The following is a 57671-nucleotide window of genomic DNA, read 5'->3' on the forward strand; positions in this document are numbered from 1 at the left end:
CTTCACCGGTGCAAGCACCCCAAGGGGGGTATTCCTCTGGGGTCCGGTTCAGGAACGTCGGCAACATGAAACGTTATACGTAATGCCCTAATTGGGTGTAAATTTGGGGTGCCTTAAATATTAGAAGTTAATGCTTAATATTGAAATAATGCTAATTCTACATCGCGAACAAGATTAGTGATAATATAAGCTGCCAGAACTTTTGTAACTTATAGGAGCTTAATGTTCAGCTCCAACTATCATCCTGCCGGTATCTCCGAAAAAGCAATGTTATTAAAGTTAGGTTAAGTTTCAGTTGTAGTGCCTAAGCCGTGTTTCTGTATATCTACTTTAGCAATGGCAGATTTTTGAAGCCGCGAAGGAAGTTTTGTTTAGTGAGAAGATTATATATCTGTCATAAAATTATATCATTAAAACCCGCGAAAAAAGATTAACTGAATATTGGTTGCCAAGAACTTTTGAAACTTATTGAGACTTTATGTTCAGCTCCAAATATTTTCTTTAATATCTACTAAAGCTATGGCAGCTTTTTGAGACCGCGACGAAAGTGTTGTGGTTATTGGAAGTTTAGCTTAGGTGGAGCTTTATATTTTAGTAAGTGGTACGGGCACTACATATAACAAAATATTGCCGTCCGCCTTGGTGAAAGAATTTTTTATATAAATAGTAAAAGAATATTATAATCTATATGGGCTAAAAATGGTTGGCTTGCCAAGCCACATTCCTTCACCGGCGCAAGCGCAGCCAAGAGGTATTCCTCTGGGGTCCGGTTCAGGAACGTCGGCAACACGAGACGTTAGCTGAAATCAATAGTGAGTGTAGCTTATAGGTGAGAGAAAAATTTAATTCCTGAAAAATTTATTTTAATGAGAGGTGATAATCAATTGAAACGTAATTATAGTAATATGGGACTTTCATCATGTATGGGTTCGAGACTAAGGAAAGAAGTAGAACGACAGTTACTTATTGATTTGCAAGTCTATGGCATTGAAAACAAAGATTTTAAATTTGATTGGTCAGAAAGCTGTATTGAAGGACATGCAATAAAATATCTAGATGGACATGTTGAGAATTTTTCGGGAATTATGATATTTGAAGAAGATGAGATAGTCGCAGACGGTTGGATGGAATTCATATATGATAAAAAAGGTGAGTTGTTTATAGTATACTGGGAGTTTTTGGATGTATTTATCGACGGTCGGGAAGTGGTGAAGAAAAATAGGCCGGGAATACCTAATCACATAATAGATCTACTACCAGATGATTTAAAAGATAAATATAGTCATTCTTAAGTAGGTAAATAATAATTTAATTGATTAGATGCTATTTAAATAGGAGAATGGTTATGAATAAATATGACTTAGAAAAGTATCAGCTTGAAAAAGCTGCTATAGATATATTTATTGAAATATATAACAAAAATTTTAACAAGCAACTAGAGATTGTACAAAAACAGGAAAGTCCTGATTTTTTATTGATGGACTCACATGGAAATCCAATTGGCATTGAGATCGCACATGTATTCTATGACCCACTTGAGGCTAAAATGCTTCTGAATAGAAGCAGTAGTCTGGTTCATGGCATAGAAACTTTTCAAATTTTTATTGAAAAGTTTAATGAAGTTTTGGCTAAAAAGTGTAAAGTAGGAGAAAGTTTTGAAGTAAGTTATCCATATTCACTTCTTATCAGAAACGCATCCCCGATTTTCACTTATGAAGATATAAGGGAGAGTACTAAATATATTGAAATTCCTAGTAACAGGTATAAGGATATTTGGATACTTAGCCGCAATAATTTATCTACATGGGTGCTTATGAAATTAGATGTTTAATTTTATAGAAAGACTTCAGCTAACAAAATGTTTAAGTCCGCTTTGCATGAAAAGATTGCAAAGCACACCTGCGAGCCTAAGATAAGAGCTATCTAAGGCTCTCGGCGTCTTGAACAAGGAACGTTATCTGACATTTTAGATCTATGAAAGTATTGTTGACGCAGTAGCTTTTTTAATGCTTTAAAATAAGTCACAGTTGTAATAAATGGGGAATAAGAATATTAGGAAGGCATATATTATGAAAATTGATAAGTATGGTTGGCGGTTCAATGCTGATATACAGAAAACTCGATTAATGTATAGCGATAGGTTAAAATCAATAATTGATGCTCATGGTCAATTGCCTGAATTAGTCAATTTCTTAAATGAATTAGGAATAGATATTGAAAAACCAGATGAATATAATTCAGATTTTTCTGATGTTGTATATACATACGTAGGAAGTGCAAAATCAGAAACTAATTATGAGATTGACATGTATGGAAAAGAACAATATATATCTATTGTGGCATACAATAAAAATGGTTCAGTCATGCTTGAAGTATTTGGAATGAAATGACTTTAAGCAAAATAAATTCGCCTACTACTAACATTATTGAACGATGGTATTAAAGTGCGAATTGAAGATTATTAATATAAGGTGATGCAAAACATGAAAGTAAGAAAAACGGTTAAAGAGGATATTGACCTCCTCATAAAGATTCGTATGGAATACCTGTTTGCAGAAAAAGGTGTATCTTCTTCTGAAGAAATGCAAGATATTAGAACGAAGTTAGAAGAATATTTTACTCAACACCTAAACAAGGGATTTATTGCTATCATTGCCGAAAATGAAAATGAAGTATTAGCAACTGCATTTATGTCAATCGTGGAAAGACCTCCGTTAATAGCGTTTTCAACATATCTTGTCGGTACGGTATACAATGTTTTTACATACCCTCAACATAGAGGAAAAGGAATTGCGACGAAAGTTATGACTGAACTTTTATCAGAAGCAAAGCTATTAGGCGTTGCCGCAGTTGATTTAATGGCGACTGAAGAAGGAAAACCATTATATGAAAATCTTGGATTTCGGGCATCAAATTATACATCAATGAATAAGTTCCTCTAACTCCTGTAAATAAGCATAATCAGATGTTGTTTTACTTCATAATTTTCTTATATTGTAATTTAGGCATAAGAAATTTTTTGGTGTTATCCTTGCGTAATTAGAGAGCAAAATATCTAAAACGTCAGATAACAATGCATTCCCGTTCGCTACGCACATCCTCCAGCCTAACCTAGACGAAGTAGCTCAAATATTAAGATAAGAGTTATCTAAGAATTTTAGCTAATTCTGTAAGGCTGGAGGACGTCGGGAATCCGAAACGTTATCTGAAATTTTAGGTCTAATGAAGTTTTGATTACGCATTTAGTTTTTTTGGAAAGCTTAAAAGATAATTCACAACTGTAAAAAGTCGAACAAATAACAGTGTATTGTAAGAAGAGGTGAAATGGTGAGAAGTGCAATTTTAGAAAAAGGCGAACACTACTATACACATATGGCTAAGGTCTTTAATGCCATAGAAAATGAACAGCTAAAGTATAACTGGCTTATAACTGATTGTGAATGTTATCCTGGGGATAAAAGCATTGACCAAATGTTTTCAAAGGAATACATTTGGATTTCAGGAGAACAACTTACAGAAATAATTAGCAAGGATGATTTTCAATTTGTTTGGGGTGTATTTTCTGGATTTTCACTAGAGGTTACTCTAGAAGAGATATTAAAATACGATTTGCCGTTTGCAGATGGGTATAAAGGCTTCTGGGTGAATAATGTAGGTATTCAGCATCCTTTAGCAGAAGTTGAAATTGTTTCATGGGATAGTTCCCTTACTTTGCTAATTAGTAAGGATGGTGAATTAGTTCAAAAATTTCGTAGTAATTTTCCACTGTCTGAAGATTTATCGGCCTTAAACACAAGAAATAATAGAAAAAAGTAATTCGCAGCATTAATTTATAGTAAATTAAATGAAAAGAGATTATCGAGGTATAGCAATACGCCTATAGAGAGTAAAAGACCTAAAACTTCAGATAACAAGATGTTCAAGTCCCCTTTGCATGAAAAGACTGCAAAGCACATCAGCCAGCTAACCGAGTCGTAATTTAGAAAAACTAACATAAGAGCTATGTAAGCTTTTCTAAATTCCTGTAACGCTGGCAGACGTCTTGAACAAAGGCCGTTAGATGAAATGGTATATTTATGAGAGTTTAATTCCGTATTAAATTTTCCGGGATATCTGATTATATAGTAAGGCTACTTATCCATAAACTCTTAATATGATATAATAAATAAAATACTAGACATAATTTAAATAAATGATATTGCTATAAGCCTTTAAGAACTAGTAAAATTAATAAATGAACATTTATAATGTAAATAATTGGAGGTATCATTATGAATGAAATAATCAAAGAAAATGATTTATATAACCAGTTTTTAAAATATTCATATAAAGAATTAAAAGAATTATTTAAAAAGTCAAGGACTAAAGAGGAGCAAGACTTCTATATGACTTTATCCAACATAGTATTACAAAGAGAACAAGATAAAATAGTAGGTAAACAATAATGCCTACTTACACAATCTTTGCAGGAGTTAATGGAGCTGGCAAAACCTCAATATATAGAACTATATACTACGAAGAAAATAAGTTGGAAAAAAGAATTAATACTGATGAGATGGTGGAGAGAATAGGTTCATGGCAGGATAATAATCTTCAAATAAGGACTGCAAGAGAAGCTGTGAAACTACTAAACTACTACATCCATACCGGAATTTCATTTAATCAAGAGACAACACTTTCTGGAAAAACAATAGTTAAGAATATCATTACAGCAAAATCTAAAGGTTACCATGTAGTAATGAATTATATAGGGATAGAAAGTCCTGATATTGCAAAAGAGAGAGTTAAAATCAGAGTATCTAACGGTGGTCATGGTATTTCAGAAGATCTTATTGAAAGAAGATATCATGAATCCTTACAAAATCTCAGGACTGTCATAGGTATTTGTGACGAACTAAATATCTATGATAATACTAACAAGTTTGAACAAATCGCTTATATATTTAATGGTGAATTAAAATGGAAAAGTGTTGTTCTGCCAAATTGGGCTAAAGATATTTTTAAATAATAGGATGGTATAGCTTTCGAATAAAATATAGCGAAAATATACCACTTCCTCTAACAAAATATGACCGCAAGGGCTGCGCCACAAGGGAGAGGCTAAGATAGGAGTTATCTAAGCCTCTCCCTCGTCGGTCATACGGAACGTTGAACTAAACCGCACGGAGTGCGGTGGATAAACAGTAATAATAGTAAATTTATAATTGAAATCATAGTTTTTTATAGATACTCCATTTAGTATGAAAGGTGAAAATCTTAATATTAAAGGAGTTTTATTATGACAAAATTAAGGGAGCAGTACAAAAGAGATCTTGAAATCAAAGGATTTAGTCCTAAAACCCAAGATGCATATTTACGGCATGTAGCAGTCTTTTCCAAGCACTTTGGTAAGTCACCTGATTTACTAGGTATTGAAGAAATTAAGGACTATCTCCACTATGTTATTACAGATAGAGGTCTTAGTAAGTCTTATGTGAATCAGGTATACAGTGCACTAAAATTCCTATACGAGGCAACTTTAGGAAGAGAGTGGAAAATGACACAAATACCGAGAGTTAAAAAGGATAAGAAACTTCCTCAGGTACTTTCAAGGCTAGAGATTAAAAAAATTTTGGATAGCATTACAAACCTTAAACATAGGGCTATATTAACAACAATATATGCTTCGGGGTTAAGGGTTGGGGAAGTTGTTAATTTAAAAGTCATAGATATAGATAGTAAGTGTATGCAGATCAAGGTTTGCCTTGGAAAAGGGAAGAAGGATAGATTTACTATCCTGTCTGAGAAAAATCTTATAGTTTTACGTGATTATTTCAAATATTATAAACCTAAGGATTGGCTATTTCCAGGAGATGATGAGTCAAAACATCTTACTGAAAGGACTGTTGAACGTGTATTTGAGAAAGCAAAGGCGAAAGCCGGAGTTTTAAAACCAGGGAATGTACATTGTCTAAGGCATAGTTTTGCTACTCATTTACTGGAAGATGGTACAGATATACACTACATACAGGCATTACTAGGACATACTAACATTCAAACCACAAACATATACTTGCATGTAACTGCAGCTAGAATAAAGAAAATAAGAAGTCCTTTTGACATATTAGACGGTGGACAGGATGAATGAACTTCAAGATATAGTGCATAAATATGGTGAAGAATATCGTAAAGAGCATAGTTTGCCTCTTAATCAACTTAAGGCATTGAGCTCAATAGAAGCATGCAGAACTTCTTTACTTGGTGGACATATAGATGAGTGTGAGGAATGTGGGCATGTTAAAATCTCTTATAATTCCTGCAGAAACAGGCACTGTCCAAAATGCCAAAGTTTAGCTAAAGAACAATGGCTTGAAAATAGAAAGAGTGACCTGCTTCCCATAAGATACTTTCATGTAGTTTTTACACTGCCGGAAGAAATTAATGCGTTAGCATTAAGAAATCAGAAAGAAATATATAAGATTCTATTTAAAGCTGCATCTGAAACTCTCCTTGAATTAGCTCGCAAACCAAAGTATATAGGAGCACAACTTGGATTTACAGCCTTACTGCATACTTGGGGACAAAACCTTATGTTTCACCCACATCTCCATTGCATTGTTCCTTCTGGAGGTTTATCAATAGACGGAGTAAAATGGATAAGCTCTAGGAAGAAGTTCTTTATACCCGTTAGGGTACTTTCTGTAAAGTTCAAAGGAAGATTTCTATACCTTTTACTAAATGAATACTATAACAATAGACTAAAGTTTGTCGCAGAAATAGCTGAACTAGCCAGAGCTGACATATTTAGATGTCTGATTGAAAGACTGCAACAAAAGAATTGGATAGTATACTGTAAGCCGCCAATCAAAACTGCTGCATATATGCTCCAATATCTCGGAAGATATACCCACAGAGTAGCTATTTCAAACAATAGAATTGAACATATAGAAAATGGTTTTGTAACTTTCAAATGGCGGGACTATAAAGATAGGAATAAAGAAAAACATATGACTATAAGTGCAGAAGAATTGATACGGAGGTTTCTAATGCATATTTTGCCAGAAAGGTTTGTTAAAATCAGACATTTTGGTATTCTTGGCAACAGAAATAAGAAAACGAAACTAGAGGAATGCAAGAAATTAACTGGTGCAAAACTTACAAGCATTAAAAAATTAAGTATGGAAGAAGTATTACTAAAACTAACTGGATTAGACATCCGAATTTGTCCGTGCTGTAAAGCTGGCAAGATGATTAGGAGAAGCAAAATTCTGCCATCAATTTGTTCACCTCCATAATATATTGAAAACTTAATAATTTATGTATTTGATTAATGGGGAGGGGGAAAGTCTATTTAAAATACAGGGAAAATATTATAATAGATACAAATTAAGTAACTAATTTATAAGAATTATGATAAAATTATGATAAGTAAATAAAATCAGAAGGGGTATAAAAATTATTGAAACCCCATAATGGAGGTTAGCGGTATCGTTCAACTGGAGTGTATCTGAAATTGAGTAGTTAAAACTTATAATAGGATACTGTAATTAATGCCTGTTATTCTTTTGAGCAGGCATTAATTTAAAATATGCTCAACTTCAGATACACTTCTAAGAGTTAGGTGAAATCGTTGTTTAAGAGATGGTTATTGAAGGGGGATTAACATGAAACATGAAAAATTTTTAAATAGTTATTTGCCTGATGAAAGCTGTAAAAGTTTGAGTACAGAAACTATTAGTAAATATAAGGAGATAGCTCCAGATATTTTACTAAGCTTATGGACAAATAACGGTGTAGGTAAATACGGAAATGGAATTGTAGAAATAATCAATCCAGAAGAATATCAAATGGTTTTAGAGATGTGGTTTGGAAAAGAAGTGCCTAATTATATACCATTTATGATAAGTGGATTTGGTCATTTATTTTATTATAGAAAACTTACTGTAGAAGATGAGGATGTTATATGTTTAGATCCACATTACAAAAAAACATTCAATTGTACATGGAATATCAACACTTTTTTCAATAGCTTCTTGTTAAGTGATGATATAATTAAAACTTTACTAAAAAAAGATTTATTTATTGAAGGTACAGAAAAAGTAGGAAAATTACATGATGGGGAAATATTATTCTTTGAACCAGCGCTTTGTTTGGGTGGCAGTGAAGAATTAAAATATATTAATAAGGGAAATGTAATTATTCATCACCAATTACTAAGACAAATGTAATATAATAGATAGCTTCAAATAGAGTACTATATTTTTGAAAACATCTAATAAAAAGGTGTGTATACAGCGACATCACATAACAAAATGTTCAAGTCCGCTTTGCATGAGGAGACTGCAAAGCACACCTGCGAAGCCAAGTGCGGTCGCTCTAGGCTTCTCGGCGTCTTGAACAAGGCACGTTAGAGGAAATTATTTATTAGTGAAAGTTTTACTTGATTTTATGTTTTTATTAATTTACGTCTAACAAAATATTGCAATTGCTTACTAGATAGATTTAAAAAACTTTTATGAGTATTTGAAAATAGTCAATGATAATAGATGTAAAATTCTTCATCCATAGCATTGTAAAGATTTACATAATATAATTTATAGCATAATTAAGCTAAATATGGTTTCCAAATAAGTATAAGGTTACGGTGTTAAAACTAGAGAATAAATTATTAGGAGAAAAAACATGGATAAATTAAAAAAAATATTAATTGGAGAATCTAAGAATTTAAAGGTTTTAGACGTTGGGACAGGCGTTGGATTTTTTATTGAAGTGCTGCAAGAAAGCTTACCGGGTTATATTAGTATAATCGGAATAGATACAAAGAAAGAGGTATTGAATAAGGCTGCAGAAAAATATAAAGATAATAGGATTAAATTTATGTATATGGATGGGGAAAAAATTGAATTTGAAAATAATAGTATAGATGTAATTTCTATTTCTAATACTCTTCATCATTTACCAAATAAAGAAAAGGTATTAAGTGAAATTAAACGAGTATTGAAGCCAAAGGGTATTATGATAATTAATGAAATGATTTCTGATAATCAATCTGAGAAACAACTTTCCCATGTGAAACTTCACCATCTTCAAGGAGAAATAGATACTTTAATAGGGATGTGTCATAATAGGACTTTTACTGTACAGGAATTAGTTAAAATAGTAGATAGTTTAAATCTAGAAAAGGTAGACATGTTTCAGTATAATACCCATGAAGAACAAGAAAAAAATCAAAACTTAGAAGAAGAAAAAGAAATTTTAGACCAATGTTTTCAAGCACTGGAAGCAAAAATAGAAAAAGTAAGTAATGTAGAGCAACATGATAGGTATTTAGAAATCTTAGAAAAATTTAGAAATAAGCTATACAATATAGGATTTTTTACTGCAACTGAATTGGTAATTGTATGTAGAAAAATATAACTATTCACGGATATAGATAAGGCGAAACATAACACTTCCTCTAACAAAACACTCAAGCTCGCCTTGGCTTGAATAGATAGCTAAAGCACATCCTTTCACCAGGCCATGTCTGGCTAGGTTCAAGGACGTCTTGAGTGCGGAACGTAAAACGAAATCCTATTAAATATAGTGCTAGCTTTAAGTATTCATCGGTTTAAATAAAATATTTTAATATAATACTTTCGGAGGTATGTATGAGTAATTATCCCAAAGATATAGAATCATTTCATAAAACTTTGTTAAATTTGAAGGGGATTTTAAATATAGAGAGTGGTATAGATAATTTAGGTTCCGTAGATTTAGAAATGTTAAAACAACCTGAATTTTCACATCTACCACATGCATCTCTTTTGCGAACAAATGGTGGATTAGAGAATGAAGTACTGATTCAATTTGAATTTTTAATAGATAACTCAATAGAAAGCTTACACTCATTAGAGTTTATATCTTGGTTTGTGCGTGATAGTGGAAGAGGAGGAACTAAGATCCAATTAAGACCCTTTGCACTTCCGCCAGAAACACCTTATGGAAAACAGCTTGGAAAATCATTAAAATTTCATATTGATCTATTTATAGATGGTATTGAGGGATCTTTAGAACCAGCATTTAAAGTAATTCAAAATCTAAATGAATCTATCAATTTGTATATAAAGTTGTATAATATACCACTAAAAGAATAGATATATAGCAAATGTATATTTCAAGAATAAGACTTTTTAGGATAGTGGTAGTTTCAAGTGCAGTGTCGACGGACTTTGCTTAACAAGGCGCTCAAGTTTGCTTTGGCAGTAAAGGGTCAAGCCTTTGAAGAAGCCAAAGCACATTACTTCACATCGAAATCCTATTGAAGTAACTTTTTATTTAAAGTTTATTTGATTGAGAAGTAAAGATTCTTACATAACAGGAGGTAACTAAGTGTCAGAAAAATTTCTATGTTTAATTGCTACATTTGATGAAGAAACATCAAAACGAATGATGGAAATCCAATACATCATAAATGAAGCAGGTATCATTGGCAAACAGACTCCCAATCTACCTCACCACATCACTTTGGCATATTTCGATACAGGTTATGAAAAAGAAATTAAACAGCTACTTCAAGAAGTATGTGCTAAATTCAAAAGCTTTGAATTGTCTTTTAGTCATATTGGGTTGTTTGGATTGAAAGTCTTATTCTTGGCACCAAATATAAATAATGAACTTCTTGACTTGCATAAAAAATTTGATGGAAATTGTATAGATAACAGTCAAAGCTGGACAGCCCATGTCACAGTATTAATAGATGAAGCTGAAAACATTCAAAAAGCACTTCCATTAGTAGCACAGAATTTTCAGCAACTAAATGGAAGAGTAGAAAGTGTGAGCTTATATGAGTTCTTTCCTACACAGCTTATAGCAGAATACAAATTACAGTAGCTAATAATAAAACCTTTTATAGATTTACAACTTAACTTTTATATTTTGTATTTATAATTAGCTTTATTTATTAGCGATAATTTCAAGTTTAGTGATAGCGGACTTCGCTTAAGAAAATTTTGTCGTACGCCTTGACTGGAAAGTACTTTAACGCAGATAAGTAATATATTTGAATGTAGTTTTCTAATTAAGATAATCTTGATAACATAGTCAAAGCACATTTCTTCATCGGCGCAAGCGCAGCCAAGGAGTATTCCTCTGTGGTCCGGTTCAGGAATGTCGGGAATCCGAGACGTTAGCCGAAATCTTTCATCAGTAAGTGCTAACTTAAAATGTTGTTTTGATGAAAAAAATTAAAATATATTACAAAAATCAAAATGATAGGAGACTTTTATGATGATTAATAGACATAGAAAAACACTAGTAACTGATTCAGGAATGCACTGCATTTGGGACCCTTGCTATTTTTCAAATATTAATAATTATGATTCATGGGAGAGGGAACTTTTAGAAGATGAAGATATTCTACAACATATAGATAAAGGAAAGTTTGTACCTATTAATATTCATTCGGATGGTGCATTTGAATTTGAAGTAAGAGTAGGTACTTCAGAAGTTTTTCAACAACTGTCAGAGTGTGAAAGAAAGTACCTCATTGTTTCATCTGAAGAATATCGTTTTGTAAGTAATGGATATGTTTGTATTAGTGGAATAGAGTATATTTGTAATAACCCGGATGAGAATATTGGGTGCTTGTCAATTGACAGAGGGGATTATAGTGTAACAGTTCATTTAATTGGTTGGGATGATGAACCTGGGATGAGAGAACCTGATGGAACTCCAAAGGTTGAAGCACTACCAGACTTCATAATTATTATGAATCCATCTCTAAATGAAGAGGAATATAGAGTAGATTTAAATACATTTCCAGACCAAGCATAATAATGTTGAACTTCGGCTAACAAAAAATTGCCGTTCGTCTTAGCCTAAAAAGGAGGTCAAGACGCACCTGAGACACTAAGCCATGTCTGGCTAAGTGTCTGTCTCGTTGTCGGCAACACTAGACGTTAACTGAAATCCTTTTGAAATAAGTGCAAATTTGTAGTAAACATTAAATTAAAGAATTTGGGCCGTATAAGTAATCTATAGCACACTATTAATAAAGGAGGTGTTAAAGTGCAAATTAAATTATTTGAACCCAAATATAGAGATGATATGATATTTATGATTTTGGAAGCAAAAAATACATTAGGTAGGATACCTCACCTAAATGAAGATTTACTTGACATTGTTGATAATTATATTTTAACTGGTAATATGTTTTGGGTAGCAATTGATGATAATGACAGAGTTATTGGAAGTATTGGAACTAATATTGTTTCCACGAATGAGATGTGGTTAAAAAGGCTTTATGTTAAATCTACATTAAAAAGGCATGGAATAGGGAAGAAACTTTATAAACATGCAGAAGAATTTGCTATACAGAAGGGAATTGATACTATATATACAAGATTCTCAGCTGATTATGTTGAAGCACAAAAATTTTATCTATCGATGGGATTTGTAGAAACAGCACCTTTTGAGATGGTAAAATATTTAAAATAAATCCTTAGATTGTTTCAAAGCATTATCACAAACGAAGCTATTTAAATATATAAATATTTAAATATTTGCTGGTTCTATGCTGGTTCAGCGTGGATTCTATAAACTGACTTAGTATAGAAGCTTATTATATAGTGGCACAAGAGTACAATTAGACAATCTACACAAGATTTTCAGGTGCAAAACTATGAAAAAAATTTTTATATATGCTTAAAGTTTGCTTGGTATTTCTTAATTACTGCTATAGCAACAACATATAATCAAACCTTTGGCTTTTCATTTTTAGTAATTTGTTCAATTAAATTGTTAATGGGCGATTACTTATTATCAAAATTCTTTAAAATAGTTACATCGCAATATTCGGAACGGAGGAAATATAAATGAATATAACTTGGGCAGATATATTAAATGGCATATCTTTGCTATTGGGGTATTTAGTATTTTATATGTTAGGTAGTAATATGAAAATAATAAGATGGGCAAGTCAAAAGATTGGTATAGCAATAGTTACCACTTTTATTGCTATAATGTTCAGCCTTATTTCAATGAGTATTATACGAAGCATTGGTATTAAAGGAGTTTATTATAATTTATTAGATGGATTTCTTATGGGATTATCATTTGGTGCTACTTTTAGTATATTTTACAAAATGAAAATAAAAGAAGTATAACAAGATAAATACGGAGCCTGCTTATATTCTTCATGAAAAGAGCTTTTGGATAGTTGTAATTTCGAGTACTGCGCTGGAGGACTTCAGTTAACAATACATTCCCGTTCGCTACGCACACCCTCCAACCTAACCAAGGCGAAGTAGCTCAAATATTAAGATAAGAGCTATCTAAGAATTTGAGCTATTTCTGTAAGGCTGGAGGGCGTCGGGAATCCGAGACGTTAGCTGAAATTCAATTGAAATGAGTACTAGTTTAAAGTATTCATTTATTTTGGTGTATTATGGTATGAGGTCTAGACTAGAGGTGTATACTTTGATAAAAAGAATTAAAATTGGAAACATATATGGGATAACATTGCCAAATGGCAAGTTTGCCTTTGGGAGGCTTTTGCGAGATGCAGGAATCGCAGTTTACAGTCATATAGGGAATGATATTACTGATTTACCAATCAATGAGGAAATCAGTTTATTGTAGGAATTTATAAAACGGATATTAATAAGGATTTAATCTATATAAAAAACACTCCGTTTGAAAGCGAAGAAAATGAGTGGCCTCCACCTTGGTATATTCACGATATAATTAGTGATAAATACGAGATATATTATAAAGGAGAAATATCACCGTCTTCTAAAGAACGCTGTGTAGGTTTGGAGAGAGCGGCTGTTTGGCATACTAATCATATAATTGATAGAGTTATGGGTGATGACAAATGGGGTGGTATTTTAGAGGACTGACTTGATTAGATACAATTTACAGCTTTATGCTCATAGGGTAAAATTCTATGAAGAAGAGCTAGAAGACAGCTGTAATTTTTAATGTAGTGCTAACGAACTTCAGCTAACAAAAAATTCCCGTTCAGCTTGGCTTGAAAAATACAGCCAAGCTACACCTGGGAAGCTAAGAAAAGAGCTATCTAAGGCTCTCGGCGCCTTGAACGAGAAACGTTATGTGACATTCTTACTCCTAATAACGTGAATCCCAAAATAATTAAAGAGGTATAAAATGGAATTATTTGATAAAAACATTATTAATGAATTTACTCAATGAAAAAAAGCTATACTGATAGTTTCATATGGTGGAGTTATGTAAATGTGAAATTCGACTTGCAGACGGCACTTGGGTTTGCTAAGTTTTTTTATCCAGAGGTAATAGAAGTAGATGGATGTTTCATACTTAAGGATAAGTATGATGAAGTAACTTATAGAAAGTTGCTGCAAGAATGCAATAATAATAAGACTATTATCGAAAAAATGATGAATCTATATGAGATTAGAGATTTTTTTCATATAAACACTGTGTTTGATGAAAATAAAGATGAACAGATTACTGCGCTTCAGATATGATAAGATTATTTTGGGGAATGAGCTTTAAGAATAGGTATTCAGAGAAAGAAATCATAATAGATGTATTTGAAGAATATGGCGGAGAAATTTTTATAACAGTATTCCAATCAAGAAAATCATAGTAATCAGAGAGTGCCAGGGTATTATAAGTTTTAATACAATGCATCATTTTCATGGAGGTTTAAATGATTATTGGAGCAGAAATTATTAATCAACCAGTTTCGGGTCGATATTTTGAAAAAGTTTATGACGTTTTAAATCCATGGAATTCTGGAGAATGGACTTGGATTAAATTTTTGAATGAAGATTTTAGTGAGTGGTGCGGAGAATTTAGGGGTGGAGCAAGAGGAGTTGCGATATCTAAAGCACATAATGCGGTTTTAGTTCTTACTTCAGATTCATTATATAAGCTAAATCGTATAAGTGAAGAATTAATAGAATATGAATCTCAAACAGAGTATCAAAATTTAACTGCCACACCAAAAGGCGATTTCATTTTATCAGATTACTATCATATATTTACTCTTGATTCTACACTTAAGAAGGAAAAGATATTAGAATCACCAATAGAAATGGATTATATTAAATTTCATAATTGGTCAAATAATAAGCTATTAATAACTTGTGATTGGTGCTGTAATTGGGATAAGCGTGTTGAATTAGAACTTGATGGGGAAACATTAGAAATTGAAGTAAAAAAAATTATTTGAGTACTCAAAATGAAGAAGCATATCTGTAAGTGATATATGTGGTATTCCTATAGGGTCAGGAAGAACATCACATAATAAAACATTCAAGTCCTCTTTGGCTTGAGAAGACAGCCAAAGCACATTCCTTCACCTGCGCAAGCGCAGCCAAGGGGTATTCCTCCGGGGTCCGGTTCAGGAACGTCGGCAACACGAAACGTTATCTGACATACTTGGCACAAACAAGATGTCTCATGTATTATTATGAATAAAGATATTAAATATAGGGGGGACTGTATGTTTTTTTCTAACAAAAAGAAAGATTACTTTTATTTACTTGAAAAACATTTAGAAAGTGGAGCGTACAACATTTGTGCTTGTGGAGAGAATGCTCCTTCTTTAAATGAAATAAAAAATTTTGATAAAGAAACAGGTTATAAACTACCTAATGATTTTAAAGAATTTTCAATATCATCTTTAGGTGGTATATATGTTGAGGTTAAAGAAGAAATTTGGCCAAGGGCTAAAGCATATGATGTTGGACCTTTTTGGTCTTTCTTATACGGTATAGTAGTATATGGCTTTTCAAGTGATATACCCGAATGGATGGATATAAAAAAAAAAGCTAACGATTTTAGAAATGAGACCGAGAGTGATTTCACTCCTTTTATGAAAATAATTGGCGATGCAGATGTATATTGTTTCGGAAAGGATTCTAAAATTTATCGATGGAGCCATGATACTAATGAATTTGAACAAATAAATAAAACATTTATTGAGCTGCTTGATTACGAACTAGGAGCCCTTGAAGATAGAAAAGAGAAGAAGAAAGAACAGATAAAGAGATAAAGTTTATTTTAGAGTTTTGTAGGCTGTGTACATCAGATAACAATGCATTCTAGTTCGCTTTGGCTTAAAAAGATAGCCTAAGCACATTCCTTTACCAAGCCAAGTCTGGCTAGGGTTCAGGAATGTCTTGAACACGAGACGTTAGCTGAAATTTGCCCCTAGTTTTATATGGGTATTCATAAAGGGCATTTATAGGGAGGTTAAAATGGGCTTTATATCAATAAAGAAAAAAACAAGAGGACTTAGGAGAAAAGTAAAAAGAATAGAAAAATGGAAGGCAAAGAACATTGAATTAGATATTGAGGCACTTATGAAATATAAAAAGGCGTATGTAAAGCTTTGGATACCTCCATTTTATAATCTTTTTCACATAAACAAGAATAAAGTTGGACACAAAAATCCTCCTCATTGGTTTAATAGGATTATCCTAAACGCAATGATAGATGTCTATGAAAGCTGGGAAGAAAAACTTATAATTGGGGGACCCCTTATTACTTAAAAATATGGCTCTATGACCCCAATTTTATAAATTCACAAATTGTTGTTGTTTTAGATTACAATATCGAATATTACGAAACTTTATTTGAGAAAGAAGAAAGGAAAATAAAGTTTCCTTCAAATAAATACAATTTAGTTGATAAAGAAATACTTGATTTTAATTGGGAATGCTACAAAGATCAATATGTAGTATTTCAAAGTGAATATCTTGATGATCAAGATTACCTTAAATATTTGGAAAAGATATCATACAGAATTCAAAAAGAACAAGTTTTAGGACTGGATGAAGTATGCTATTACGTTAAAGAAGGCAATATTTGGGCTGTAACATTAAAGAAGTAAAATGGCTAGGGTATTCCACTTGGGATGGGGGCAAACATCAGATAACAAAAAATTTCCGTCCAGCTAGGCTTGAAAAGACAGCCAAGCTATACCTGCGAAGTTAAGAAAAGAACTTTCTAAACTTCTCGGTATAGGAAATTAGAAACGTTAACTGAAATCCTTTGGAATGGATTGCAAAAAGATAAGAGAAGCTTAAACCGTAAGCAAGCAGCGTTGATTAATAATACAATGTGAATAAAAAGGTGAGTTAAAATGTTAAAAAGATGTATTATGATATTTCCTAAATTCGATAATGGACAGATAATTGATAAAATTAGAGACCAATATGACCCTCTTTCTAATCATGTAAGACCACATATAACTCTAGTATTTCCTTTTTACAGCGATATAAAAACTCCCGAACTAAAAGAACATATATCAGCTGTATTATCAAATATAACTCCGTTTGAAATTTTTCTTAATGGAATAACACCAACAAATAATTTTGGAAAATATATATTTCTTAATATTCAAAAGGGTTGTGAAGAAATCATTGAAATTCATAAAAGACTATATACAGGTATTTTAGAAAACTATTTTCCAGATTGGCTAAAGGATAAAACGTTTCTACCACACATGACTATTGGAAATTTTGATAATGAAGAAAAGTTTCAAGTTGCAATTAAAGATACAAAAAATATTACTGATTCTTTTAAAACTATTGTCAATGAAATAAGTGTAGAAGTCATTGATGAAAATGAAGAATCTATTATTGAACTTAATATTCCTTTAAAATAAATATTATAATTTATTTCGTAACAGTAATTAACAATAAGAAGATTATAAGGAGTAAAAAAATATGAATACACGTTATAATCTTTCCCACATCAAATATTATGGGATTGGGATTCCTAAAAAGGGAGAATTGGCAACGATAGAAGATGAAGAAAAAGTAAAAAGATTAATTAGGTCTGTTAAACCTATGGAAGTAGAGGAAATGGTAGATGAATTAAATACTGATGGGAATAAAATAGTTTTATAATTGTTAGATGGTAATAGAACCGAAATTACTGGCTATGGGCAAAGTAAGGTTAAAATTACTCAAATAATAAATGACGTTCCATATAAACAAATTTTTATTGAACCAGAATTAAGGGCTTTCTTGAACAATCTTCCAAAGTCTCGCACATCAGGCTCTATATTAACATTGGAATAAGCATTGTAGAATTTTTAAAGGAAGTGTAACAAATGAAAATATTAAAAACGATGGGCATTGGTATCCTTTATTTTATAGGAACTATTCTATTTGCAACAATATTAGCACTTGGAACAATATTTACTTACTTTGCACTACAGATATTGTTGTTTGGTAGAGGAGATTATTTACTTTTAATATCCAATAATTCAAATATTATACCTGTTTTAATGATAATGATTTTAATTATATATGCAGCATTTAAAATAAAAGAAAAGTTCTTCAAAAGGAAAGAAGTACAGACAGAGCTAATAGAAGAAGCTGAACCTGTAGATACTGACATACTTAGTAAAAAAGAGCAGACTATTCTTAATCTGCTAAATAAGCTTATAGCATTTGAGGATATTATTTCAAAGGTATTCAAAGTAATAAAGGTTTGCTACATCCCAGCTTTATTAATAGCCTTATATTATGGAATGACTAGCTATGCAATTTTGTATAGTGACAGTATAAAGGTAAGCTCGCCAATGAAACCAGCTGGTACAATTTATAAATATAGTGATATAAAAAGAGTTGATGTTGGGATAGAAAAAGAAAATAGAAATTCCTGCTCTCCATACTACACTGTAATATTTTCTGATAAAAAGTCATTAAATCTTTTTGGAGGCAGCATGATTGAGGATAAGGGTGTAGGCTTTGAGTATATATTAATTGACTTAGACAAGAAGTTAAAAACACAAGGAGTTACTAAAACTGTCAACAAAACAAACTTTGATAATTATGCTAAAGACTTGGATAAGAGCTTCGTAAGCAGAGTAGAGCAGTTATTTAACAATAAATAGATACTTTATGTCACAATATTCACATATTATATCTTAAGTAACTTTTTATTTGGGGATCTTTTCGTATAAAGTAGGTACTTAACATTTAAACAAAATTTTGTCGTCTGCCTTGAAAGGTGGATTTTTTTATATAGATATGTGTAAATTTATGGTTTATAATCTATATATAGGTTAAAGGTGGGTGGCTTGATAAGGCACATTCCTTCACTGGCGCAAGCGCAGCCAAGGGGTATTCCTCTATGGTCAGGTTCGGGAACGCCGGCAATGGAAGCGTTAAATGATATTTACAAAATAAAATGACAAGTAGTTATGGACATATAATTATAGGAACTGATTATAAAATATTGGTTATCCTATCAATGGCTCTATTGTTTGTAAGTGTTTTTATGAAAAATCCTTTGATATCTAATTCTGTCATATCAGAAAAAGTTAATTAAAACATTTGAGTAATGAAATTTAGAAATAAGGGATTAAGATTCAAGGACATCGGAACACGAGACGTTAGATGCAAATTTGATAAAAAGCATAAAAGCTTAAAAGTTTTTTGTTTTAAAAAGACTGACACATAAATGTAAAAACTAAAAAAGTTATTTTTATTTTTGAGGTGAATTATTTAAAATGGAAAATATCAAATTACGAAATGAAGCACCTTTAGATTATCGGATGGTTGAAGAATTAACAAGAGAAGCTTTTTGGAATCATCATGTTCCCGGATGCGTTGAACACTATTTATTGCATATAATGAAAAATTCCAATTCGTTTATAAGGAAATTAGATTTTGTTGCTGATATTGATGGAAAAGTTGTAGCAAATATAGTATACACAAAATCGAAATTAATAGGTGATAATGGTGAATGTTATGATGTTATTACTTTCGGACCAATATCAGTTCTTCCAGAGTATCAGGGCAAAGGTATTGGAAGTATGCTTATTCAACACACAAAAGAACTTGCGAAAGAATTTGGATACAGAGCAGTTTTAATTTACGGTGACCCGAAATATTATAGCAAATTTGGTTTTGTTCAAGCTGAAAATTATGATATTAGAACTTCTGACAATATGTATGCCGTTCCGCTTCAAGCACTTGAACTATATCAAGGTGCATTATCGGACTGCAGAGGATGCTTTTTGAAAGATTCAGTTTTTGAAATTAATGAGGCTGCTGCAATAGAGTTTGATAAGGACTTTCCCGAAAAGGACAGGAAAAGAGGCTTGCCCACACAGGAACGATTTATTCAATTAGTTAATATGCGAAAACCAAGATGTTGAACACAACTAAAGGTAAAGTAGTATTTTCTTAAATTACAGTTGCTCAAGAAGCATCTAACAAAAAATTTCCGTTCAGCTTGGCTTGAAAAGACAGCCAAGCTACACCTCCGAGTCTAAGATAAGAAATATCTAGGGCTCGGAGGCGTCGACAACAAGAAAAGTTAACTAAAGTTCTTTTGTAGTGAGTACAAATTTCTAGTGAGCATTAATTTGAAAGGGATCTGATCCACATTAGTGAAATATTGTATAACAAAGTTATTATTAATATTTATGGGGGCATTATATGGATAAACGGACAACTATTAATTATTTAATTGTAACGTTTTTATCAACATATATATTATGGGGGCTTATTATTGTTTCATGCCAAATTGGATATTTTCAATTTGGTTCACCTATTGCAAAGATATTATTTACAATCGGAGGTAATGCACCACCTATTGCTGCATATGCTGTTTTGAAAAAAGCACATATAATAACTGGTATTAAGCAATTTGCAAAAGAGGCATTTGCAATTAAACAGAAGCCTCAATATTATTGTATTATGATAGTATTTTTAATCATATATTTTGGAATTCCTGCTCTTTTACAAGGTGTTTCAATTGGATCAAAACTTTACGTAAGTTTTTTCAGTATTCCAATAATAATTTTCTACGGTGGATTAGAAGAACTTGGTTGGCGATATATCCTGCAACCGTCATTAGAAAAACAATTTCCTTTCGGAATTGCAACTTCACTTACAGCCTGTACTTGGGCAGTATGGCATCTACCTTTATTTTTCATTAAAGGAACAGCAAACAGTAACTTAAATTTTGGGTTATTTACTATTATGGTATTTGGAATGTCATTTGCATTGGCAACAATATACTATAAAAGCAAAAGTATCTGGTTATGTATCTTGTTTCATACCATGGTAAATACACTATCTTCATCTTGGGTTATTAAGGAAAGTATAGTAATACAAACTTGCACAACAATACTAATGATTGCTTTTTCATTTGCCATTATTACCTACCACAAAAAGAAAAGGGACAGCTATATAGAAAATGAATATAATCTTCAATCTTAATTCTCCATTAAAAATGCTTTTCAATTTTCTTCTATTCTTCATAAAAGACAGTGGTAATATCAAGTTTAGCGATGGTGGACTTCAATAACAATTTATTCCCGTTCGCTGCGCACAACCTCCAGACTAACCGAGACGAAGTAGCTAAAATATTAAAATAAGAGCTATCTAAGAGCTTGAGCTACTTCTGTAAGGCTGGAGAACGTAAGAGATTAGGGACGTTAGGCGTAATTTTAGACAACAAGAGTGATGGTTATAAGGTTTTTATTTTTTTGTGTAATTTATTTTGGAGGTTACTTTGATGATTGAGGGAAAGAACATAGTAATTAGACAACTAGAATTAGGGGATGAAGAACATTTATATAAATGGTGGAATAATGGTGAAATGATGGCGCATTCTGCTCACCCCTATGGAACTCTTCAAAGTAAAGAAGCAATTCGCATTAGTATCTTGAAAGACATAGAGAATTTCTGTATGTTTCCAGATAGTAAAAGATTTATTATTTGTAGGAAGGAAGATATGAAACCTATAGGAGAAATAAATTATTCTGATTGGTCTGAAAGAAACCAAAAATGTGAGTTTGGAATAAAGATTTGTGAATTAACTGAACAAGGAAAAGGGTTTGGAAAAGATGCATTATATCATTTTATTGATTATTTGTTTAGGTTTTTAAATTTAAATAAAATTGAATTAACAACTATGATAGATAACAAAAGATCACAGAATTTATATAACAAATGTGGTTTCAAGGAAATAGGTATTATAAGACAAGGATATTATGATTGTAGAATTGGTGACTTTCAAGATGTAGTATATATGGACTTGTTGAAAACTGATTGGCTTAGAGTAAAAGAAAGTTTAAGCAGCCGGTGGTGTTGCATATGATGAAAACTTTAATTATTAATGGTTCGCCAAGAAAAAATGGGGATACAATGTCATTAGTCAATGAGTTGATAAAATATCTTGATGGAGAAGTAAAAATTATTAACACCTACTTTGATAATATTAGTCCTTGTTTAGATTGCAGATTCTGTTGGCGCAACGGTAAGTGTTTAATTAAGGATGAAATGCAAGATTGTTATCAGCTTTTTGACGAAGTTGACAACGTTATATTAGCTTCACCATTACATTTTTCAGAACTCACGGGCAAGCTTCTAAGCTTTGCTAGTAGATTACAGTACTTTTATGTTTTGCGGTATGTTAGAAAAGAACTTAACTTTAAACTCAAAAAGAAGAATAGTATTTTAATTATTACAGGTGGGGGAGATGGGGGTCCTAACCCTGCAATATCGAGGGCAAGCATTATTTTTAAGCAAATTAATGCCGAATTAATCGGAACTATTTTGTCATTAAAAACTAATAATATACCAGCTAATCAAGATGTAAAAGCTCTTAACAAAGCTAAAGAATTAGCAATTCGGTTAAATGAGTTATATAAGCTAATCTAACTAATTATAAAATATTTTTTAAATCTAGTTTATTTTGATCAGTTGAAAATATTTCGTTTTAATTATAAACGTTAAAAATATCAATAATGTAAGGAATGGTGGAATTAAATGGCTACATATGTATTAATTTATGATGGGTTTGCCCAATTCGAAATAATTTTTACTTGTTTATTTATGAAAAAGAAAGGAGATATTATTGCAGTTGGTATTGATGAAAATGAGGTTAAATCTATTGAGGGTTTTATAATAAAACCAGCTCAGCAGCTAAAAAATATAGATATAGATGAAATAGATTTGTTAGTTATTCCTGGGGGAGAAGCAAAGAACATTTATAACAACTCCTTTTTAGATGAACTATTGATAAGATTAAATGAAAAGAAAAAGGTAATTGCAGCAATATGTGCTGCTCCAGTTAAGTTAGCAAAGGCAGGTATATTAGATGACAAGAAATTTACAGTAGATAAACCTGAACTTAAAGAGTTTAAAGAATACTTTAAAAATAGCTTTTTTGTAAATGAAAATGTTGTTATTGACGAAAATATAATTACAGCAAAACCTTGTGGATATATTGATTTTGCATTAGAAATAAGCAAAAAGATGGAGATTTACAAAGATGATCTCCAATTACAAGAAACAGTTGATTTCTTTAAATTTTATAAGGATGAGAGTGGAGGAGAGTGCTAACTTTCATAACATGTGCTTGATAATTTAAAATTTTAAGGGGAATTGAAAAATGAAAAAGAAATGGGAATATAAAGTAATAGGGATTGATTCAATTATTAAAGCTAGTGATGATTCTCAGTTGGAAGCCAAATTAAATCTTTTAGGAGAAGAAGGTTGGGAGCTTGTTGGAATATTGGACCAAGTAAATTCTGGATGGGGAACTCAACCTAAAGTTGAGGATAACGTAATCTTGCTAAAAAGAGAAAAGGAATAACATAGATATCATTATAGTAGCTCTTATTTAGTTAAAATTATTGTTACTAAAAAGACTATGATTTACAGGAAAGGTTTATTTTATGAGAAAGAACTGCCTATTTCGGTTATGGTAAGATTTTATGAACCAAAGTATAAAAAAGGATTGGAGCAGGTTCATCCTACAGAAGTCTTCTTCACATTAGATGAGTTAGTTAGCAGGGTTTCAAACAATCATCATTTACTTCTAGCAATAGTCGAAAATGACGTAGTTGGGTATATTTATTACGAACAAGATATAGAGAATAAACTAGGTGAAATAGTATTATTGCACATTAGAAGTGATAAAAGAGGCAAGGGTTACGGAAGCTTGCTTCTTAATAATGCAATAGGTAATTTAATAAACTGCAGTATTGAGCAAATATTGGTAAATGTCAGAGTGACTAATTACGGGGCACAAAAGCTATACAAAAAAATTGGATTCATAGATAAAGAAACAATTTATGCTTATAAAAAAGTTCTTGATAGTCTAATTTTAGGATAAAAATATGGTGAAAAGGGGGAAACACAATGGCAACAGCAAGGGAAAAATTATTCTCTTATAAAAAAATATATGACCAAAAAGGCAGCCAAGAACTCTTTGTTGAGGCAATGAAAGAGTCTATTGAGCACCATAGCAACAATTGTAAATTTTATGGGAAGTTTCTAAGTGAACACGGTTTTAAGGCTTCAGATATAAAAACTTTAGAGGATTGTGCAAAAATCCCCCCAATAACCGCTCAGTTTTTTAAGTATCATGAAGTGCTGAGCATTAAAAAGGACGAGGTTGAAATACATGCCACTTCTTCTGGTACTCAGGGTCAGAAAAGTCAGATTTTCCTTGATAAGGACTCCTTAAAGCTAGGAACAAAAATGGCTATTAGGGCTATAAGATATCATGGCTTTATTTCTATTATCCCTACTAATTATCTCATTTTAGGATATGAGCCCCAAAAGGGCAATGAAATGGGCAATGTGAAGGTAGCACTTGGGATGACACGTTTTGCCCCAGCAAAGGAAAAAGTATTCGCCTTAAGGTCTCTAGGAAATAAGTATGAAATTGATTATTTCGGAATTATAAATGCCTTTAATCGCTTTAATAGCCAGAGACTGCCTGTACGCATACTGGGCTTTCCTTCTTATCTATACATGCTTTTAAAGATGATGAAGGATTCAGGAATGAAGCCGCTAAAGCTTAATAAAAGATCAGTTGTACTGACAGGTGGCGGTTGGAAGAAATTTGACGAAATGGCTATAGACAAACAGGAGCTATATGACATGGCTCAACAGTATCTTGGCATTCCTTCTAAAAACTGCCGTGATTTCTATAGTGCAGTAGAGCACAGTGTGGCTTATCCGGAATGTGAGAACCATCATATGCATGTACCAATATGGAGCAGAGTTATAATACGGGATGTTAAAACTCTGGAACCTTTAGGTTATAATGAACCTGGCTTTCTAAGCTTTATTAGTCCTCTTGTTTCTTCAGTACCAATATCTTCTATAATAATGGGCGATATTGCAATACTTAGAGATGGAAAAGACTGCGGTTGTGGAATTACAACTCCTTATTTTGAAGTCCTAGGGAGAGCAGGTACTGCTAAAACAAGAAGATGCGCTATTGCTGCTTCTGAATATATGAAGGAGAGTTAACATGGATAATATCTACAGAGGAGAACCCATTTCAAAAACTGATTTTATTGAAAGATTATCCGAAGCCAAGGCAAGAATAGAAGAAGACCTTCTGCTTCCAAAGCTGCCTCCTGAAGTAGTAATTGAAGCATCGCATGCTTTAGCAGAGGAAATAGATCAAAGGGAGATAGTTAAGCAGCTTGTGTCCATGGGAATACAGAAATGGGCTGCAGAGGAATATGTAAGCGTCACAGTTGAAAGCATGAGTAAAGGAGAATTGACTAGGAAGCTGCATGCGGAACTTGGACAGGAACCTTTTGCATGGAAGGAAGTTGGAAACAGCATAGAAGAGTGCAATTACCCACTTGGTGTAATAATGCATATAGGAGCAGGAAATGCCTTAGGGATTTCAGCTTTCAGTGTGATAGAAGGTCTTATGACTGGTAATATAAACATTTTAAAGCTTCCTGATAATGAAGGAGGCATATCCTCAAAGATATTATTAAGATTGGCAGAAATAGAGCCAAGACTGAAGCCATATATTTATGTTTTAGATGTTTCGTCTAGGAATCAAGAAGTTATTAATCGGCTTGTTGAGATAGTAAATGCAGTAGTTGTATGGGGAACAGATGAGGCTATAACTGCTATCAGACATCTCTCACCACCATACTTGCCAATAATTGAATGGGGGCATCGACTAAGCTTTGCATACTTTACAAAACATGGACATGATGAAAAGGACTTGCAAGGCTTGGCTCGGGACATATGTCAAACAGATCAGCTTTACTGCAGCTCTCCTCAATGTGTATTTTATGAAACTGATAAAGTTAAGGAAATTGATGAATTTGCAGATAGACTATCACAAAGCATAAAGTCTGTAGGAACAAAGTATCCTGCGGCAACTAGGCAAATTGATGTACAGGCTCAGATTACCTTGACTCATGAGCTTATTAAAACAGAAGAGATTCTAAAAGAAAAACGGCTAATAACAAATTCGGAAAAAGACTATGGAATTATGATAGACTACAAGGCTGAACTGAAAGCCTCACCTCTCTTTCGTAATATTTGGGTAATGCCTATAAGAAGGAAAGAACTATTATCTATGTTAAGATTACACAAGGGGTATCTGCAAACAGTAGGATTAAGCTGCAGTAATGATGAACTTGATGAATTGTCTAACATCTTTTACGCAGCAGGTGTTACCCGTTTGACAAGTTGTGGGTACATGTCTGTAAACTACAGCGGCGAACCCCATGATGGAGTTTTGGCTTTACAAAGATACGTTAAGAGGGTTAACAGAAGGATGAAATAAATTAAGGCCATCAATTTCTGCAGCCACATACACAATTTCACACTCCACTTTAATAAGGTTGGTGCTATAGAATTACTAATTTCAGGAAAGATTAAGTGCATAATATGTGGTTTTATTAGATGGAAAAGATTAAAATTGAGTTAATTGATTATAACAGCAATGCTATAATAAATTTATAGTAGAAAAAAATAACACATTGTATTTAGGATTAGGAGAAGATAATGATGTTGAATAATAAAGAATTAATTAACAATGATTGCAAGCTATTGAAAACTAATCTGAATATAAATAAGGAGTTAAGCATGAGTAATATTCAGTTTGTAACTGGAAGTATAGAATTACTAGATTTTGTACAACCTTTATGGGAAAAGTTAAATAAACACCACGAAGCTAATGCAAACTATTTCCAAAATAGTTTCAAAAATCTTAAGTTTGAGGTTAGAAAAAATAAGTTTTTAAGTGATACCAATTTAAAGGTAAAAATAGATTTAATTAAAGATATAGAGAAAGACCTAAACATTGGTTATTGTATATGCACAGTTAATAAAGAATTAGTTGGGGAAATTGATTCTCTTTTTGTTGAGAAAGAATATCGTCAATATGGTTTCGGAGATAAGTTGATGAATAGAGCATTAGATTGGCTAAATAGCAAGCAAGTAAAAACGAAGATAATCGGAGTAGCAGAAGGAAACGAAGATGTTTTAGAATTTTATAAAAGGTATGGTTTTTATAAAAGAAGAGTAATTTTAGAGAGTATTAACTGAGCAGCTATTGAAGCTGCTTTACATTTTCAACTGAATATAATTTTATATTATGGCATAGATATTACAAAAAAATAAAAAAAGTAAATAAAGATTATGCTAGCACTAATATAAATAATTTATCATATGTATATAATCTTTCGACTATATACACACAAATCACTACTTATAATAATGGTTTGCTCCACCATATAAAATATTTACACGACATGTTATAACCTCACGGCTACAAAACATCATTACAACAACTTATATGATGTTATCACAACCCTATATAATAAGTTGGAATATTATTATGATAAAAGACTAGCTTCGACCATAATAATACTTTTCCTAACTATATAGAATTTAAACAATTGAAGGGAAATTCCTTGGAATACACCTTAATTGCTCCCATATATAACTGCAGTAGAAGCAACTATATACTTTGTTATAATCTTTATTTACTTCTAACATTATCTTAACCAATGTAAAGTTAATAATACTGGTAATTTTAGCCAGGTGAATTTAAAAACTTACTATTCTCAATTCCTTAGGCAATATGTTACAATATTCCTATAAACTTGAGTAAAAACTACAAATTTATATTTATAAATGCTATTGCTTGGAGGTAGGAAATGATTTGTGACAGCTGCAAAAGTGAATTCAATAATATAAATGGCTTAAAATTTTGTCCATATTGCGGAACTAAGCTTGAAGAAGCTGCTGATTTAAAAACAGAAAAACTTATAGAAAAAGCTAATGAAGAAGTTTCTGCAAAAAGTATACATGATACAGCCAAGATGCCAATTATAACTAAGGAACAAATTAAAAATTACAAAAGAGAAAAGATATTTGAAGCTGTAAAAAAACCCTTTAAGAATTTAAAAGTGGTTATACCCTTAATTACAGTAATACTTTTTATGGCAGCCATCGGAGTTGGATATACATATTTTTCAGGCAGAGTTGTAGATGCTTCAAAAATTCAGTCAGATCTTATAGGTAAAGTAATAACTCTTCCAAAGGGGACAAGTTTTGAAATAAAAAAAGGTTATATAAAAAGTTTTAGTATTGCTCAGAGAAATACAAATAAGGCCGAGAAAAAAGATGATATTAAAGCAGCTGTAACCTTAAACAATGGAACTATTGAGATAAAGACCTTTTTGTCAATGCAATATATGTTAGACGATAATAAAAATTGGAAGCTGAATAATAAATTAAGCCTTGCAGGAGATATTTCTGTGAAACCTCTTATAGGAATGGATGAAGGTAAAATAATCGAGGGAGTTAAGAAATCAAGTATAAGTATCGGCGATACTACAAAAGTACTAAATGAAGCTGATGTGAAAACACTTAAAATAGCTTCAAGAATACCGGATTTTGATAATTTAAAAGAAACGGTACTTATCGATGCAGGAATTGACAGTGGACTTATAGCAGCCTCAGGAAAAATAAAGTGCTCTCTTAATTTTGAAAATGAGGCTTGGAACATAACTGGTATTGAAAGAAACAGCAGCGATGATTTTGCCTTACAATTATCACCAAACTTTTCTAAGGATAAATTACTTGAGCAAATTAAAAAGGAACCTATAGATCAAACTGTAAGCAATCCAAATGTTTTTGGAGGAAAGAGCTTTTATATAAAAGACAGTTTTACTAAAAGCATGGATATAACAGATAAAAGCTTTGATGCCCAAAGCAGAGCTTTAAATGTAACAGTTAAAAGACAAAATACAGCAGGAGAAGTAAAGCTGGTACTATCAACAGATTATTCCTATGAATTGTCCTTTGATAAAATAAAACTGTTAAAAAAATCAAAAACAATAGCCGACAATGTTATAGTCTCTGACGTATCCAAGGATTATATAATATCAAGTATTGTAAATGCAAAAATTGAAGGAGCAAATGTATTTTTGTGGTTTTCTGATAATCATGTAATAACTTCTGACGAAGCCAGTACCTTTAAAACAAGTAAAGTAGCTTCACCAAAAGGAATTGAAAATGCAAAATATGCCTTTGGTACAATAACTTATAAAGATGGAAGTAATACAAAAACTACTAATGTTGTGGCTGTGTACTTCCTTGTATATGACAGCTCAAAGGGCTATTCCTGGAAGCTGGATAGAATAGTAGGGGAAGATTCTCCAAATTATAATGCATACAGCATTAAATAGCAGTAACTAAAAGTAATTAAAATAAGCTAGCAGCTTAAAGAAGTACACCTCAAATATTATATTAAAATTAATATAATATTTGAGGTGTGTTTTATGTTGATATTCTCATAAATTTAATGTAGCTGTAAAGCATTGTTTAACTTTAAAATTTACAATTTAATTTATCAGCTTTCTTTATATTCATAATGAAGTGATAACTAATGTAAAAAATTAATTAGATTAACTTTACTTAGTACTGCCTTGTCTCTGGTTCCAGGGCTATTAAGCATATGCCAAGCAGTGTATTGTTCAGAATAAAGTATATTTGCAGTAGACATGCAGTCCACTGGAACAATAACATTGAAACCACGGAAGGCAGAACTAGTGGCTGTGTGCAGTACTGCACCGTTAGCCGCAAAGCCTGTTACTATGACAGTTTTAATACCTTTCTTATGAAGTATTTCTTCTAAATTTGTTTTGTAAAACTTATCTACATTTGATTTAACAATAGGATCACCTGGCATAGGAGCTAATTGCTTTGTAATATCCCGCGGATTTCCTGCATGCGTAAGACTATAGACAACCAACATATTATTTTTACGTGCCTGCATTAGTAAACTATTAATATTAGAAATTGATGCGGTGCAGCGAGGACTCTTACATATAGTGGTCTCCATATCTAATATTAAGAGCGCACTAGTTTTAGGATCAACTGAAACTGATTTAAGCTCAGGAGCAGGTGGCGCTGATACACTATTCCATAAATCAATAATTGTATTATCAGCCCCATTAGATCTCAATTTAAATGAATCACTATACCAATTGTAACTTACTTGACCTTCAAATAATTCACCATAAATAGGACAAAAATACAGCACATTAATCCTCCTTAAATAAGTTTATATTATTATATGTAAGGCAATACACAAATAATATGATTATTGTTTGATTTATGGATATATGCCAAAATAATTTTAAATAGATGATTTTACTCTTAATACTTTAAGCTTACCTCTGCTAATGGAACATAAGTTAATTTCCTATTTATCCTTTTACTTTCCATCAATGTGATACTATTTATTAGAATCTTCATTTGGTGATCTAAATTAAGTGAGTTTGCAATTTCTATTATTTCTTTATTTAATATAACTTGTCTTCCTATGGTTATGTGGGGCTTAAGCGGCTTTTCATCATAGTCTATACCTTCCTTTTTTAGGTTAATACATAACTTTTTATGTAGACTTGTAAGCTTTTCGCTATAGCTTGTTCCCATCCATAATATATTAGAATTACCTTTATTAAAGTTTCCTATTTTATCAAATGTAAGGAGGAAAGGTGTAAATTTTGAAGCGGAATTTTCCATGGCCTTAATTACACCAGAAACAGTTGATTCTTCTAATTCTCCTAAAAATGCTAATGTTATATGGAAGTTATCTATACTCGTAAATGATCCTTTATTACAATAATTCTTTAATTCAGCTTCTATATTTTCAAGGTAAGCTTTTATATTTTTATCAAAGTCTATGGCTATAAATAATCGCATTTTATTACACTCCTTTAACATCATATAGTCATATTTCTCCTAAGGATTTATCTTAAATAAAAATGAAATAGAGAAAAATACTAATATTATAATGCAAGTTATGGTAGTATCTTATTATTAAATATTATTTGCTTATTTCTATAAAAATAAATAATTAAGTATGAATCGATATGTCAATAATAATATTACATTTTAATGATTAATAGAAAATTTAAATAAAGGAGAGAGATAATTAATGAAGGAAATAGTTTTGGCAGGAGGTTGTTTTTGGGGAATTGAAGAATTCCTTTCAAGAATAGATGGAGTTTTAGAAACAGAAGTTGGATATGCAAATGGAAGAACTCCAAATCCAAGCTACGAGGATGTATGCTATAAGAATACAGGTTATACTGAGGCATGCTATATTAGGTATGATGAAAAAGAGCTGAAATTAGAAAAGCTTTTAGAAAAATTCTGGAGTGTAATTGACCCAACTACTTTAAATAGACAGGGACCGGACCTTGGAAGTCAATATAGAACAGGAATTTACTATATAGATGAATTAGATAAAGAAACTATAATAAAAAGCAAGGAACATGAACAGTTAAAGTATGATAAAAAAGTTGTAACTGAGGTTAAGCCGTTGGAAAATTTTTATATAGCAGAGGAGTATCATCAAAAATACTTGAAAAAGAACCCAGGGGGATACTGCCATATAAAATTGGATTAAATAAAGAATGGATTCTCTTTTTTCACTACACAGGTTAAAGTTATCTTTATGTATATATTTGGAATTGCATCTTTACAATAGTACTGCTACTAAGGTATTATTTATATAATAAGGGGCATTATTTTTAAAATCATAAAATAAAAAGGGTGAGAATATGAGAATCACTACTGATTTAGCTGATATAGTAAAATCTTTTAATAATAATATAGTTTCAATAAAAATGAATGGAGTAGAAAAAATACTTTTTGGGAAAGGCATTGGCTTTGGAAAAAAGCCAGGAGATAAACTTCCTAAGGGTACTGAATATGAAAAAGTTTTTGTTATTGAAGATGAAGATAACCTAAGGAATTTTGAGCAGGTAATAGAAACTGTTGATGAAGAATTTTTAATGTTATGTGAGAAAATGATAACATATATTGCAAATGAGTTAAATGAAGATCTGGATGAACGAATCCATATTGCCTTGGTAGATCATTTAGATTTTGCAGTAAAAAGACTGGCAAATGATGAGATCATAGAAAATCCATTTATTATGGAGATAAAAGCCCTCTATTCAAGAGAATATGCCTTGGCTGAAAAAGTCTCAGAGATAATGCAAAAGGAAATTAACGTTAATATTCCTGAGGGGGAAATTGGATTTATAGCTTTACATATTCATTCAGCTAGAAATAGCGGAAAGCTGTCTAATACAATAAAGAGTACTTATATAATAAATTCTATTGTTGAACAAATAGAGAAAGAAATCAAGGTAAATATAGACAAAACTACTTTAGATTATGCCAGGTTCTTAACTCATTTAAGGTTTGCAATTAAAAGAGTATTACAAAATATAGCTATAAAAAATGATTTTATAAAAGAAATAAAATCAAAGTATAGATTAGCTTATAAAATAGCAAAGAATATTTCTAAAATCCTAACTGAACAGTTACAAAAAGAGGTTTCAGAGGATGAAATAGCCTATCTAGCTATGCATATAGAAAGACTAAGATTGGCAACACTTGAAAAATAATGAATAATATAAAAACCGACCTCCAATTGCTAGATTTTTAGGTCTAACTTTTGGGGGTCGGTTCATTGCTAGCTGTTTTTGTGTAGTTAAATATTTTACAGGCTAAAACTGATAATTTCATCTTTTCCAGCAGAGACATTCTTATCAAGATTAGTTTCTAAATCTTTTACTAAATCCATATTAGTAATTAATACTGGTGTTATTAATGAATAGCCTTTACCTAGAATTACTTCTCTATTTATTTTTATAATTGGTGTTCCTGCTTTAACCTTTGTTCCAGCTTCAGCCAATTGCTCAAAGCCTTCACCATCTAGGGATACGGTATCAATTCCTATATGAACTAATAATTCAATTCCATTTTCAAGTGTTAATCCAAAAGCATGTAGAGTTTTAAACACTAAGGTTAATTCTCCATCACAAGGGGCAACTATTACATTACCAGTTGGTTCTATAGCAATTCCATCACCAGCTAACCTTTCAGAAAAGACAGCGTCTGGTACTTTAGATAAATCTATTGTTTTACCGCTTACTGGAGCAACTAATTTTACTTCTTTGGTTAAATTCTTTTTTAAAAAATTAAACATAATATATTCCTGTTAGTTAGGAATATTCACATCCTTTCGTCACTTTATTTTCTTGAACAAATTTAGCAAATAAAAAAAGACATAAGTTTTCTATAACAGTAAACTCATGCCTGATTTAACAGTAACATATTTACGCTTTTATTATATTCTTTTATATTACTAGTGTCAATAATTTAAGAAAAATTTAAAATTTATTAAGAAGTTCTTAAAAAGGTATTGATTAAATGCAAAATATAGGTTAATATAAGATTATAAAAAATAGAAAATGTTTTCAAGCGTGTAACCGATTAAATTTGGGCATTAGCTGAAAAGGATAATAAATCATTTGTCCTTTTCAGCTTTTTTATTTATCTAATAAAACTGTATTTAAGGATGTAAAAATCCTTAAAATAAATAATTATATGGAGGGGGAACCTTATTATGATGAAATTTCTACAAAGACTAGGAAAATCATTAATGCTTCCAGTAGCTGCTTTACCTGTTGCTAGTATTTTAATGGGTATCGGTTATTGGATTGACCATGATGGCTGGGGTGCAAACAATGTAATAGCAGCTTTCTTGTTAACAGCTGGTGGTGCATTAATCAACAACATGGGAATCTTATTTGCAATTGGTGTAGCTGTGGGTATGTCAGATGACAATGACGGTACAGCAGGTCTTGCAGGTCTTGTATCCTGGCTCATGATTACAACCTTATTATCTCCAGCTTCTGTAGCAATGTTTAGACACATTGATGTTAAATTAGTTGATCCAGCATTTGCTAAAACTCAAACTCAATTCATTGGTATTGCAGCAGGACTTATTGGTGCTTATTGCTACAACAAATTTAAAGGAACTAAGTTACCAGATGCATTAGGCTTCTTTAGCGGTAAGAGATGTGTTGCCATAGTAACAGCAGGAATGTCAATTTTAGCAGCCCTTATATTATTCTTTATATGGCCTGTAGTTTACGAAGGACTTGTAACTTTCGGTAAATCAATAGTTTCAACTGGTGCTATTGGAGCAGGTATCTATGCATTCCTTAATAGATTACTAATACCAACTGGCCTTCATCACGCACTTAACTCAGTATTTTGGTTTGATGTTGCTGGAGTTAATGACCTGGGTAATTTCTGGTCAGGTAAAGGAACTCTAGGAACAACTGGTATGTATATGACTGGCTTCTTCCCAGTAATGATGTTTGGTCTTCCAGCAGCTGCATTAGCTATGTATCATACTGCTAAGGACAAGAAGAAGAAATTAGCATATGGCTTATTAATGGCAGGTGCATTATCTTCATTCTTTACTGGTGTTACAGAACCACTAGAATTTGCATTTATGTTCTTAGCTCCACCTTTATATTTAATACATGCAATTTTAACTGGTATTTCTGCAGCTGTATGTACACTATTACCAGTAAGAGCTGGTTTTAACTTTAGTGCAGGTTTCGTTGATTGGTTCTTAAGCTTTAGGGCTCCAATGGCTGAAAATCCACTGATGTTAATACTAATAGGTTTAGTATTTGGAGTGATTTACTATGTAGTATTCCGTTTTGCAATTACAAAATGGAACTTAAAGACACCTGGTAGAGAAGATGATACAGATGACGAAGTAAATGTAGTACTTGCAAACAATGACTATACTCAAGTAGCATCTCTTATATTACAAGGCGTTGGAGGAAAGGAAAACGTAACTTCAATAGACAACTGTGTAACTAGATTACGTTTAACAATTAAGGATCAGGCAGTTGTAAATGAAAAAGTTATAAAATCTGCTGGCGTTGCAGGTGTAATCAGACCTGGTAAAAACAGTCTGCAGGTTATAGTAGGAACACAAGTACAATTCGTAGCTGATGAATTTAAGAAGTTATGTAAATAAAAATAATCTGATCCTATAAAATTAAAATAACCTCGACAAGTAAAAATTACTTGCGAGGTTATTTTTACAATTAATATAATATTCATTAAAAGCTTAACTAAATAAGAAAATTATCTTAGAAGTTTTAGAGTGAAATTAAATTACTTAAGGCTTTTTTAAGTATGATATAATAAAAACGTAGAAAAACTACGTTTATAACGCAAAATAAACGATAAAGGTGGTAATTATTTATGAATGAAAATTTAATTTGCATAAAAAATGGAAAGATTATCTTAGAAGATCAAATCTTAGAGAATAAGATCCTAATTTTTAATGATAAAATAGTAGATATAATAGATGAAGAATGTTTCAACAACCAAGAAATATCTGACAAGGCTTCAAAAATTATAGATGCAGAAGGGAAATATGTTTCTCCCGGATTTATAGACGTTCATATTCATGGCTCTGGGGGAAAGGACACTATGGACGGTGAGATCTCAGCACTTAAAACAATTAGTGAAACCATAGCACAAAATGGAGTTACCGGATTCTTGCCTACAACAATGACAATGTCAAAGGAAAAAATCTATGAGGCATTAGATACAATAAAGCTTGCCAAGAAGGAAGCAATAAATGGTGCTAAAATTCTTGGCGCACACATGGAAGGCCCTTTTATATGTGAAAAATATAAGGGAGCCCAGCAAAAAGACTATATAATTAAGCCTGATTTTGAATTTATAAAGGATTACTTAGATTTAATAAAAATAATTACTATGGCGCCTGAAGAGGATAATGAGTTTAAATTTATTAAAGAAGTGAAAAAAGATACAGATATTGTTTTATCTATGGGGCACACAAATTCAGATTTTGAAACTGCAATGGAAGCTGTAAGATATGGTATAAGCCATGCAACTCATACCTTCAATGCTATGACACCTTTTGGACATAGAAGGCTAGGAGTTGTAGGTGCTGTACTAAGAAGCAATGTTACCTTTGAAATAATTGCTGACACTATACATCTACATCCAGATATATTTCAAATTATGCTAAATGCTAAGGGTAAAGACAAAATGATTCTAATTACAGATTCTATGAGAGCAGGCTGTATGAAGGATGGAGATTGGGAGCTTGGAGGGCAGAAGGTAATTGTTAAAAATCATTCCGCAAGGCTGGAAGATGGAACATTGGCAGGAAGTATTTTAACTTTAAATAAAGCAGTTTTTAATATACTTAAATATACTAATCTTAAGATTTATGAAGCTGTTGCTTTGGCAAGCTTGAACCCAGCAAGATTAATTGATTTAGATAATATAAAAGGAAGCATTAAAATCGGTAAGGATGCTGATCTAGTAATATTTGACGAGGAACTAGATGTCAGCTTAACAATTAGCGAAGGCAAAATCATATATAGCAAGTAAAACCAAAGGATATTAGTGCAAGTACGCTGCTCTAATATCCTTTTTCTATGCTTACTAAATTAATAAGGTCTTCTCCTTTAACCTATAATTTAAAGTTCTCATAGATTATATCTCATATTCTTTCATTCCACATACTTGCAACCTCCATTTTTTTAATTTAAACTATATCTATTATGGTCATTTGAGTATAATAATTCTATTAGTTAGTACCTTATATAAATCCATGAGGAATATAACTTAGAATTTACTGAATAGAATTATACATTATGAATAATCTTCTTTGAATATAGGGAATTTATATTTATAATGTATTCAAATATACTGAGCACAAAAATTAATTGCGAGTGTGAACTAGTACGGTAAACTACTCAGTGTTTCCGACCTAAGGAGGAAAGCTAATGTTAAAGCTCTTTTTCAAAGGAATAATTATAGGTTTAATAACTGGCATGCCCCTTGGACCAATTGGAGCACTATGTCTTAGGACTACACTTGCTAACGGAGCCGCCTTTGGAATTGCTGCAGGCTTAGGTTCATGTGCAGCGGATTCAATTTATGCAACCATTGCTGCTATGGGTATTACTGTAATTGCTAAGTTCATTGCAAGATATCAACATTATTTTCGCTTATTTGGTGGGTTAATATTAGTTTTTTTTGGCCTTCATGGCATTTTATCAAAAAAAGAAGAAATAAATGAGATACCAACTAGTAAGACTTTAGCTAAAAATTTCATATCAACTTTTTTACTTGCATTTGCAAATCCTTCTACAGTATTTTCGTTTCTTTTTGTATTTACGGGGTATGGTTCAAAAAATATAGGTCATGGTGTCTATCAAAGAATATTTTTAATATTAGGTGTGTTTTGTGGAAGTCTTATATGGTGGATTATTCTTGTGCTTTTGGCAGGAAGGTTTCATGAACATTTGAGCTTTAAAAAAATGTCTGTTATTAACAAGATTCTTGGAGGTGCAATAGTTCTATCAGGTTTGGCTTTAATAATTAGTATAACTAATTATAAAAGATATACTGCACCAATCTATGTACACTTAAAACTTTTCGAAAAGATATTCCATATTAAGATTCCTACGCATTTTAAATTGAAATAACTATTTTTATACTTTCTCTACATGTCTCGCATTTAAGACATGTAGTTATTTTTGCGCCCATTAAAGCTTTTACCCACCAAGGGTTATGTCCTGTTTATTATACCATTCTAATGCCCTATAGAAGTGGCTGGGTTCAAAGTCTGGCCAATACTCATCAAGTACGTAAAAGTCAGCATAAATAGATTGTACTGGTAGAAAACCGCTTAATCTCCTTCGGCCTCCCCAGCGAATAATTAAATCAATTCTTGATATATCGGAGGATTTTATGTTGTTAATTATATTCAACTTATTATTATTAGCAGTCTTCAAGTTGCATAAGTCCCATTCCCATCCATAGTTAACAAGAAAATTAACTTTTATTTTGCCATTGCCAAAGGTTTTCCTTGTGGTATAACTAGCCAGTTCCTTTGGAAACATGGAAGATTCACTGTTGCCAATTACTAGCAATGAAGCATTTTCCTTTGCTAGCATTTTAACAGCATTAACACAAGCTTTGGTAAAAGATTGTCTTTGAATTAATGGCCGTTTGTTATTATCTATTGTAAAACCATAATAGGTTATTTCTTTAACACCAATTTGCTCACATAGCTTAAAGAGAGCTAATCCTGGCTCAAGTCCAGAGCCATACCCTTCTTCTTTACTTTTTCCATTTGAAGTTGCCCATCTTCGATTTCCATCTGGAATAATGCCAATATGCTTAGGTATCCGCATAAAATCACCTCATATTATTAATCATAAGTTTTAATAGAAATTTCATTATTGGTATTATAAGCACTAAGTCCATAATTTATCCATTTTATTATAAAGGTGGATGCCAAGTAAAAATATGAACCTTCAATTATTTATATCCTATATAAATAATTGGTGAACTTTATATGTACCTATATGATATAATTTTATGTATAGATAAAAAAGTATTGCTTTGGTAGATGATAAACTGGGAAGTATATAAAATGTAATAAGAGGGATTGAAATGAAAATTGGAATTATTGGTTTAGGTGACATTGCTAAAAAGGCTTACTTACCTGTACTTTCTGAAAAGGAGGGTATAGACTTGGTGTTATGTACAAGAAATAATGATACATTAAATAGCTTGTCAAAAAAATATAGAATTCTTGAAACCGTACAAAATGTAGATGAACTCATTTCTAAAGGCATTGATGCTGCATTTGTAAGTACTGCAACTGAGGCTCATTTTGAAGTCGCGGAAAAACTGCTTATGAATGGCATTAATACTTATATAGATAAACCTATATCTATGAACTTCGATGAAACTCAAAAAATTGTTAAACTTGCAAAGAAAAGCGGTAAAATTGCAATGGTGGGATTTAACAGAAGATTTATACCAAGGGTGAAAGAGCTAAAGGAACATGGTAAAGCAAATATAATAATTATGCAAAAGAATAGGTATTCTTTACCAGACCATAAAAGAAGGTTTATTGTAGAAGACTTTATACATGTGGTTGATACCCTTAGGTTTCTAATGGATACTGAGGTTAAGGATCTAAAAGTAGAGTGCCTTAAGAAAGGGGAAATGCTCCATAGCCTTGTAATACAGCTAGTGGGAGAAGGCTGCATAGCAATTGGCGTTATGAACAGAAATGGCGGTGTTACTGAAGAAGTAATAGAATATATGACAGGCCATGATAAATACGTAGTAAACAGTCTTGTTGAAACAACACATTATCACAATAAAGAAGTGAACATAATAAAATTTGGTGATTGGGAGCCAACGCTATATAAACGTGGCTTTTATCAAATAGTAGATCATTTTATAGATTGTGTGAGAAATAATAAGACTCCTGTTCCATCTATTGATGATTCACTAATTACTCATGAGATATGTGAAAGAATAGTTAGATACATTGATGCAAGTGCTTAAGTCAGATAAGTTAAAAAGAAATTATTTAATTAAGGGGAGTATTATGCTGAGACGTGAAATATTTAATAGGCAAAATATAAAATATGCAGCCTTAGTTATTGCAGGATGTTTCATAGCTTCAATTGGCGTAAACATGTTTTTGATAAATGCAAAGTTATTTAGTGCTGGATTGTCAGGTATAGCAATTTTGGTACAGTATGCCCTAAAAGTTCCTGCTGGATATACTGTGCTAATTGGAAACATTCCATTACTCCTACTTAGTTACAGGATGTTAAGTAAAAGGTTTACTTTTTACAGCACACTTGGAACGCTTTCCTTATCATTATTTCTTGTACTTACACAAAACTTAACAAGTATTATATCAGTCCATGACACACTCCTACTTTGCGTCTATGGAGGAATATTGACGGGTACGGGGCATGGCTTAGCCTATGCAAATCATGGGTCTGAAGGCGGCATGGATATTGTAGTAATGCTAGTCAAAAAGAAATATGACAGCTTCGATGTAGGGCAGCTGGGGTTTATTGTAAATTGTGTAGTAGTATTTATCGGGATGTTGTTAAATGGAATACCCATAGCTTTATATACACTAATGAGTATGTATATATCAGGTTTTGTTACAGATAAAATCATTCATGGTTTATCAAGAAAAAAGGTGTTACTTATAATTACTGAAAAGCAGCAAGAAGTATGCAAATTTATTGAAGACTATAAATTTCATGGAGCCGCTATATTAGAGGGTAAGTCACTTGTAGGTAATGAAAGAAAAGTTATATATTGTATAGTCCATGTATCAAAACTGCCTACATTTAAATTTGGAGTTTTAAAAATAGATAACAATGCTATTATTTCAATACTTGATGCTTCCGAGGTAGATGGAAGAGGCTTTAATACAAATATTCTATAAGATGTGAGGAAAAAACTGCAAGCAAGGATTATCTACATGTATGTGGCATTCTATTATAAAATGTGCCTTAATACATACTTTTTGCTACATGACAAAAAATAAACCTTCTTATATAATAATATCATACTAAAAATTTTAGGAAGAAGGCTAAAGGTACCATGAAAAGAATAAATGAAATTTTTAGTGATTATAAGGCAGGAAATAATATAAATACTGCTGTTGTAGAATCCGTAGTCTTTAGTAAGAAAACTAAAGCGCTAGAAATGAAGCTAAGCTCAGATAAATATATTGAGATAAAAGAATTTGAACCATTTAATAGATTTATAAGAGAAAGGTTTAGCATAGAAGAGTCTATAATCACTGTAAATTATGCTGATGGAACAGATAAAAAGCCAATAGATGTAGAACTGAAAAATATTATTATTTCTCTATCTGGTAAATATCCCGCCTTAAAATCAGTTCAGAATAATTGCGAATATGAAGTTATTAATAATACTATAAATTTTAATTTTAAAATAGCTGTTTCAGATTTTTTAAAAGCCATGGATTATGATAAAAAGATATATAATGCCATAAAAAGTTTATATGGCACAGAATATAAAATAAATTTTATTGATAAAGTAAGCAGTGATGAATTATTAAGGATGGAAGAGAAGTCCCATGCTAGTGAAATTATTCTGGCTCATAAGGAAATAGTGGATACTCCAAAGCTGCCAAAGGAAGTTAATGAAAAAAAAGTAGAAACAAAGGCAGAGCCAGAGGCTAAAAAAGGAGATTCAACCCTCATATTAGGAAGAAATTCTAAAATAAAGGAAGCTGTAATTAAAATTACTGATATTACACCTGACGAAGGAAGAATTGCACTTGAAGGTGAAATATCTAATATGGAGTCCAAGGAATTAAAAAGCGGAAAAACTTTAGTTTCCTTTGATCTCTATGACGGTTCAAGTTCCATGACCTGTAAGTCCTTTTTAAAGCCAGGTGAAGAGGAGGAGGTCTTACCAAGGCTTAAAAAAGCCAAAGGTGTTAAGTTATGTGGAAATGCAAGCTACAGTAAGTTTTCCGGGGAAGTTGAAATGATAGCAAATACTATTATTGAGACTGAAGGAATAAAGAAATTAAAGAGACAGGATAAGGCAGAGGTTAAGAGGGTAGAGCTTCACATGCACTCACAGATGAGCCAAATGGATGCCATGACCAGTGCAGCTGATTTAATTAAAAGGGCAATGAGTTGGGGGATGAAATCCATTGCCATAACAGATCATGGAGTTGTTCAAGCCTTTCCAGAGGCCCATAAGCTTTTAGGAAGAGACAATCCTGATATGAAGATTTTATATGGAGTTGAAGCCTATTTAGCCCCAGATAAAAGGTCATCTGTAACAAACCTAAAGGGACAAAGTATTGATACTACCTACTGTGTACTGGATTTGGAAACAACAGGCTTTTCACCTATAACTGAAAAAATTACTGAAATAGGGATTATGAAATATAAGGATGGAAAGGTAATAGATGAGTTTAGTACCTTTGTAAATCCTGAAAAACCTATACCTTTAAGAGTTGTTGAGGTTACTAATATAACTGATGATATGGTAAGAGAGGCTGAAACCATAGACAGTATATTTCCCCAAATGCTGGATTTTATTAAGGACAGTGTTTTAGTTGCTCACAATGCTTCCTTTGATGTAGGTTTTTTAAAGCATAATGCAAAGGTATTAGGTTATGATTTTGATTTTACCTATTTGGATACCTTAACTTTAGCACAAGAACTCTTTCCTGATTTTAAAACTTATAAACTAGGAAGAATTGCTAAAAACCTTGGAATAAAGGTTGAGGTTGCCCATAGAGCCCTAGATGACGTGGATACTACGGTTAAGGTTTTTAAAATAATGCTTGAAAAGCTGAAAGAAAGAGGAGCAGAAAGTCTTCAAGATATTGATATATACGGCTCTGATGAAGAAGCTAAAAAAGAGGAATTTAAAAAGCTTAAAACCTATCATGCAATCATTCTAGCTAAGGATTATACTGGTCTAAAGAATTTATATAAGCTAGTTTCCTATTCTAATTTAGATTACTTTTATAAAAAACCCCGTATATTAAAGAGCATGTATAAAAAGTATTCAGAGGGTTTAATTATTGGAAGTGCCTGCAGTGAAGGAGAGCTTTATCAGGCAATACTACTCGGAAAAGCTGATGAAGAAATTGAAGCTATTGCAGGAGATTACGATTATTTGGAAATACAGCCTCTAGGCAATAATGATTATTTGGTAAGAACTGAACAGGTGCCTGACAAGGATTATTTAAAAGAAATTAATAAAAAGATTGTAGCCCTTGGTGAAAAATTAAATAAACCTGTTGTAGCTACAGGAGATGTTCATTTTATGGATCCTGAGGATGAGATATACAGGCGTATATTAGAGGCAGGACAGGGCTTTAAGGATGCAGATAATCAAGCTCCCTTGTATTTAAAAACTACTGAGGAAATGCTTCAGGAATTTTCTTACTTAGGAAGAGAAAAGGCCTATGAGGTGGTGGTTACAAATACCAATTTAATATCAGATATGTGTCAGCAGATTAGTCCTATTTCGCCAGAAAAGTGCCCACCACACATTGATGGCTGTGAGCAGACCATTAAGGATATTGCCTTTGGAAAGGCTCATGAACTATATGGAAACCCGCTGCCTGAAATTGTTCAGCATAGACTAGATAAGGAGTTAGATTCCATAATAAAAAATGGCTTTTCAGTAATGTATATTATTGCGCAAAAGCTTGTTTGGAAATCAAATGAAGATGGCTATTTAGTTGGTTCTAGAGGTTCTGTCGGTTCCTCAGTTGTAGCCTATATGACAGGAATTACAGAGGTAAATGCTATGCCGCCTCATTACAGATGCAAAAAATGCAAGTATTCAGACTTTACGGATTATGGACTTAAAAATGGATTTGATCTGCCTGATAAGTTATGCCCTGTATGCGGAGAAACGCTATCTAAGGATGGCATAGACATTCCATTTGAAACTTTCTTAGGCTTTAATGGAGACAAGGAACCAGATATAGATTTAAACTTTTCAGGTGAATATCAGGCAAAGGCTCATAAATATACAGAGGTTATATTTGGAAAGGGAACTACCTTTAAGGCAGGTACTATAGGTACTATTGCAGAGAAAACAGCCTTTGGCTATGTAAAAAAGTATTATGAGGAAAAAAATCGTACAGTAAGTAAGGCAGAAATCATTAGAATTTCAAAGGGCTGTACGGGCATAAAAAGAACTACAGGACAGCATCCAGGTGGAATTATAGTTGTTCCTAAGGGAAGAGAAATCTTTGAATTCTGCCCAGTGCAGCATCCAGCTGATGACCCTGATTCAGACATTATAACAACACATTTTGATTACCATTCTATTGATCAAAATTTATTGAAACTTGATATATTAGGCCATGATGATCCTACAGTTATAAGAATGCTGCAAGATATTACAGGAGTGGATCCACAAAAGATACCTATGGATGATAGAGAAACTATGTCTATATTTTCATCCACAGAGGCATTAGGAGTAACACCACAGCAGATAAATTCTAAGGTTGGAACCTTTGGTATTCCTGAGTTTGGTACTAAGTTTGTAAGAGGAATGCTTCTAGATACTATGCCAAAAGCCTTTACTGATTTAATATGTATATCAGGACTTTCTCATGGTACAGATGTATGGCTTGGTAACGCAAAGGACTTAATAGATGCAGGAATAGTTACCTTAAGTGAAGCAGTTTGTACTAGAGACGATATTATGATTTATCTTATTAAGAAGGGTCTGCCTCCTAATACTGCCTTTAAGATTATGGAACTGGTTCGTAAAGGAAAGGCTTTAAAGGATCCTGTTAAGTGGGCTGAATATGAGGCATTAATGAGGGAACATGAGGTTCCTGAATGGTACATTGATTCATGTAGAAAAATAAAATACATGTTTCCTAAGGCCCATGCAGCAGCCTATGTTATGATGGCCTTTAGAATTGCCTGGTTTAAGGTACATATACCTAAGGCTTACTACGCTGCTTATTTCACCATAAGAGCAAAGGCTTTTGACTCAGAATTTATGATTTTCGGAAAAGAAAAAGTTAAGGAAAAGATGAAGGAAATAGAAATAATGGGAAATGCAGCCCCGCCTAAAGATAAGGATATGTATGATGATTTAGAAATTGTTCTTGAAATGTATGAGAGGGGTATAAGATTCTTGCCAATTGACTTATATAAATCTCACGCTACAAAATTTATAGTAGAGGAAGAAGGCTTAAGACCACCTTTTAACAGCATAGCAGGCATGGGTAATGTTGCAGCAGAAGGTATTTATAGTGCTGCCCATGAAGAAAAACCCCTAAGCTCTGTAGAAGATGTTAAGAAGCGAGGTAAGATTGGAAATGCAGGTATAGATTTACTTAAAAAGTTTGGCTGCTTAAAGGGTCTGCCAGAAAGTGATCAACTGAGCTTCTTTGATTTTATGTAAAAAGTAAAATACTTAAGAATTCTTAATGCTTTATCAGTTAAATTTAATAGGATTATCTATGGTATTAAATATGACCTTATATAAAATGGTGGAGGTGAAGTCATGGAACAACCAATCTGTAAAACTATTGATGAATATATTTCTCTATTTCCCCATGAAATTCAGGAGAAACTCAAAAATATAAGAAAAGTTATTAAAGAAGCTGCACCTGGTGCAGAAGAGGTTATAAGCTATCAAATGCCAGCCTTTAAATTTCATGGAATTTTAGTATACTTTGCTGTTTTTAAAAAACATATAGGCTTTTATCCTACCTCTAGTGGAATTACTGCCTTTAAAGATGAATTATCTAAATATAAAGGGGGTAAAGGTTCTGTTCAATTTCCACTTGATGAACCTATTCCCTACGAATTAATAAGTAGGATTGTTAAATTTAGAGTTAATGAGAATATGAAAGATCATTAAAATTTAGCTTGTTTCATTAGCACTTAATAATTAAAGTAATGAAGTGCTTTATGAAAGTATTTATTGATGGTTTACCATATTTTGTGATATAATAATTAGGTGAGCGGATTGCGGGACTATGCAAATTTGCTTATAAAACTAGAAATAATTGTGCTTAGTGCAATAGGAAGCTTGGCAGAGCTACTTATTGCCTTCTTTTTTGTCCAGATTTAATGTGATTTCAGAGGAAAACTCGTCATTTTTAACAGTAGTTTTTGATTGGAACAAAGCTTTCATTATCTCCTGCCTATAACAGAAACAAAACAGCATAGCAACAACACCTAACATTGTGACACATAATATGGCAGTAATAAAATTTAAATTCACAAAACCACACTCCTTATATAAATTTTTGTTCAGGTGCAATCCGCTCACTTTTTTAATAGGGTAAGAAATGATATGTTCTGCAATTTAATAGTAGCACATATTTCATTAGAATAATTAAATAATTCACAAAAGCTCCAATTTCTGTCATTAATTTCAGATGAACGTACCTTAATTTGTTAACTTTCAGGAAGGTATTTCCAAAATTTTATAGAATACTTATATAAGAACAAATCAATAGGGGATGATAACTAAATGTACAATATATTAATTCTAGAAGATGATTGTATTCAGTTGAAAACCCTGTCTAATATTATTAAACAATCAGACCATATGTATAAGGTTTATGAAGCCCAAAGCATTTTTGAAGCTTTTAAAATAGCAGACCAAGTAATGATTGATCTTTTCTATATAGATATTAATTTAAAAACAGAATCCGGCCTTAAATTTGCTAAAGAAATAAGGAAAAAAGAAGACTATAAATTAACTTGGATAATATTTGTAACAATTTATAAGGAGTATATGCTTTCAGCCTTTAAGAAAATCCATTGCTATGATTATATTATAAAGCCCTATGATGAAAAGGACATTCAAAGAATAACAAAGACTCTGCTTTCTGAGAGCAAGGCACAGATTGCTGTTACTGATATAAGAGAAAAATTTATAATAGTCAATGTAAAAAACATTCAGGTAAAAATATTTGTTGATGAAATAATTTTTGTGGAAGTATTTATTCGAACATCAATAATTCATACCATTAATGGTTCTTTCATAATAGACTATTTATCTCTTAAAAAATTACATTCAATGATCGACCATAAAAATATTCTTCAAAGTCACCGATCTTATTTGATTAATTTAAAGTTTGTAAATAAAATTGAAAAAACAAATGATAAAACCTCTTTTAAAATCCACTTTTATAATACTGAGGAAACTGCATTATTAGGGAACAGCTACAAGAAGTACATAATGGATAGGTTCAATAATGCCGAAGGTGGGGATAAAAATGAGTGATTCTAAAATATTTATACTTATAATTCTTGAAGTAGGAAGCTTTATGCTGCTTTGGAACATGATTAATAGAAAATATGAAAAGAGGTTCCTAAAAAGTACTATAATTGTGATTATTACTTCGTTAGTGGTGATACTAACAAATTATATTTATCCGCCCCTACAGTTTTTTATAAACTACCTGTTTTTATTTATAGCTATTAAGCTAGTATTCAAAAAGGATATTAAATATTTATTATTAGAGTTTGGCTTGATGCTTGCCATTTTCGGTATAATGCAGCTTGCTTTAATTATTCTCTTAAGATTAGCAGCCCCGACTTTTTTTGCTAATGACGATTTCATGCCTTATTTAATTGCAAATCTTGTATGCTTCATTTTTAGTTTTTTTATTTATAAATATGTTTCTTATGGAAAATTATTGATCTTTTTTAAGCAGGAAAGCTCTAAGATATACTTTTTTTCAGTAAATCTTCTCATATACATAATAATTGCTAAGTGGGTATGGAATTTTAAAAAATATGAATTTTTAGATGAGATTGCTTTGTATCTTGTTATTCCAATAATATTTATTTTAGCAAATTTATTTTTTCTTGAGATCCATATAAGAGAGAAGGAAATTAAGAAGTCACTGGAGGAATATAAAAAATACTCTCTAGTTATTTCAAAGTTATTTGAGGATGTTAGAGGAAGACAGCATGATTTTAAAAATCATTTAAATACATTATACAGCCTTATACTAACATCTGATGAAAAAAATTTAAAAAGTACTATAGCACAATATATGAATTCGCTTAACATTTCTTTAGAGAATATGGAAAAGGTTCTACAAACAAACAATGCAGTAGTTACAGCAATTATCTACAATAAAATAAATGAGGCTGCTAGATATAATATTGAATTTAAGTATATTATACAAGGAGATACTGGATTTCCTTTTAAGGATTACGAACTTTCTGAGCTTTTAAATAATCTTCTTGATAACGCCTTCGAAGCTGTTCTATCTTCGGAAGGTAAGCTTAAGAAAGTATTTTTGAATATAGGGCATTTGGAAAAAGATTGTATTATTGAAATAGGGAATACTGGAGAAAGAATAGACTTTAATGATATTGGAAAGATTTTTAATCCAGGATATAGTACAAAAGAAGGAGAAAATCGAGGTTATGGCTTGTATAATGTAAAAAAGATAGTTGATTCTTATGGTGCAAGAATTCAACTATCCTTTGAAAATAACTGTACAATTTTTAGTATTAAATTGACCTAGTATATGTAATTATTCTTCTTTTAAAATTTCTGGAATTTCGGGTTCTCCTAAAAATAAAAATGAACCGTACCATGGATATACAAATGAAGTTACAGTGAGACAAAGTGCACATAACATAGATTTACCCTTGAAACTCATAACTAATTTTTTCATAAAAAAATCCTCCTTTAAATTTTAAACACTTAATAACTTTTTGCATCCTCCCAAAAGAAGGTATGCTGCTAATTAGGGCGTAACTTCTTTTTAACTAGTAAAAGTTGAGTATTCTGCATTAGTATAGTGCAGAAGCCGCAGTTAATATAGTATGTGCTATCTAAAAATAATAAAAGGATTGTCCAAAATAACACAAATAGCGCTGCTGTAAGCTTATACTGAAGCTTTTTTTTAGCATCCTTTATAGGGCTTCTTACACTGCATATGGGGGCCCTTACTAACACTGTTACTAAACCAAATGTTCCTACAAAAAGATAGCAAACTATTGGAAGTCTTGGTAACGACGGAGCTAGCACAGATGTGCACATAAAGAGCATAATTGTTAAAATTAAACAGTTTAATGTTCCTTTTACGTGTACTCCCCCAGCAAAAACTCTAATAGACATCAGAATTAATAGAGAGAAATAGAAGTACTTCTCATAATGTATAAAATTAAAGAGTAGTATTAGAGAAACAATTTTAAAACCTTCACTTAAAAAGATACTTAAGCCATATTGTATCCTTGCCCTATCTTTAGGGTTGTCATAGGCATCGATACAAATGAAAGAAGTAAGCTGCAATGCAAGCTTGTCTATCATTTTAATGCACCACCTGTAGGTAATTAACAAATTTAAAATATATGTTTAAAGAAGCTTCTTTACATAATAATATGAATTGTATTAAAAGTTTAGTACATATATCCTAAATTTGTTACTCATTAAATGAAGGAAATCGGTTAAAAAATAATGGCACTGGGAAATACATGATATGTCAGTTCAACAATTGAATTATAATATATGATTCATTAATAATTAAATTATTTTGACAAGATATTCAATACGTAATATTCTAAAACTAGATAACAATTAAATTTTATAGCATAAAAATTATCAAGAAGGTAATGTATATAATATAAGGAAGAAGCCGCAGGAGGATAATTAATGGATGTATTAGAGGCTATTAAAACTAGAAGATCAATAGGCAAAGTAAGGGATAAAGAGGTATCTAAAGAGCTTATAGAAAAAATTATAGAAGCAGGCACCTATGCCCCAAATAGATATCTTACAGAGCCTTGGAGATTTTTTGTTATAAGCGGTAAAGGAAGAGACAGCCTTTCAAGGGTTATGGTAGATATATTAATGGAATCTGGAATAGATATAGATAGCGAAGATGGTAAGAAAAAGCTAGAAAAAGAGAGAGATAAATCTTATAGAGCTCCTGTTATTATTGCTGTTGCTGCAGAAGTAACTGAAAATGGGAAAGCATTAAGAATTGAGGAATTAGGAGCTGTTTATGCGGCAATTCAGAATATGCTGCTGGCTGCTCATGGTCATGGTCTAGCTGGGTATTGGAAAACAGGAAAAGCCTGTTATGCTCCTAAGATGAAGGACTTCTTTGGACTTAAGGAAAAGGATGAAGTCTTAGCATTTATTTATATAGGTTATGCTGATATGGAAAAGAAACCACCTCATAAAAGATCTTTTTCAGAGTTAACTAAATGGATTGATAAATAAAAACTTGATTTCAATATACAAGCAATGACTACTTGAATTATATAAGAAAGATGAGTATATTTAAAATAGAAAAAGGCTGTGGAAAACAATTTCCCACAACCTTTTTCTATTTAATTGTAATATAATTAGAAATTCCAGTAAATAATTCTTTTGCTACTGGTACAGCAGTTTGTGCTGCAAAATAGTTTGAGGAGTTTGGTTCATCAATAGTAACGATTAAGGAAACCACAGGATCTGAGGCAGGAGCCATACCTACAAAGGATGAAACATATTTTCCTTCTTGATAGCCTCTTTTATTTGAATCTACACGTTCAGCAGTACCTGTTTTCCCAGCAATATGAAAGCCATCAATGTAGGTAGCAACTGCAGTGCCTTTAGTAACAACTCCTTCTAGATAATTTCGCAGTTTTGCTGAATTTCCTTCAGTCATAACTGTTTTTTTACCCAAATCCTTAAACTCATCATCTACGACTCTGTTATCCCCATCTTTATGTTCGATATCCTTCATTATATGAGGTCTTATCCAGGTACCTCCATTTGCTACAGCATTGAAGGCAGCCATAAACTGTACTTGTGTTAAAGCTACTCCATGACCGAAGGACATTGTTGCAAGATCAACTGGACCTATGTTGTTTAAGTCTTTTATTATACCAGAACTTTCTTTTGGTAAATCTACGCCGGTTTTATCTCCGATACCAACTTCCTTTGAATAATTATATAGGTTGTCTTTTCCTAATTTTTGAGCTAATAAAATGAAACCAACATTACTTGAATTATTAAGTATATCAGAGAAAGTTTGAATTCCATGATTCTTTTTATCGTCGTCATAAATTGTGGTATTTGCTACTTTAATACTACCTGTATCATTAAAAGTATCACCATCTTTTAGAGCATTATTTTCCATAGCAGCTGCTGAGGTTATAACCTTAAAAATGGAACCTGGTTCAAAAATATTTTCTACAGATCTATTTACCCATAGGTCTTGTGGATTTTTAATGGCTGAAGTTACTTTATTAGGGTTATTAGGATCAAAATCGGGCTTGCTGGCCATTGCCAATATTTCTCCGTTTTTCGGATTCATAACCATTATACTTACTGAAGTTGCCTTATTAGCTTCAAGTGCACTACTAGCTGCTTTTTCAGCAAGTTCCTGAATACGTTCATCTATTGTAAGGGACACATCTTTACCATTTACTGGCTGTATTGTGGTTGCAGTATCTGGAAGAACATTGCCATGAGCATCAAGCTGTACTTTTTGAGAACCCTCGATTCCAGTCAAAGCTTTATCATAACTTTGTTCTACACCGGAAATACCCTTTCCTTCAATATTTGTTAGGCCTAACACCTGTGCCATAAAGTTCTTGTTGGGATAGTAGCGTATAGTATCTGAAGACACGATAATTCCATTTAATTTTAGTGCTTTAATACCGTCAGCAGAAGGTTTTTCAACCTGCCTTTTTAAGGAAACAAATTTCAAGAGGTTTCCAGAATTATCTTTACTACTAAGCTTTTTAAGAATATCATTTGTATTCATACTTAAATAACTTGCTAAATTTTTTGAAATTTCATCAAGATTTAAGTCTTTATTTTTTATAGTAGCCTGGAGTAAACTGGGGTCTGCGTCAATCCTATACACATCTGCACTTGACGCTAAGACTTGTCCATTTCTATCAAGTATATTACCCCTCTTAGGATCAAGTGGAATCTCATGAGTCCTTTGACTCACAGCCATGGCTTTGTAAGTACTTCCTTTTTCCACCATAATATATAATAATCTGCCCATTAAAATAAGGTAAAAAATAGTTAGTACTGAAAATATAAAGAAAAGCCTGCCTCTTTTACCCATTTTTTTATGTACCTTTTTCTTCATAAATGCATCACCATTATCATTAGTTTTTGAATTAATTTATATTATTTAGTATATCACGAATGCATGATAAGCAATAGAGTATATATGGTAATTTTGATGATATACTGTTAAAATTAATATGGAATTAATATTTTGAAGACTCAATCAACTTATATAAGGGGGTTAAAGAAATGATATTAATTAAAAGTGGTAAAATTCTAACTATGGCAGGGGAGCCAATAGAAAGTGGACAGGTTTTAGTTAATGATGGTAAGATTCTTGCAGTTGGTTATCATGTAGAGGCGCCTGATGGCTGTGAAATTATCGATGCAAATGGTGGATTTGTTATGCCAGGTATTATTGATGCTCACTGCCATATAGGTATGTGGGAAGACGGTGTTGGCTTCGAAGGAGATGACGGAAATGAAATTACTGATCCAGCTACTCCACAGCTAAGAGCTATAGATGCAGTAAATCCGCTGGATAGATCCTTTGTTGAAGCTTATGAAAATGGAATAACCTGTGTTTGTACAGGTCCTGGCAGTGCTAATGTCATAGGAGGGCAATTTACTACTATTAAAACCAAAGGGACAAGAATAGATAATATGGTTCTTCAGGAAACAGCTGCAATGAAGGTTGCTTTTGGAGAGAATCCCAAGAGATGTTATAATGCAAAAAAACAAGCACCTTCTACTAGAATGGCTACCGCTGCTATTCTAAGAGAATATCTTCTCAAAACAAAAAATTATATGGACAATAAAGAAAAAAGCTCAACCTTTGACATGAAACTTGAAAGCCTGATTCCAGTTGTTAAAGGAGAACTAAATGTAAAAGCACATGCTCATAGAACTGACGATATTTTTACAGCTATACGTATTGCTAAAGAGTTTGGACTAAAAATGACAATAGAACATTGTACGGAGGGACATTTGATTGCAGAGGAGCTAGCAAAAGAGGGACTTCCCGCTATAGTAGGACCAACTTTTGGCACTAGGGGCAAAGTTGAGCTCAAAGAAAAATCCTTTGAAACTCCAGCGGTACTTCATAAAGCAGGGGTAAAAATCGCTTTAATGACAGATCATCCTGTAATACCCGTACATTATCTTCCGCTTTGTGCCTCATTAGCTGTTAAAGCTGGGCTAGATGAAGAAACTGCACTTAAGGCAATAACTATTTACCCAGCAGAAATACTTGGAATTTCAAATAGAGTAGGTTCTCTTGAAGTAAATAAAGATGCAGATATTGTTATATTTGATAAACATCCCTTTGATGTACAAGCTAAAACTACTTGTGTTTTAATAGATGGTGAAGTGGCTTATAAAAGGTAAATAATGTTATCTTATTCATTTTTCTAAACAATTATGTTAATGCTTATAATAACTTACTTCTCTTTAAGACAAAGTGCTAACTATTCGGGTAGCACTTTTTATATCAACATTATTGACAAAAAATACCATATAAGTTATTATATTCATATAATCAAGATTAAGAGAAAATTAGTTTAGAAAGTGATTTTATTTGTGTATTTATCTTGGTTAACTTTAATGGTCGGACTATGGGGGGTATATAAGAATTACGTTATAGAACTACTCAATAGAGTCCTTCTATGGCTTTAAAACCTCTGTGTAGACTTTCCATTTTTCTATTTCAATTTGGAAGGCCTATATTTTTTTAACTTAAAAAACATAATTATAAAAATATATTAAAGACGCTTGTCTTTATATATAGTATGTAGAACAAAAAAAGGGGGAATTTGTAATGAAAAAAGTCATTGGCTTAATGCTTTCGCTATTACTGATAATGGGCGCTGCATTAACAGGCTGCACAAGCAAGGATAACAAAGACTCGACACCTGCATCAACAACCGCTAAAAAAGTAAAGGTAGGGTTTATTTATGTAGGACCTATTGGTGATGGTGGTTATACATATGCACATGATCAAGGGAGATTATATCTTGAAAAGGAACTTGGGGACAAGGTAGAGACAGTATACAAGGAAAATGTAAAAGAAGATACGGCCGAGGTTGATAAAACCTGTGAAGAAATGATTAATAATGGTGTTACAGTAATTATTGGAACAAGCTTTGGATTTATGGAAGGTATGGATAAGTCAGCAAAGAAACATCCGGAAATAAAATACCTACACTGCTCTGGTTACATGCAGGAAACTAATATGTCAAATTACTTCGGAAGAGACTATCAGGTTAGATATCTTTCAGGTATCGTTGCAGGTATGAAAACTAAGACAAATAAGATAGGTTATGTAGCTGCCATGAACATTCCTGAGTGTGTAAGAGGAATAAATGCATTTACACTAGGAGTTTTATCAGTTAATAAAGATGCAGTTGTAAAAGCTATATGGACAAATACCTGGTATGATCCAGCAAAGGAAAAAGAAGCTGCAAAGGCACTTTTAGACCAAGGTGTTGATGTTATTGCTCAACATCAGGATACGACAGGTCCACAAATTGCTGCTGAGGAAAAGGGAGTTTGGTCAATAGGTTATAACTCAGATATGAGCAAGGCTGCACCAAATGCTTATATGACAGCTCCAATTTGGAATTGGGGGCCCTACTACGTAGATCAATTAAATAAAGTTATTGCTGGAACCTGGAAATCAGAAAGCTACTGGGGTCCCATGGAAGAAGACAACAGTAAAAGTATAATATACCTAGCTCCTTTAACTAAAGTTGCTCCTCAAGGGGCTCAAGAAGCAGTAGACAAAGCTAAAGCTGATATTATTTCTGGAAAAAACAAAGTATTTGTAGGACCTATTTATGATAATACTGGTACTTTAAGAGTTAAAGAAGGGGAAGTTATGTCAGATAAGGATATGTTAAGCTTGGATTGGTTTGTAAAAGGTGTAGAAGGAAAGGTTAAGTAGAAAAACTTGTGGGATACAGGTGACACTAGGATGAATAATCCATGTGCCACCAGAGGAGGATTATAATGAGTACTGTTCCGCAGATATCTATGAAGGGAATAACTAAAATTTTTGGTAAGGTAGTTGCCAACAATAACATTAATTTAGATATATATAGCGGCGAAATCCATGCACTTCTCGGAGAAAATGGAGCAGGAAAAAGTACACTAATGAACATTCTGTCAGGAATTTATATTCCTGACAGAGGTTCTATTTTTATTAGTGGAAAAGAAGTAAGGTTTTTCGCACCTAAGGATGCTATAAATGCTAAAATTGGAATGATACATCAACACTTTAAGCTAGTCGAAGTAATGACAAGCTTAGAAAACATAATGCTTGGCCAAAAGACTAGTTTTTTTATTAATAAGAAAAAAATAATTAAGGAAATAACAGATTTAGCCAATAGATATGGTCTTGAGGTTAACTTAAATAAAAGAGTTTATGACATGACAGTTGGCGAAAAACAAATTCTAGAAATACTTAAGGTGGTTTACAGAGGAGCAAAAATTCTTGTATTAGATGAACCTACTACAGTATTTACTCCACAAGAAACAAAGAAGTTATTTAAAATTATAAACAAAATGAAGGAACAGGGCTGTGCCATAATATTTATTAGCCATAAAATGGACGAGGTTATGGAAATCTCTGATAAAATAACTGTACTTAGAAAGGGTGATACTGTAGCCACTCTTAACAAAGTTGATGTAAGCCCAAATAAGCTAGCAGAGCTAATGGTGGGACATCCTGTAGACTTATCTATTAAAAGAGTAAAATGTGAAAGCAAGGAAAATATTTTAGAGGTAAAAAATCTAAAAGTAATTAATGATGATGGAATAGAAAAAATAAAAGGTTTAAGTTTTAATATTAAAAAAGGTGAAATACTTGGCATTGCAGGTATTGTAAACAGCGGCCAGAAGGAGCTATGTGAGGCACTTGTGGGAATGCAGGTAGCAAGCGAAGGAGAAATAAATTTTCAAGGTGAAAATATTATAGGGAAAAACACTAGAGAGATAATTAAAAAAGGCATTAGCATGAGCTTTATTCCTGAAGACAGACTTGGTATGGGACTAGTTGGTTCCATGGATATGATAGATAACTTAATGCTGAAGGAATATCACTCACAAAAGGGGATTTTCATTGATAAAAAGCCTGCTGTTAATAGGGCAAATGATATAATTAAAAGACTTGAAATTAAAACACCTGGAATTCATTATCCTATTAAAAATTTATCCGGAGGTAACATTCAAAAGATACTGCTTGGGAGAGAACTTGCAGCAAAGCCTAAGCTGCTTATAATGGCGTATCCAGTAAGAGGCCTCGATATAAATACTTGCTATACAATATATGAGCTTATAAACAAGCAAAAGTTAAGTGGAGTAGGAGTTATTTTTATTACTGAGGACTTAGATGTTTTAATTCAGCTTTGCGATAGAATTATGGTTATTTGCGGCGGTGAAGTAACTGGAACTATGCAGGGTGATGGGGCAACAAAAGAAGAAATTGGATTACTTATGACGGGACATAGAGGAATGCGAGGCTCAATGATTAACAATCATTGAGTGCTGTAGAAGGAATACAGGAGGGAATATCTAATGCTAAGGTTTGTAAAAAGAGATGAAATAAGTAAAGGAAAGAGTACAACCATTAGATTAATTTCAGTAGCACTTGCTCTTATCCTATTTAGCATAGTTTTTGTGATAATGCATAAGAATCCTTTTGATGTTTATGCATCCATGCTAAAGGGAGCATTTGGATCACCTTATGCAATAAGAGAAACAATTAAACTAGCAATTCCACTTTGCATAGCTGCTTTAGGTATTGCAGTAGCATTTAAAATGCATTTTTGGAATATTGGTGCAGAAGGTCAAATACTAATGGGTGCCTTTGCTGCATCTATGTTTGCTCTTAAGCTGCCTGATATGCCAAGGCCTGCACTGCTGCTACTCATGATGGCAGCAGGTATAATCGGAGGAAGCTTTTGGGCTTTAATTCCTGCAGTATTTAAGGCTAAGTGGGGTACAAATGAAACTATAGTTACGTTAATGATGAATTACATTGCTATTAAGTGGATTATATATCTGCAGCATGGGCCATTAAAGGATCCCAATGCAAAAGGTTTTGCAAAAATAGCAAATTTCACTAATAATGCAATATTACCAGAGATTTTTAAAATACATATTGGATGGATTTTTGCAATAATTTTAGTTATATTTATATACATATTTATGAATTATACTAAAAGAGGTTATGAAATATCAGTTCTAGGTGAAAGTGAAAAAACTGCACTTTACTCTGGAATTAATATTAAAAAGACAATAATTATATCCATACTTTTAAGCGGCGGTTTATGCGGACTTGTAGGGATGATACAAGCTTCAGGTATTAGCAACACCCTATCTGATAGTGTTTCTGGAGGAATTGGATATACAGCAATTATTGTATCTTGGCTTGGATACTTAAGTGCTCCAATTATCCTGGTAGTTTCAATATTATTTGCAGCTTTAGAGCAGGGAGGTTCTTTTATTCAAACCTCCTTTGGTATACCTAGTGCAGCAGCTCTTACGCTGCAAGCTTTAATTTTGTTCTTTGTGCTTGGCAGTGAGTTTTTTATAAGATTTAAAATTATTTTAAAAGTAGGTGATGCAAAATGAACGGAATAGAAACATTTTTAGCTGCAGCAATTGTTGCAGGCACCCCTCTTCTTTTTGCAACAATAGGTGAAATATTAATTGAAAGAGTTGGCAATCTTAACCTTGGAGTAGAAGGCATGATGCTTATGGGAGCTGTAATGGGTTTTTTAGTAGGATTAAAAACAAGCAGTGTTTTTCTAGCAATATTAGGAGCTATAGCTGCTGGAGCCTTTGGCGGTTTAATATTTGCTTTTTTAACAATAACCTTAAGAGCAAACCAAGTTGTAACAGGTCTTGCTTTAGCCAGCTTTGGCAGTGGCTTTTCCACTTTAGTAGGAAAACAACTAGTTGGACAAACTGCGCCTGCTGCAGTTAAAAGTTTTTTTCAGCCCTATGCAATTCCTGCCTTAAGTAAGCTACCTTTTATTGGACCTATACTCTTTAAACAGGACCCCTTTGTTTATCTAGGTTATATTGTAGCAATCATCATAGGAATATTTTTATATAATACAAGTAAAGGCTTAAACCTTAGAGCAATAGGAGAAAACCCAG

Annotated in this window: 62 protein-coding genes (1 of these 62 cut by a window edge); 55 read left to right on the plus strand and 7 right to left on the minus strand. The window is 32.2% G+C overall.

Translation table 11 applies throughout. The features are described from left to right. Positions 1-884 precede the first annotated feature (884 nt). The 38 genes from ACJDUG_RS03620 (at position 885) to ACJDUG_RS03805 (ending at position 29455) form a co-directional block, all read left to right on the plus strand. A complete protein-coding gene (locus ACJDUG_RS03620) occupies positions 885-1292 on the plus strand; it encodes a hypothetical protein (RefSeq protein WP_406768515.1) in 408 nt (135 codons plus the stop codon). A 53-nt stretch (positions 1293-1345) separates the two neighbouring features. After that, a complete protein-coding gene (locus tag ACJDUG_RS03625; protein ID WP_406768516.1) occupies positions 1346-1831 on the plus strand; it encodes a hypothetical protein in 486 nt (161 codons plus the stop codon). A gap of 295 nt (positions 1832-2126) precedes the next feature. Next, positions 2127-2390: a hypothetical protein gene (locus tag ACJDUG_RS03630; RefSeq protein WP_406768517.1), complete on the plus strand. Its 264-nt coding sequence runs from the start codon at positions 2127-2129 to the stop codon at positions 2388-2390. 93 nt (positions 2391-2483) lie between these two features. Then, positions 2484-2942 (plus strand): GNAT family N-acetyltransferase, encoded by a 459-nt coding sequence (locus ACJDUG_RS03635; RefSeq protein ID WP_406768518.1) that lies wholly within the window; start codon positions 2484-2486, stop codon positions 2940-2942. A 382-nt stretch (positions 2943-3324) separates the two neighbouring features. Further along, positions 3325-3816 (plus strand): hypothetical protein, encoded by a 492-nt coding sequence (locus ACJDUG_RS03640; RefSeq protein WP_406768519.1) that lies wholly within the window; start codon positions 3325-3327, stop codon positions 3814-3816. Positions 3817-4271: 455 nt separating this feature from the next. After that, positions 4272-4445 (plus strand): hypothetical protein, encoded by a 174-nt coding sequence (locus tag ACJDUG_RS03645; protein WP_406768520.1) that lies wholly within the window; start codon positions 4272-4274, stop codon positions 4443-4445. Further along, positions 4445-5008, plus strand: a complete 564-nt coding sequence (locus ACJDUG_RS03650) for an ATPase (RefSeq protein ID WP_406768521.1) — start codon at positions 4445-4447, stop codon at positions 5006-5008. The genes ACJDUG_RS03645 and ACJDUG_RS03650 overlap by 1 nt, the downstream gene beginning before the upstream one ends. Before the next feature lie 270 nt (positions 5009-5278). Further along, positions 5279-6127 (plus strand): tyrosine-type recombinase/integrase, encoded by an 849-nt coding sequence (locus ACJDUG_RS03655; RefSeq protein WP_406768522.1) that lies wholly within the window; start codon positions 5279-5281, stop codon positions 6125-6127. Beyond that, positions 6120-7274: an IS91 family transposase gene (locus tag ACJDUG_RS03660; RefSeq protein ID WP_406768523.1), complete on the plus strand. Its 1155-nt coding sequence runs from the start codon at positions 6120-6122 to the stop codon at positions 7272-7274. The genes ACJDUG_RS03655 and ACJDUG_RS03660 overlap by 8 nt, the downstream gene beginning before the upstream one ends. Before the next feature lie 369 nt (positions 7275-7643). After that, the gene (locus tag ACJDUG_RS03665) at positions 7644-8207 is read left to right on the plus strand and encodes a GAD-like domain-containing protein (RefSeq protein WP_406768524.1); all 564 of its coding nucleotides are present in this window, start codon (positions 7644-7646) and stop codon (positions 8205-8207) included. 454 nt (positions 8208-8661) lie between these two features. Beyond that, positions 8662-9396: a class I SAM-dependent methyltransferase gene (locus tag ACJDUG_RS03670; RefSeq protein WP_406768525.1), complete on the plus strand. Its 735-nt coding sequence runs from the start codon at positions 8662-8664 to the stop codon at positions 9394-9396. A 233-nt stretch (positions 9397-9629) separates the two neighbouring features. Next, positions 9630-10115, plus strand: a complete 486-nt coding sequence (locus ACJDUG_RS03675) for a hypothetical protein (RefSeq protein ID WP_406768526.1) — start codon at positions 9630-9632, stop codon at positions 10113-10115. 235 nt (positions 10116-10350) lie between these two features. After that, positions 10351-10851 (plus strand): 2'-5' RNA ligase family protein, encoded by a 501-nt coding sequence (locus tag ACJDUG_RS03680; RefSeq protein WP_406768527.1) that lies wholly within the window; start codon positions 10351-10353, stop codon positions 10849-10851. A 393-nt stretch (positions 10852-11244) separates the two neighbouring features. Further along, positions 11245-11793, plus strand: coding sequence for a hypothetical protein (locus tag ACJDUG_RS03685; protein WP_406768528.1), 549 nt, complete (start codon positions 11245-11247; stop codon positions 11791-11793). Positions 11794-12027: 234 nt separating this feature from the next. Next, positions 12028-12456, plus strand: coding sequence for a GNAT family N-acetyltransferase (locus tag ACJDUG_RS03690; protein ID WP_406768529.1), 429 nt, complete (start codon positions 12028-12030; stop codon positions 12454-12456). A 377-nt stretch (positions 12457-12833) separates the two neighbouring features. Continuing rightward, a complete protein-coding gene (locus ACJDUG_RS03695; protein ID WP_406768530.1) occupies positions 12834-13124 on the plus strand; it encodes a hypothetical protein in 291 nt (96 codons plus the stop codon). A gap of 286 nt (positions 13125-13410) precedes the next feature. Then, positions 13411-13599, plus strand: coding sequence for an Imm26 family immunity protein (locus ACJDUG_RS03700; protein WP_406768531.1), 189 nt, complete (start codon positions 13411-13413; stop codon positions 13597-13599). A gap of 569 nt (positions 13600-14168) precedes the next feature. Next, positions 14169-14468, plus strand: a complete 300-nt coding sequence (locus ACJDUG_RS03705) for a hypothetical protein (RefSeq protein ID WP_406768532.1) — start codon at positions 14169-14171, stop codon at positions 14466-14468. Further along, on the plus strand, positions 14465-14590 hold the full coding sequence (locus ACJDUG_RS03710) for a hypothetical protein (RefSeq protein WP_406768533.1): 126 nt from the start codon (positions 14465-14467) through the stop codon (positions 14588-14590). Before ACJDUG_RS03705 ends, ACJDUG_RS03710 begins: the two co-directional genes overlap by 4 nt. Before the next feature lie 63 nt (positions 14591-14653). Then, positions 14654-15178: a hypothetical protein gene (locus ACJDUG_RS03715; protein WP_406768534.1), complete on the plus strand. Its 525-nt coding sequence runs from the start codon at positions 14654-14656 to the stop codon at positions 15176-15178. Between the two features lie 273 nt (positions 15179-15451). Continuing rightward, positions 15452-16003: an SMI1/KNR4 family protein gene (locus tag ACJDUG_RS03720; protein ID WP_406768535.1), complete on the plus strand. Its 552-nt coding sequence runs from the start codon at positions 15452-15454 to the stop codon at positions 16001-16003. Positions 16004-16208: 205 nt separating this feature from the next. Continuing rightward, entirely contained in the window at positions 16209-16502 is a 294-nt protein-coding gene (locus ACJDUG_RS03725; RefSeq protein WP_406768536.1) for a hypothetical protein, read from the plus strand. Positions 16503-17095: 593 nt separating this feature from the next. Continuing rightward, positions 17096-17620 carry a 2'-5' RNA ligase family protein gene (locus ACJDUG_RS03730; protein WP_406768537.1) on the plus strand — a complete coding sequence of 175 codons (525 nt, stop codon included), beginning with the start codon at positions 17096-17098 and terminating at the stop codon, positions 17618-17620. 61 nt (positions 17621-17681) lie between these two features. After that, positions 17682-17864, plus strand: coding sequence for a hypothetical protein (locus ACJDUG_RS03735; RefSeq protein WP_406768538.1), 183 nt, complete (start codon positions 17682-17684; stop codon positions 17862-17864). Next, positions 17865-18038 (plus strand): hypothetical protein, encoded by a 174-nt coding sequence (locus tag ACJDUG_RS03740; protein ID WP_406768539.1) that lies wholly within the window; start codon positions 17865-17867, stop codon positions 18036-18038. 32 nt (positions 18039-18070) lie between these two features. Beyond that, positions 18071-18859, plus strand: a complete 789-nt coding sequence (locus ACJDUG_RS03745; protein WP_406768540.1) for a hypothetical protein — start codon at positions 18071-18073, stop codon at positions 18857-18859. Between the two features lie 296 nt (positions 18860-19155). Then, positions 19156-19296 (plus strand): hypothetical protein, encoded by a 141-nt coding sequence (locus tag ACJDUG_RS03750; RefSeq protein WP_406768541.1) that lies wholly within the window; start codon positions 19156-19158, stop codon positions 19294-19296. A 181-nt stretch (positions 19297-19477) separates the two neighbouring features. Then, positions 19478-20128: a GNAT family N-acetyltransferase gene (locus tag ACJDUG_RS03755; protein WP_406768542.1), complete on the plus strand. Its 651-nt coding sequence runs from the start codon at positions 19478-19480 to the stop codon at positions 20126-20128. A gap of 283 nt (positions 20129-20411) precedes the next feature. Then, the gene (locus ACJDUG_RS03760) at positions 20412-21197 is read left to right on the plus strand and encodes a CPBP family intramembrane glutamic endopeptidase (protein ID WP_406768543.1); all 786 of its coding nucleotides are present in this window, start codon (positions 20412-20414) and stop codon (positions 21195-21197) included. Positions 21198-21495: 298 nt separating this feature from the next. Beyond that, complete coding sequence (locus tag ACJDUG_RS03765; protein WP_406768544.1) at positions 21496-22080, plus strand: GNAT family N-acetyltransferase; 585 nt, start codon at positions 21496-21498, stop codon at positions 22078-22080. Then, positions 22077-22643, plus strand: a complete 567-nt coding sequence (locus ACJDUG_RS03770) for a flavodoxin family protein (protein ID WP_406768545.1) — start codon at positions 22077-22079, stop codon at positions 22641-22643. Before ACJDUG_RS03765 ends, ACJDUG_RS03770 begins: the two co-directional genes overlap by 4 nt. Before the next feature lie 108 nt (positions 22644-22751). Continuing rightward, positions 22752-23327: a DJ-1/PfpI family protein gene (locus ACJDUG_RS03775; RefSeq protein ID WP_406768546.1), complete on the plus strand. Its 576-nt coding sequence runs from the start codon at positions 22752-22754 to the stop codon at positions 23325-23327. Between the two features lie 49 nt (positions 23328-23376). Continuing rightward, positions 23377-23580 (plus strand): DUF4177 domain-containing protein, encoded by a 204-nt coding sequence (locus tag ACJDUG_RS03780; protein ID WP_406768547.1) that lies wholly within the window; start codon positions 23377-23379, stop codon positions 23578-23580. 57 nt (positions 23581-23637) lie between these two features. Then, positions 23638-24102, plus strand: coding sequence for a GNAT family N-acetyltransferase (locus ACJDUG_RS03785; protein ID WP_406768548.1), 465 nt, complete (start codon positions 23638-23640; stop codon positions 24100-24102). Positions 24103-24128: 26 nt separating this feature from the next. Continuing rightward, positions 24129-25250, plus strand: coding sequence for a LuxE/PaaK family acyltransferase (locus tag ACJDUG_RS03790; protein ID WP_406768549.1), 1122 nt, complete (start codon positions 24129-24131; stop codon positions 25248-25250). 1 nt (position 25251) lies between these two features. Then, positions 25252-26541, plus strand: a complete 1290-nt coding sequence (locus ACJDUG_RS03795; RefSeq protein WP_406768550.1) for an acyl-CoA reductase — start codon at positions 25252-25254, stop codon at positions 26539-26541. A gap of 221 nt (positions 26542-26762) precedes the next feature. Beyond that, positions 26763-27305 (plus strand): GNAT family N-acetyltransferase, encoded by a 543-nt coding sequence (locus ACJDUG_RS03800; RefSeq protein ID WP_406768551.1) that lies wholly within the window; start codon positions 26763-26765, stop codon positions 27303-27305. Between the two features lie 614 nt (positions 27306-27919). Beyond that, on the plus strand, positions 27920-29455 hold the full coding sequence (locus tag ACJDUG_RS03805) for a hypothetical protein (RefSeq protein ID WP_406768552.1): 1536 nt from the start codon (positions 27920-27922) through the stop codon (positions 29453-29455). Positions 29456-29652: 197 nt separating this feature from the next. Here ACJDUG_RS03805 and ACJDUG_RS03810 read toward each other — a convergent pair whose 3' ends face one another. Both ACJDUG_RS03810 and thpR read right to left on the minus strand, forming a co-directional pair. Next, complete coding sequence (locus tag ACJDUG_RS03810) at positions 29653-30312, minus strand: cysteine hydrolase family protein (RefSeq protein ID WP_406768553.1); 660 nt, start codon at positions 30310-30312, stop codon at positions 29653-29655. A 116-nt stretch (positions 30313-30428) separates the two neighbouring features. Beyond that, the gene (thpR, locus tag ACJDUG_RS03815) at positions 30429-30977 is read right to left on the minus strand and encodes an RNA 2',3'-cyclic phosphodiesterase (RefSeq protein WP_406768554.1); all 549 of its coding nucleotides are present in this window, start codon (positions 30975-30977) and stop codon (positions 30429-30431) included. Between the two features lie 235 nt (positions 30978-31212). Between thpR and msrA the strand changes: the two genes are divergently transcribed. Continuing rightward, the gene (msrA, locus tag ACJDUG_RS03820) at positions 31213-31686 is read left to right on the plus strand and encodes a peptide-methionine (S)-S-oxide reductase MsrA (RefSeq protein WP_406768555.1); all 474 of its coding nucleotides are present in this window, start codon (positions 31213-31215) and stop codon (positions 31684-31686) included. A 154-nt stretch (positions 31687-31840) separates the two neighbouring features. Continuing rightward, positions 31841-32695 carry a glucose PTS transporter transcription antiterminator GlcT gene (glcT, locus tag ACJDUG_RS03825; RefSeq protein ID WP_406768556.1) on the plus strand — a complete coding sequence of 285 codons (855 nt, stop codon included), beginning with the start codon at positions 31841-31843 and terminating at the stop codon, positions 32693-32695. A 95-nt stretch (positions 32696-32790) separates the two neighbouring features. On the opposite strand, the gene ACJDUG_RS03830 is transcribed toward glcT, so the two are convergent. Further along, positions 32791-33279 carry a PTS sugar transporter subunit IIA gene (locus tag ACJDUG_RS03830; protein ID WP_406768557.1) on the minus strand — a complete coding sequence of 163 codons (489 nt, stop codon included), beginning with the start codon at positions 33277-33279 and terminating at the stop codon, positions 32791-32793. A 420-nt stretch (positions 33280-33699) separates the two neighbouring features. On the opposite strand from ACJDUG_RS03830, the gene nagE reads away from it, so the two are divergent. From nagE to ACJDUG_RS03845, 3 genes are all read left to right on the plus strand, one after another. Beyond that, entirely contained in the window at positions 33700-35136 is a 1437-nt protein-coding gene (gene nagE / locus ACJDUG_RS03835) for an N-acetylglucosamine-specific PTS transporter subunit IIBC (protein ID WP_406768558.1), read from the plus strand. A gap of 230 nt (positions 35137-35366) precedes the next feature. After that, entirely contained in the window at positions 35367-36533 is a 1167-nt protein-coding gene (gene nagA, locus ACJDUG_RS03840; RefSeq protein WP_406768559.1) for an N-acetylglucosamine-6-phosphate deacetylase, read from the plus strand. 398 nt (positions 36534-36931) lie between these two features. After that, positions 36932-37636 (plus strand): LysE family translocator, encoded by a 705-nt coding sequence (locus ACJDUG_RS03845; RefSeq protein ID WP_406768560.1) that lies wholly within the window; start codon positions 36932-36934, stop codon positions 37634-37636. A gap of 69 nt (positions 37637-37705) precedes the next feature. On the opposite strand, the gene uppS is transcribed toward ACJDUG_RS03845, so the two are convergent. After that, positions 37706-38347, minus strand: coding sequence for a polyprenyl diphosphate synthase (gene uppS / locus ACJDUG_RS03850; RefSeq protein ID WP_406768561.1), 642 nt, complete (start codon positions 38345-38347; stop codon positions 37706-37708). 262 nt (positions 38348-38609) lie between these two features. On the opposite strand from uppS, the gene ACJDUG_RS03855 reads away from it, so the two are divergent. The 6 genes from ACJDUG_RS03855 to ACJDUG_RS03880 all read left to right on the plus strand — a co-directional run bounded on the left by ACJDUG_RS03855 (position 38610) and on the right by ACJDUG_RS03880 (position 48012). After that, positions 38610-39518: a Gfo/Idh/MocA family protein gene (locus tag ACJDUG_RS03855; RefSeq protein ID WP_406768562.1), complete on the plus strand. Its 909-nt coding sequence runs from the start codon at positions 38610-38612 to the stop codon at positions 39516-39518. Between the two features lie 43 nt (positions 39519-39561). Further along, complete coding sequence (locus ACJDUG_RS03860) at positions 39562-40425, plus strand: YitT family protein (RefSeq protein ID WP_406768563.1); 864 nt, start codon at positions 39562-39564, stop codon at positions 40423-40425. A 158-nt stretch (positions 40426-40583) separates the two neighbouring features. Then, a complete protein-coding gene (polC, locus tag ACJDUG_RS03865) occupies positions 40584-44915 on the plus strand; it encodes a DNA polymerase III subunit alpha (protein WP_406768564.1) in 4332 nt (1443 codons plus the stop codon). Positions 44916-45017: 102 nt separating this feature from the next. Then, the gene (locus tag ACJDUG_RS03870) at positions 45018-45377 is read left to right on the plus strand and encodes an iron chaperone (RefSeq protein WP_406768565.1); all 360 of its coding nucleotides are present in this window, start codon (positions 45018-45020) and stop codon (positions 45375-45377) included. Between the two features lie 618 nt (positions 45378-45995). Beyond that, a complete protein-coding gene (locus tag ACJDUG_RS03875) occupies positions 45996-46754 on the plus strand; it encodes a LytR/AlgR family response regulator transcription factor (protein WP_406768566.1) in 759 nt (252 codons plus the stop codon). Next, positions 46747-48012, plus strand: a complete 1266-nt coding sequence (locus ACJDUG_RS03880) for a sensor histidine kinase (RefSeq protein ID WP_406768567.1) — start codon at positions 46747-46749, stop codon at positions 48010-48012. Before ACJDUG_RS03875 ends, ACJDUG_RS03880 begins: the two co-directional genes overlap by 8 nt. A 9-nt stretch (positions 48013-48021) precedes the next feature. Here the strand turns inward: ACJDUG_RS03880 and ACJDUG_RS03885 are convergent, their stop codons facing one another. Both ACJDUG_RS03885 and ACJDUG_RS03890 read right to left on the minus strand, forming a co-directional pair. Then, on the minus strand, positions 48022-48165 hold the full coding sequence (locus ACJDUG_RS03885) for a cyclic lactone autoinducer peptide (RefSeq protein ID WP_406768568.1): 144 nt from the start codon (positions 48163-48165) through the stop codon (positions 48022-48024). A gap of 68 nt (positions 48166-48233) precedes the next feature. Continuing rightward, positions 48234-48803, minus strand: coding sequence for an accessory gene regulator B family protein (locus ACJDUG_RS03890; protein ID WP_406768569.1), 570 nt, complete (start codon positions 48801-48803; stop codon positions 48234-48236). 342 nt (positions 48804-49145) lie between these two features. Between ACJDUG_RS03890 and ACJDUG_RS03895 the strand changes: the two genes are divergently transcribed. Beyond that, complete coding sequence (locus tag ACJDUG_RS03895) at positions 49146-49718, plus strand: nitroreductase family protein (RefSeq protein ID WP_406768570.1); 573 nt, start codon at positions 49146-49148, stop codon at positions 49716-49718. 106 nt (positions 49719-49824) lie between these two features. Here ACJDUG_RS03895 and ACJDUG_RS03900 read toward each other — a convergent pair whose 3' ends face one another. Next, entirely contained in the window at positions 49825-51588 is a 1764-nt protein-coding gene (locus tag ACJDUG_RS03900) for a peptidoglycan D,D-transpeptidase FtsI family protein (protein WP_406768571.1), read from the minus strand. Between the two features lie 170 nt (positions 51589-51758). Here ACJDUG_RS03900 and ACJDUG_RS03905 point away from each other — a divergent pair, with 170 nt between their 5' ends. The 5 genes from ACJDUG_RS03905 to ACJDUG_RS03925 form a co-directional block, all read left to right on the plus strand. Then, complete coding sequence (locus ACJDUG_RS03905) at positions 51759-52895, plus strand: amidohydrolase (RefSeq protein ID WP_406768572.1); 1137 nt, start codon at positions 51759-51761, stop codon at positions 52893-52895. Positions 52896-53325: 430 nt separating this feature from the next. Beyond that, on the plus strand, positions 53326-54450 hold the full coding sequence (locus tag ACJDUG_RS03910; RefSeq protein ID WP_406768573.1) for a BMP family ABC transporter substrate-binding protein: 1125 nt from the start codon (positions 53326-53328) through the stop codon (positions 54448-54450). A gap of 65 nt (positions 54451-54515) precedes the next feature. Further along, the gene (locus ACJDUG_RS03915) at positions 54516-56048 is read left to right on the plus strand and encodes an ABC transporter ATP-binding protein (RefSeq protein ID WP_406768574.1); all 1533 of its coding nucleotides are present in this window, start codon (positions 54516-54518) and stop codon (positions 56046-56048) included. A 33-nt stretch (positions 56049-56081) separates the two neighbouring features. After that, the gene (locus ACJDUG_RS03920; RefSeq protein WP_406768575.1) at positions 56082-57140 is read left to right on the plus strand and encodes an ABC transporter permease; all 1059 of its coding nucleotides are present in this window, start codon (positions 56082-56084) and stop codon (positions 57138-57140) included. Continuing rightward, positions 57137-57671: the 5' portion of an ABC transporter permease gene (locus tag ACJDUG_RS03925; RefSeq protein ID WP_406768576.1), read on the plus strand. 404 nt of this gene lie beyond the right edge of the window; the window shows 535 of its 939 coding nt (coding positions 1-535); its start codon is at positions 57137-57139; its stop codon lies beyond the right edge, outside the window. The genes ACJDUG_RS03920 and ACJDUG_RS03925 overlap by 4 nt, the downstream gene beginning before the upstream one ends.

The organism is Candidatus Clostridium stratigraminis, assembly GCF_045310675.1.
GTDB classification, from domain to species: domain Bacteria; phylum Bacillota; class Clostridia; order Clostridiales; family Clostridiaceae; genus Clostridium_AT; species Clostridium_AT stratigraminis.

What these genes read in the sequence shown, in the direction of transcription:
- ACJDUG_RS03625 (WP_406768516.1), top strand. Translation starts at nt 1,346, where the DNA reads ATGAATAAATATGACTTAGAAAAGTATCAGCTTGAAAAAGCTGCTATA.
- ACJDUG_RS03630 (WP_406768517.1), top strand. Translation starts at nt 2,127, where the DNA reads ATGTATAGCGATAGGTTAAAATCAATAATTGATGCTCATGGTCAATTG.
- ACJDUG_RS03635 (WP_406768518.1), top strand. Translation starts at nt 2,484, where the DNA reads ATGAAAGTAAGAAAAACGGTTAAAGAGGATATTGACCTCCTCATAAAG.
- ACJDUG_RS03640 (WP_406768519.1), top strand. Translation starts at nt 3,325, where the DNA reads ATGGTGAGAAGTGCAATTTTAGAAAAAGGCGAACACTACTATACACAT.
- ACJDUG_RS03645 (WP_406768520.1), top strand. Translation starts at nt 4,272, where the DNA reads ATGAATGAAATAATCAAAGAAAATGATTTATATAACCAGTTTTTAAAA.
- ACJDUG_RS03650 (WP_406768521.1), top strand. Translation starts at nt 4,445, where the DNA reads ATGCCTACTTACACAATCTTTGCAGGAGTTAATGGAGCTGGCAAAACC.
- ACJDUG_RS03655 (WP_406768522.1), top strand. Translation starts at nt 5,279, where the DNA reads ATGACAAAATTAAGGGAGCAGTACAAAAGAGATCTTGAAATCAAAGGA.
- ACJDUG_RS03660 (WP_406768523.1), top strand. Translation starts at nt 6,120, where the DNA reads ATGAATGAACTTCAAGATATAGTGCATAAATATGGTGAAGAATATCGT.
- ACJDUG_RS03665 (WP_406768524.1), top strand. Translation starts at nt 7,644, where the DNA reads ATGAAACATGAAAAATTTTTAAATAGTTATTTGCCTGATGAAAGCTGT.
- ACJDUG_RS03670 (WP_406768525.1), top strand. Translation starts at nt 8,662, where the DNA reads ATGGATAAATTAAAAAAAATATTAATTGGAGAATCTAAGAATTTAAAG.
- ACJDUG_RS03675 (WP_406768526.1), top strand. Translation starts at nt 9,630, where the DNA reads ATGAGTAATTATCCCAAAGATATAGAATCATTTCATAAAACTTTGTTA.
- ACJDUG_RS03685 (WP_406768528.1), top strand. Translation starts at nt 11,245, where the DNA reads ATGATGATTAATAGACATAGAAAAACACTAGTAACTGATTCAGGAATG.
- ACJDUG_RS03695 (WP_406768530.1), top strand. Translation starts at nt 12,834, where the DNA reads ATGAATATAACTTGGGCAGATATATTAAATGGCATATCTTTGCTATTG.
- ACJDUG_RS03700 (WP_406768531.1), top strand. Translation starts at nt 13,411, where the DNA reads ATGAGGTCTAGACTAGAGGTGTATACTTTGATAAAAAGAATTAAAATT.
- ACJDUG_RS03705 (WP_406768532.1), top strand. Translation starts at nt 14,169, where the DNA reads ATGAAAAAAAGCTATACTGATAGTTTCATATGGTGGAGTTATGTAAAT.
- ACJDUG_RS03710 (WP_406768533.1), top strand. Translation starts at nt 14,465, where the DNA reads ATGATAAGATTATTTTGGGGAATGAGCTTTAAGAATAGGTATTCAGAG.
- ACJDUG_RS03715 (WP_406768534.1), top strand. Translation starts at nt 14,654, where the DNA reads ATGATTATTGGAGCAGAAATTATTAATCAACCAGTTTCGGGTCGATAT.
- ACJDUG_RS03720 (WP_406768535.1), top strand. Translation starts at nt 15,452, where the DNA reads ATGTTTTTTTCTAACAAAAAGAAAGATTACTTTTATTTACTTGAAAAA.
- ACJDUG_RS03725 (WP_406768536.1), top strand. Translation starts at nt 16,209, where the DNA reads ATGGGCTTTATATCAATAAAGAAAAAAACAAGAGGACTTAGGAGAAAA.
- ACJDUG_RS03730 (WP_406768537.1), top strand. Translation starts at nt 17,096, where the DNA reads ATGTTAAAAAGATGTATTATGATATTTCCTAAATTCGATAATGGACAG.
- ACJDUG_RS03735 (WP_406768538.1), top strand. Translation starts at nt 17,682, where the DNA reads ATGAATACACGTTATAATCTTTCCCACATCAAATATTATGGGATTGGG.
- ACJDUG_RS03745 (WP_406768540.1), top strand. Translation starts at nt 18,071, where the DNA reads ATGAAAATATTAAAAACGATGGGCATTGGTATCCTTTATTTTATAGGA.
- ACJDUG_RS03750 (WP_406768541.1), top strand. Translation starts at nt 19,156, where the DNA reads ATGACAAGTAGTTATGGACATATAATTATAGGAACTGATTATAAAATA.
- ACJDUG_RS03755 (WP_406768542.1), top strand. Translation starts at nt 19,478, where the DNA reads ATGGAAAATATCAAATTACGAAATGAAGCACCTTTAGATTATCGGATG.
- ACJDUG_RS03760 (WP_406768543.1), top strand. Translation starts at nt 20,412, where the DNA reads ATGGATAAACGGACAACTATTAATTATTTAATTGTAACGTTTTTATCA.
- ACJDUG_RS03765 (WP_406768544.1), top strand. Translation starts at nt 21,496, where the DNA reads ATGATTGAGGGAAAGAACATAGTAATTAGACAACTAGAATTAGGGGAT.
- ACJDUG_RS03770 (WP_406768545.1), top strand. Translation starts at nt 22,077, where the DNA reads ATGATGAAAACTTTAATTATTAATGGTTCGCCAAGAAAAAATGGGGAT.
- ACJDUG_RS03775 (WP_406768546.1), top strand. Translation starts at nt 22,752, where the DNA reads ATGGCTACATATGTATTAATTTATGATGGGTTTGCCCAATTCGAAATA.
- ACJDUG_RS03780 (WP_406768547.1), top strand. Translation starts at nt 23,377, where the DNA reads ATGAAAAAGAAATGGGAATATAAAGTAATAGGGATTGATTCAATTATT.
- ACJDUG_RS03785 (WP_406768548.1), top strand. Translation starts at nt 23,638, where the DNA reads ATGATTTACAGGAAAGGTTTATTTTATGAGAAAGAACTGCCTATTTCG.
- ACJDUG_RS03790 (WP_406768549.1), top strand. Translation starts at nt 24,129, where the DNA reads ATGGCAACAGCAAGGGAAAAATTATTCTCTTATAAAAAAATATATGAC.
- ACJDUG_RS03795 (WP_406768550.1), top strand. Translation starts at nt 25,252, where the DNA reads ATGGATAATATCTACAGAGGAGAACCCATTTCAAAAACTGATTTTATT.
- ACJDUG_RS03800 (WP_406768551.1), top strand. Translation starts at nt 26,763, where the DNA reads ATGATGTTGAATAATAAAGAATTAATTAACAATGATTGCAAGCTATTG.
- ACJDUG_RS03805 (WP_406768552.1), top strand. Translation starts at nt 27,920, where the DNA reads ATGATTTGTGACAGCTGCAAAAGTGAATTCAATAATATAAATGGCTTA.
- thpR (WP_406768554.1), bottom strand. Translation starts at nt 30,977, where the DNA reads ATGCGATTATTTATAGCCATAGACTTTGATAAAAATATAAAAGCTTAC.
- msrA (WP_406768555.1), top strand. Translation starts at nt 31,213, where the DNA reads ATGAAGGAAATAGTTTTGGCAGGAGGTTGTTTTTGGGGAATTGAAGAA.
- glcT (WP_406768556.1), top strand. Translation starts at nt 31,841, where the DNA reads ATGAGAATCACTACTGATTTAGCTGATATAGTAAAATCTTTTAATAAT.
- ACJDUG_RS03830 (WP_406768557.1), bottom strand. Translation starts at nt 33,279, where the DNA reads ATGTTTAATTTTTTAAAAAAGAATTTAACCAAAGAAGTAAAATTAGTT.
- nagE (WP_406768558.1), top strand. Translation starts at nt 33,700, where the DNA reads ATGATGAAATTTCTACAAAGACTAGGAAAATCATTAATGCTTCCAGTA.
- nagA (WP_406768559.1), top strand. Translation starts at nt 35,367, where the DNA reads ATGAATGAAAATTTAATTTGCATAAAAAATGGAAAGATTATCTTAGAA.
- ACJDUG_RS03845 (WP_406768560.1), top strand. Translation starts at nt 36,932, where the DNA reads ATGTTAAAGCTCTTTTTCAAAGGAATAATTATAGGTTTAATAACTGGC.
- uppS (WP_406768561.1), bottom strand. Translation starts at nt 38,347, where the DNA reads ATGCGGATACCTAAGCATATTGGCATTATTCCAGATGGAAATCGAAGA.
- ACJDUG_RS03855 (WP_406768562.1), top strand. Translation starts at nt 38,610, where the DNA reads ATGAAAATTGGAATTATTGGTTTAGGTGACATTGCTAAAAAGGCTTAC.
- ACJDUG_RS03860 (WP_406768563.1), top strand. Translation starts at nt 39,562, where the DNA reads ATGCTGAGACGTGAAATATTTAATAGGCAAAATATAAAATATGCAGCC.
- polC (WP_406768564.1), top strand. Translation starts at nt 40,584, where the DNA reads ATGAAAAGAATAAATGAAATTTTTAGTGATTATAAGGCAGGAAATAAT.
- ACJDUG_RS03870 (WP_406768565.1), top strand. Translation starts at nt 45,018, where the DNA reads ATGGAACAACCAATCTGTAAAACTATTGATGAATATATTTCTCTATTT.
- ACJDUG_RS03875 (WP_406768566.1), top strand. Translation starts at nt 45,996, where the DNA reads ATGTACAATATATTAATTCTAGAAGATGATTGTATTCAGTTGAAAACC.
- ACJDUG_RS03880 (WP_406768567.1), top strand. Translation starts at nt 46,747, where the DNA reads ATGAGTGATTCTAAAATATTTATACTTATAATTCTTGAAGTAGGAAGC.
- ACJDUG_RS03885 (WP_406768568.1), bottom strand. Translation starts at nt 48,165, where the DNA reads ATGAAAAAATTAGTTATGAGTTTCAAGGGTAAATCTATGTTATGTGCA.
- ACJDUG_RS03890 (WP_406768569.1), bottom strand. Translation starts at nt 48,803, where the DNA reads ATGATAGACAAGCTTGCATTGCAGCTTACTTCTTTCATTTGTATCGAT.
- ACJDUG_RS03895 (WP_406768570.1), top strand. Translation starts at nt 49,146, where the DNA reads ATGGATGTATTAGAGGCTATTAAAACTAGAAGATCAATAGGCAAAGTA.
- ACJDUG_RS03900 (WP_406768571.1), bottom strand. Translation starts at nt 51,588, where the DNA reads ATGAAGAAAAAGGTACATAAAAAAATGGGTAAAAGAGGCAGGCTTTTC.
- ACJDUG_RS03905 (WP_406768572.1), top strand. Translation starts at nt 51,759, where the DNA reads ATGATATTAATTAAAAGTGGTAAAATTCTAACTATGGCAGGGGAGCCA.
- ACJDUG_RS03910 (WP_406768573.1), top strand. Translation starts at nt 53,326, where the DNA reads ATGAAAAAAGTCATTGGCTTAATGCTTTCGCTATTACTGATAATGGGC.
- ACJDUG_RS03915 (WP_406768574.1), top strand. Translation starts at nt 54,516, where the DNA reads ATGAGTACTGTTCCGCAGATATCTATGAAGGGAATAACTAAAATTTTT.
- ACJDUG_RS03920 (WP_406768575.1), top strand. Translation starts at nt 56,082, where the DNA reads ATGCTAAGGTTTGTAAAAAGAGATGAAATAAGTAAAGGAAAGAGTACA.